The organism is Vogesella facilis (genome assembly GCF_042648525.1).
Taxonomy (GTDB): domain Bacteria; phylum Pseudomonadota; class Gammaproteobacteria; order Burkholderiales; family Chromobacteriaceae; genus Vogesella; species Vogesella facilis.
Map to the genome: position 1 here is coordinate 54,559 of NZ_JBHRXN010000006.1, position 53,482 is coordinate 108,040.

60 protein-coding genes and 1 tRNA gene (2 of these 61 running past the window's edge) are annotated in these 53,482 nt (G+C 66.1%); 46 read left to right on the forward strand and 15 right to left on the reverse strand.

Annotated elements, in window-relative coordinates; all coding sequences use genetic code 11:
* The 7 genes from ACFOLG_RS02320 to ACFOLG_RS02350 all read left to right on the forward strand — a co-directional run.
* Positions 1-1,262, forward strand: the 3' portion of a protein-coding gene (locus tag ACFOLG_RS02320; RefSeq protein ID WP_386087965.1) for a cytochrome D1 domain-containing protein. 469 nt of this gene lie to the left of the window's left edge; only the last 1,262 of its 1,731 coding nucleotides appear in the window; the start codon falls outside the window, past its left edge; it ends in the stop codon at positions 1,260-1,262.
* Positions 1,263-1,341: 79 nt separating this feature from the next.
* Positions 1,342-1,650, forward strand: a complete 309-nt coding sequence (locus tag ACFOLG_RS02325; protein WP_386087967.1) for a c-type cytochrome — start codon at positions 1,342-1,344, stop codon at positions 1,648-1,650.
* Positions 1,651-1,746: 96 nt separating this feature from the next.
* On the forward strand, positions 1,747-2,115 hold the full coding sequence (locus tag ACFOLG_RS02330) for a c-type cytochrome (protein WP_386087969.1): 369 nt from the start codon (positions 1,747-1,749) through the stop codon (positions 2,113-2,115).
* Positions 2,112-3,287 carry a cytochrome D1 domain-containing protein gene (locus ACFOLG_RS02335; RefSeq protein WP_386087971.1) on the forward strand — a complete coding sequence of 392 codons (1,176 nt, stop codon included), beginning with the start codon at positions 2,112-2,114 and terminating at the stop codon, positions 3,285-3,287. Before ACFOLG_RS02330 ends, ACFOLG_RS02335 begins: the two co-directional genes overlap by 4 nt.
* Before the next feature lies 1 nt (position 3,288).
* Positions 3,289-4,272: a siroheme decarboxylase subunit beta gene (gene ahbB / locus ACFOLG_RS02340; RefSeq protein WP_386087973.1), complete on the forward strand. Its 984-nt coding sequence runs from the start codon at positions 3,289-3,291 to the stop codon at positions 4,270-4,272.
* A complete protein-coding gene (gene ahbB, locus ACFOLG_RS02345; protein WP_386087975.1) occupies positions 4,269-5,255 on the forward strand; it encodes a siroheme decarboxylase subunit beta in 987 nt (328 codons plus the stop codon). The genes ahbB (ACFOLG_RS02340) and ahbB (ACFOLG_RS02345) overlap by 4 nt, the downstream gene beginning before the upstream one ends.
* Before the next feature lie 90 nt (positions 5,256-5,345).
* A complete protein-coding gene (locus ACFOLG_RS02350; protein ID WP_386087977.1) occupies positions 5,346-6,116 on the forward strand; it encodes a substrate-binding periplasmic protein in 771 nt (256 codons plus the stop codon).
* 79 nt (positions 6,117-6,195) lie between these two features.
* Here ACFOLG_RS02350 and ACFOLG_RS02355 read toward each other — a convergent pair whose 3' ends face one another.
* The gene (locus tag ACFOLG_RS02355; RefSeq protein WP_386087978.1) at positions 6,196-7,062 is read right to left on the reverse strand and encodes an EamA family transporter; all 867 of its coding nucleotides are present in this window, start codon (positions 7,060-7,062) and stop codon (positions 6,196-6,198) included.
* A gap of 186 nt (positions 7,063-7,248) precedes the next feature.
* On the opposite strand from ACFOLG_RS02355, the gene ACFOLG_RS02360 reads away from it, so the two are divergent.
* From ACFOLG_RS02360 to ACFOLG_RS02375, 4 genes are all read left to right on the forward strand, one after another.
* On the forward strand, positions 7,249-7,464 hold the full coding sequence (locus ACFOLG_RS02360) for a hypothetical protein (RefSeq protein ID WP_386087980.1): 216 nt from the start codon (positions 7,249-7,251) through the stop codon (positions 7,462-7,464).
* Between the two features lie 89 nt (positions 7,465-7,553).
* Complete coding sequence (nirJ, locus tag ACFOLG_RS02365; RefSeq protein WP_386087982.1) at positions 7,554-8,777, forward strand: heme d1 biosynthesis radical SAM protein NirJ; 1,224 nt, start codon at positions 7,554-7,556, stop codon at positions 8,775-8,777.
* Positions 8,774-10,318, forward strand: coding sequence for a cytochrome D1 domain-containing protein (locus ACFOLG_RS02370; protein ID WP_386087984.1), 1,545 nt, complete (start codon positions 8,774-8,776; stop codon positions 10,316-10,318). Before nirJ ends, ACFOLG_RS02370 begins: the two co-directional genes overlap by 4 nt.
* Before the next feature lie 89 nt (positions 10,319-10,407).
* Positions 10,408-11,085, forward strand: a complete 678-nt coding sequence (locus ACFOLG_RS02375) for a Crp/Fnr family transcriptional regulator (RefSeq protein WP_386087986.1) — start codon at positions 10,408-10,410, stop codon at positions 11,083-11,085.
* 502 nt (positions 11,086-11,587) lie between these two features.
* Here the strand turns inward: ACFOLG_RS02375 and kynU are convergent.
* Complete coding sequence (gene kynU / locus ACFOLG_RS02380) at positions 11,588-12,913, reverse strand: kynureninase (protein WP_386087988.1); 1,326 nt, start codon at positions 12,911-12,913, stop codon at positions 11,588-11,590.
* A gap of 112 nt (positions 12,914-13,025) precedes the next feature.
* Between kynU and ACFOLG_RS02385 the strand changes: the two genes are divergently transcribed.
* Complete coding sequence (locus ACFOLG_RS02385) at positions 13,026-13,487, forward strand: Lrp/AsnC family transcriptional regulator (RefSeq protein WP_386087990.1); 462 nt, start codon at positions 13,026-13,028, stop codon at positions 13,485-13,487.
* A gap of 55 nt (positions 13,488-13,542) precedes the next feature.
* On the forward strand, positions 13,543-14,313 hold the full coding sequence (locus ACFOLG_RS02390) for a substrate-binding periplasmic protein (protein WP_386087992.1): 771 nt from the start codon (positions 13,543-13,545) through the stop codon (positions 14,311-14,313).
* Between the two features lie 320 nt (positions 14,314-14,633).
* Here ACFOLG_RS02390 and ACFOLG_RS02395 read toward each other — a convergent pair whose 3' ends face one another.
* Both ACFOLG_RS02395 and ACFOLG_RS02400 read right to left on the reverse strand, forming a co-directional pair.
* On the reverse strand, positions 14,634-15,842 hold the full coding sequence (locus ACFOLG_RS02395; protein WP_386087994.1) for a hypothetical protein: 1,209 nt from the start codon (positions 15,840-15,842) through the stop codon (positions 14,634-14,636).
* Positions 15,843-16,207: 365 nt separating this feature from the next.
* Positions 16,208-16,297 (reverse strand) — tRNA-Ser (locus tag ACFOLG_RS02400).
* 122 nt (positions 16,298-16,419) lie between these two features.
* Between ACFOLG_RS02400 and ACFOLG_RS02405 the strand changes: the two genes are divergently transcribed.
* Positions 16,420-17,571 (forward strand): pyridoxal phosphate-dependent aminotransferase, encoded by a 1,152-nt coding sequence (locus ACFOLG_RS02405; RefSeq protein ID WP_386087996.1) that lies wholly within the window; start codon positions 16,420-16,422, stop codon positions 17,569-17,571.
* Between the two features lie 115 nt (positions 17,572-17,686).
* Here the strand turns inward: ACFOLG_RS02405 and ACFOLG_RS02410 are convergent, their stop codons facing one another.
* Together ACFOLG_RS02410 and ACFOLG_RS02415 are read right to left on the reverse strand one after the other, a co-directional pair.
* Positions 17,687-18,568 carry an EF-hand domain-containing protein gene (locus ACFOLG_RS02410; protein WP_386087998.1) on the reverse strand — a complete coding sequence of 294 codons (882 nt, stop codon included), beginning with the start codon at positions 18,566-18,568 and terminating at the stop codon, positions 17,687-17,689.
* Position 18,569: 1 nt separating this feature from the next.
* Complete coding sequence (locus ACFOLG_RS02415; RefSeq protein WP_386088000.1) at positions 18,570-19,139, reverse strand: LemA family protein; 570 nt, start codon at positions 19,137-19,139, stop codon at positions 18,570-18,572.
* 64 nt (positions 19,140-19,203) lie between these two features.
* Between ACFOLG_RS02415 and ACFOLG_RS02420 the strand changes: the two genes are divergently transcribed.
* Positions 19,204-20,091, forward strand: a complete 888-nt coding sequence (locus ACFOLG_RS02420) for a Rossmann-like and DUF2520 domain-containing protein (protein ID WP_386088002.1) — start codon at positions 19,204-19,206, stop codon at positions 20,089-20,091.
* Here ACFOLG_RS02420 and ACFOLG_RS02425 read toward each other — a convergent pair.
* From ACFOLG_RS02425 to ACFOLG_RS02435, 3 genes are read right to left on the reverse strand one after another with little or no spacing between them, the layout of a single operon-like run.
* A complete protein-coding gene (locus ACFOLG_RS02425) occupies positions 20,078-20,416 on the reverse strand; it encodes a hypothetical protein (protein WP_386088004.1) in 339 nt (112 codons plus the stop codon). The two genes, ACFOLG_RS02420 and ACFOLG_RS02425, sit on opposite strands and share 14 nt — an antisense overlap.
* Positions 20,417-20,426: 10 nt before the next feature.
* A complete protein-coding gene (locus ACFOLG_RS02430; RefSeq protein WP_386088006.1) occupies positions 20,427-21,131 on the reverse strand; it encodes an SAM-dependent methyltransferase in 705 nt (234 codons plus the stop codon).
* Positions 21,131-21,709 carry a Maf family protein gene (locus ACFOLG_RS02435; protein ID WP_386088008.1) on the reverse strand — a complete coding sequence of 193 codons (579 nt, stop codon included), beginning with the start codon at positions 21,707-21,709 and terminating at the stop codon, positions 21,131-21,133. Before ACFOLG_RS02435 ends, ACFOLG_RS02430 begins: the two co-directional genes overlap by 1 nt.
* A 136-nt stretch (positions 21,710-21,845) precedes the next feature.
* On the opposite strand from ACFOLG_RS02435, the gene ACFOLG_RS02440 reads away from it, so the two are divergent.
* From ACFOLG_RS02440 to pabC, 10 genes are all read left to right on the forward strand, one after another.
* Positions 21,846-22,346, forward strand: coding sequence for a YceD family protein (locus ACFOLG_RS02440; RefSeq protein ID WP_386088010.1), 501 nt, complete (start codon positions 21,846-21,848; stop codon positions 22,344-22,346).
* 30 nt (positions 22,347-22,376) lie between these two features.
* On the forward strand, positions 22,377-22,556 hold the full coding sequence (rpmF, locus tag ACFOLG_RS02445) for a 50S ribosomal protein L32 (RefSeq protein WP_088966814.1): 180 nt from the start codon (positions 22,377-22,379) through the stop codon (positions 22,554-22,556).
* 64 nt (positions 22,557-22,620) lie between these two features.
* Positions 22,621-23,655, forward strand: coding sequence for a phosphate acyltransferase PlsX (plsX, locus tag ACFOLG_RS02450; RefSeq protein ID WP_386088013.1), 1,035 nt, complete (start codon positions 22,621-22,623; stop codon positions 23,653-23,655).
* Positions 23,656-23,664: 9 nt separating this feature from the next.
* Complete coding sequence (locus tag ACFOLG_RS02455) at positions 23,665-24,624, forward strand: beta-ketoacyl-ACP synthase III (protein WP_386088015.1); 960 nt, start codon at positions 23,665-23,667, stop codon at positions 24,622-24,624.
* 163 nt (positions 24,625-24,787) lie between these two features.
* Positions 24,788-25,717, forward strand: a complete 930-nt coding sequence (fabD, locus tag ACFOLG_RS02460) for an ACP S-malonyltransferase (RefSeq protein ID WP_386088017.1) — start codon at positions 24,788-24,790, stop codon at positions 25,715-25,717.
* Between the two features lie 42 nt (positions 25,718-25,759).
* A complete protein-coding gene (fabG, locus tag ACFOLG_RS02465; protein WP_386088019.1) occupies positions 25,760-26,497 on the forward strand; it encodes a 3-oxoacyl-ACP reductase FabG in 738 nt (245 codons plus the stop codon).
* Positions 26,498-26,648: 151 nt separating this feature from the next.
* Positions 26,649-26,888, forward strand: coding sequence for an acyl carrier protein (gene acpP / locus ACFOLG_RS02470; RefSeq protein ID WP_047965576.1), 240 nt, complete (start codon positions 26,649-26,651; stop codon positions 26,886-26,888).
* Positions 26,889-27,054: 166 nt separating this feature from the next.
* Entirely contained in the window at positions 27,055-28,296 is a 1,242-nt protein-coding gene (gene fabF / locus ACFOLG_RS02475; RefSeq protein ID WP_386088022.1) for a beta-ketoacyl-ACP synthase II, read from the forward strand.
* Positions 28,297-28,401: 105 nt separating this feature from the next.
* On the forward strand, positions 28,402-29,700 hold the full coding sequence (locus ACFOLG_RS02480) for an aminodeoxychorismate synthase component I (RefSeq protein WP_386088023.1): 1,299 nt from the start codon (positions 28,402-28,404) through the stop codon (positions 29,698-29,700).
* A complete protein-coding gene (gene pabC, locus ACFOLG_RS02485) occupies positions 29,700-30,500 on the forward strand; it encodes an aminodeoxychorismate lyase (RefSeq protein WP_386088025.1) in 801 nt (266 codons plus the stop codon). The genes ACFOLG_RS02480 and pabC overlap by 1 nt, the downstream gene beginning before the upstream one ends.
* Here the strand turns inward: pabC and ACFOLG_RS02490 are convergent.
* Positions 30,497-30,772: a DUF4936 family protein gene (locus ACFOLG_RS02490; RefSeq protein WP_386088027.1), complete on the reverse strand. Its 276-nt coding sequence runs from the start codon at positions 30,770-30,772 to the stop codon at positions 30,497-30,499. The two genes, pabC and ACFOLG_RS02490, sit on opposite strands and share 4 nt — an antisense overlap.
* A gap of 70 nt (positions 30,773-30,842) precedes the next feature.
* Here ACFOLG_RS02490 and ACFOLG_RS02495 point away from each other — a divergent pair, with 70 nt between their 5' ends.
* Complete coding sequence (locus tag ACFOLG_RS02495; protein WP_386088029.1) at positions 30,843-31,736, forward strand: prephenate dehydrogenase; 894 nt, start codon at positions 30,843-30,845, stop codon at positions 31,734-31,736.
* Entirely contained in the window at positions 31,733-32,188 is a 456-nt protein-coding gene (locus ACFOLG_RS02500) for a YaiI/YqxD family protein (protein ID WP_088966823.1), read from the forward strand. Before ACFOLG_RS02495 ends, ACFOLG_RS02500 begins: the two co-directional genes overlap by 4 nt.
* A gap of 143 nt (positions 32,189-32,331) precedes the next feature.
* Here ACFOLG_RS02500 and ACFOLG_RS02505 read toward each other — a convergent pair whose 3' ends face one another.
* Together ACFOLG_RS02505 and aroA are read right to left on the reverse strand one after the other, a co-directional pair.
* Positions 32,332-32,751: a pyrophosphohydrolase domain-containing protein gene (locus tag ACFOLG_RS02505; protein WP_386088031.1), complete on the reverse strand. Its 420-nt coding sequence runs from the start codon at positions 32,749-32,751 to the stop codon at positions 32,332-32,334.
* A 118-nt stretch (positions 32,752-32,869) separates the two neighbouring features.
* Positions 32,870-34,162 carry a 3-phosphoshikimate 1-carboxyvinyltransferase gene (gene aroA, locus ACFOLG_RS02510; protein ID WP_386088033.1) on the reverse strand — a complete coding sequence of 431 codons (1,293 nt, stop codon included), beginning with the start codon at positions 34,160-34,162 and terminating at the stop codon, positions 32,870-32,872.
* Positions 34,163-34,308: 146 nt separating this feature from the next.
* Between aroA and cmk the strand changes: the two genes are divergently transcribed.
* The 14 genes from cmk (at position 34,309) to ACFOLG_RS02580 (ending at position 46,850) form a co-directional block, all read left to right on the forward strand.
* Positions 34,309-34,968, forward strand: coding sequence for a (d)CMP kinase (gene cmk / locus ACFOLG_RS02515; RefSeq protein WP_386088035.1), 660 nt, complete (start codon positions 34,309-34,311; stop codon positions 34,966-34,968).
* A gap of 155 nt (positions 34,969-35,123) precedes the next feature.
* Positions 35,124-36,803 (forward strand): 30S ribosomal protein S1, encoded by a 1,680-nt coding sequence (rpsA, locus tag ACFOLG_RS02520; protein WP_386088101.1) that lies wholly within the window; start codon positions 35,124-35,126, stop codon positions 36,801-36,803.
* A 9-nt stretch (positions 36,804-36,812) separates the two neighbouring features.
* On the forward strand, positions 36,813-37,109 hold the full coding sequence (locus ACFOLG_RS02525) for an integration host factor subunit beta (RefSeq protein WP_174874999.1): 297 nt from the start codon (positions 36,813-36,815) through the stop codon (positions 37,107-37,109).
* Between the two features lie 170 nt (positions 37,110-37,279).
* Positions 37,280-37,573 (forward strand): lipopolysaccharide assembly protein LapA domain-containing protein, encoded by a 294-nt coding sequence (locus ACFOLG_RS02530; RefSeq protein ID WP_386088037.1) that lies wholly within the window; start codon positions 37,280-37,282, stop codon positions 37,571-37,573.
* A gap of 31 nt (positions 37,574-37,604) precedes the next feature.
* A complete protein-coding gene (lapB, locus tag ACFOLG_RS02535) occupies positions 37,605-38,768 on the forward strand; it encodes a lipopolysaccharide assembly protein LapB (RefSeq protein WP_386088104.1) in 1,164 nt (387 codons plus the stop codon).
* A 20-nt stretch (positions 38,769-38,788) separates the two neighbouring features.
* Positions 38,789-39,535 (forward strand): orotidine-5'-phosphate decarboxylase, encoded by a 747-nt coding sequence (gene pyrF / locus ACFOLG_RS02540; RefSeq protein WP_386088039.1) that lies wholly within the window; start codon positions 38,789-38,791, stop codon positions 39,533-39,535.
* A gap of 17 nt (positions 39,536-39,552) precedes the next feature.
* Positions 39,553-40,515 (forward strand): D-glycero-beta-D-manno-heptose-7-phosphate kinase, encoded by a 963-nt coding sequence (rfaE1, locus tag ACFOLG_RS02545; protein WP_386088041.1) that lies wholly within the window; start codon positions 39,553-39,555, stop codon positions 40,513-40,515.
* A gap of 35 nt (positions 40,516-40,550) precedes the next feature.
* A complete protein-coding gene (locus ACFOLG_RS02550; protein ID WP_386088043.1) occupies positions 40,551-41,129 on the forward strand; it encodes a DUF924 family protein in 579 nt (192 codons plus the stop codon).
* 54 nt (positions 41,130-41,183) lie between these two features.
* Positions 41,184-42,179 carry an ADP-glyceromanno-heptose 6-epimerase gene (gene rfaD, locus ACFOLG_RS02555; RefSeq protein WP_386088045.1) on the forward strand — a complete coding sequence of 332 codons (996 nt, stop codon included), beginning with the start codon at positions 41,184-41,186 and terminating at the stop codon, positions 42,177-42,179.
* 159 nt (positions 42,180-42,338) lie between these two features.
* Entirely contained in the window at positions 42,339-42,794 is a 456-nt protein-coding gene (gene nrdR, locus ACFOLG_RS02560; protein ID WP_386088047.1) for a transcriptional regulator NrdR, read from the forward strand.
* A 62-nt stretch (positions 42,795-42,856) separates the two neighbouring features.
* Positions 42,857-43,393 carry a GNAT family N-acetyltransferase gene (locus tag ACFOLG_RS02565; protein WP_386088049.1) on the forward strand — a complete coding sequence of 179 codons (537 nt, stop codon included), beginning with the start codon at positions 42,857-42,859 and terminating at the stop codon, positions 43,391-43,393.
* Positions 43,390-44,499, forward strand: a complete 1,110-nt coding sequence (gene ribD / locus ACFOLG_RS02570; RefSeq protein ID WP_386088051.1) for a bifunctional diaminohydroxyphosphoribosylaminopyrimidine deaminase/5-amino-6-(5-phosphoribosylamino)uracil reductase RibD — start codon at positions 43,390-43,392, stop codon at positions 44,497-44,499. The genes ACFOLG_RS02565 and ribD overlap by 4 nt, the downstream gene beginning before the upstream one ends.
* A 101-nt stretch (positions 44,500-44,600) precedes the next feature.
* A complete protein-coding gene (locus ACFOLG_RS02575) occupies positions 44,601-45,287 on the forward strand; it encodes a hypothetical protein (protein ID WP_386088053.1) in 687 nt (228 codons plus the stop codon).
* A gap of 78 nt (positions 45,288-45,365) precedes the next feature.
* Positions 45,366-46,850, forward strand: a complete 1,485-nt coding sequence (locus ACFOLG_RS02580; RefSeq protein WP_386088055.1) for a carboxypeptidase M32 — start codon at positions 45,366-45,368, stop codon at positions 46,848-46,850.
* Between the two features lie 171 nt (positions 46,851-47,021).
* Here ACFOLG_RS02580 and ACFOLG_RS02585 read toward each other — a convergent pair whose 3' ends face one another.
* Positions 47,022-47,564, reverse strand: coding sequence for a cold shock domain-containing protein (locus tag ACFOLG_RS02585; RefSeq protein ID WP_386088057.1), 543 nt, complete (start codon positions 47,562-47,564; stop codon positions 47,022-47,024).
* 79 nt (positions 47,565-47,643) lie between these two features.
* Positions 47,644-49,074: an aminotransferase-like domain-containing protein gene (locus ACFOLG_RS02590; RefSeq protein WP_386088059.1), complete on the reverse strand. Its 1,431-nt coding sequence runs from the start codon at positions 49,072-49,074 to the stop codon at positions 47,644-47,646.
* A 117-nt stretch (positions 49,075-49,191) separates the two neighbouring features.
* Here ACFOLG_RS02590 and ACFOLG_RS02595 point away from each other — a divergent pair, with 117 nt between their 5' ends.
* From ACFOLG_RS02595 to ACFOLG_RS02605, 3 genes are all read left to right on the forward strand, one after another.
* Positions 49,192-49,836 (forward strand): LysE family translocator, encoded by a 645-nt coding sequence (locus ACFOLG_RS02595; RefSeq protein WP_386088061.1) that lies wholly within the window; start codon positions 49,192-49,194, stop codon positions 49,834-49,836.
* On the forward strand, positions 49,836-50,525 hold the full coding sequence (locus ACFOLG_RS02600) for an aspartate/glutamate racemase family protein (protein ID WP_386088063.1): 690 nt from the start codon (positions 49,836-49,838) through the stop codon (positions 50,523-50,525). Before ACFOLG_RS02595 ends, ACFOLG_RS02600 begins: the two co-directional genes overlap by 1 nt.
* 83 nt (positions 50,526-50,608) lie before the next feature.
* Positions 50,609-51,361, forward strand: coding sequence for a substrate-binding periplasmic protein (locus ACFOLG_RS02605; protein ID WP_386088065.1), 753 nt, complete (start codon positions 50,609-50,611; stop codon positions 51,359-51,361).
* Between the two features lie 103 nt (positions 51,362-51,464).
* Here the strand turns inward: ACFOLG_RS02605 and ACFOLG_RS02610 are convergent, their stop codons facing one another.
* Positions 51,465-52,715, reverse strand: a complete 1,251-nt coding sequence (locus ACFOLG_RS02610) for a TIGR03862 family flavoprotein (protein WP_386088067.1) — start codon at positions 52,713-52,715, stop codon at positions 51,465-51,467.
* Between the two features lie 207 nt (positions 52,716-52,922).
* Here ACFOLG_RS02610 and ACFOLG_RS02615 point away from each other — a divergent pair, with 207 nt between their 5' ends.
* Together ACFOLG_RS02615 and ACFOLG_RS02620 are read left to right on the forward strand one after the other, a co-directional pair.
* The gene (locus ACFOLG_RS02615; protein WP_386088068.1) at positions 52,923-53,399 is read left to right on the forward strand and encodes an NUDIX domain-containing protein; all 477 of its coding nucleotides are present in this window, start codon (positions 52,923-52,925) and stop codon (positions 53,397-53,399) included.
* On the forward strand, positions 53,396-53,482 hold the beginning of the coding sequence (locus tag ACFOLG_RS02620; protein WP_386088070.1) for a thioredoxin domain-containing protein. 273 nt of this gene lie beyond the right edge of the window; 87 of the gene's 360 nt are visible here — the first part of the coding sequence; its start codon is at positions 53,396-53,398; the stop codon falls past the right edge of the window. Before ACFOLG_RS02615 ends, ACFOLG_RS02620 begins: the two co-directional genes overlap by 4 nt.

Here is a 53,482-nt window from a genome sequence, read left to right on the forward strand (position 1 = left end):
TCGAGAAATCGCGCAAGGTGCTGATCCCGGTGGACAAGCGCCCGACGCGCAAACTGAACAACTACAACCTGGACAACCTGTTCTCGGTAACGCTGCGTGACAGCGGCGAGGTGGCGCTGATCGACGGCGACAGCAAGCAGATCATCAACATCGTCAAGACCGGCTACGCGGTGCACATCTCGCGCCTGTCCAGCTCCGGCCGCTACCTGTACGTGATCGGCCGCGACGCCAAGATCAACCTCATCGACCTGTGGATGGAAAAACCGGACAACGTGGCCGAGGTGAAGGTGGGGCTGGAAGCGCGTTCGGTGGAAACCTCCAAGTTCAAGGGCTGGGAAGACAAGATCGCCGTGGCCGGCACCTACTGGCCGCCGCAGTTCGTGATCATGGATGGCGACACGCTGAAACCGCGCAAGATCGTCTCCACCCGCGGCATGACCGTGGACAACGAGTACCACCCCGAGCCGCGCGTGGCGTCCATCGTGGCCAGCCACTACAAGCCGGAGTTCGTGATCAACGCCAAGGAGACCGGCAAGATCATGATGGTGGACTATTCCGACCTGAATAACCTGAAGACCACCACCATCGATTCCGCCAAGTTCCTGCATGACGGTGGCTTCGACAGCAGTGGCCGCTACTTCCTGGTGGCCGCCAACGCCTCCAACAAGATCGCGGTGGTGGATACCAAGCTCGACAAGCTGGCGGCGCTGGTGGACGTGGGCAAGACCCCGCACCCGGGCCGTGGCGCCAACTTCGTGCATCCCAAGTACGGCCCGGTATGGAGCACCTCGCACCTGGGCAGCGACGACGTGACGCTGATCGGCACCGACCCGGTGAAACACCCGCAGTACGCGTGGAAGGCGGTGGCCACCTTCAAGGGTCAGGGTGGCGGTTCGCTGTTCATCAAGACCCATCCGAAATCGCACAATCTGTGGGTGGATACCCCGCTGAACCCGGATGCCAAGGTCAGCCAGAGCGTGGCGGTGTACGACATCAACAACCTGGCCAAGGGGCCGCAGGTGCTGGACGTGGCCGCCTGCGCCAAGCTGGCGGACGACGGTGCCAAGCGCGTGGTGCAGCCGGAGTTCAACAAGGCCGGCGACGAGGTGTGGTTCTCGGTGTGGAGCGCCAAGAACAAGGAATCCGCCATCGTGGTGGTGGACGACAAGACCCGCAGCTGCAAGGCGGTGATCAAGGACAAGCGCCTGATCACCCCGACCGGCAAGTTCAACGTGTTCAACACCCAGCACGATATCTACTGACCGTGTGCACGGCATCCGGCCTGCCGGATGCCGTCGCCGCACAGCAATCAACGGCGGTTCGCCGCCATGGAGACTCGACATGAACAAGCAACTACTGAGCGCCTGCCTGCTGGCCGGTGGCCTGCTGCTGGCCGGTTCGGCCAATGCCTCGCTGGAGCTGGCGAAGAAGAACAACTGCCTGGCCTGTCACAGCGTGGACAAGAAGGTGGTCGGCCCGGCGTTCAAGGATATCGCCAGCAAGTACAAGGGCCAGAACGTGCAGGCCAAGCTGGAAGAAAAAGTGAAAAAAGGTGGCGCCGGCAGCTTCGGCCCGGTGCCGATGTCGCCCAACCCGCAGGTGCCGGATGCCGAAGTGAAGCAGCTGGTGAAGTGGGTGTTGTCGCAATAAACAGTACAGCGGCCGGCCGCAAGGTTGGCCGCAAGCTGCGACGGCTTGCGCCAGCGGGTATTGCCTGCTGCCGCAAGCCTTTGCCGGAACCATGTGATGAAGCCTCCTCCTGCCAGCCCGCCGCGGCTCACCCTCAAATGCCTGTTGCTGCTCGCCTGTAGCGCACTGTTTGTCTACGAAGCTGCCCACGCCGACCCCCTGCCGATTGCCCCGCTACCCGCCCGCGCCGCCGAGCTGCGCCACCTGCTGCGCCAGGATTGCGGCGCCTGCCATGGCCTGACGCTGCAGGGCGGGCTGGGCAGCCCGCTCACCGCTGCGGCGCTGGCCGGCAAGCCGGCCGACAGCCTGGTGGCCACGCTGCTGGATGGCCGCCCGGGCAGCGCGATGCCGCCGTGGCGGCCGTTCATCAGCGAAGACGAAGCCCGCTGGCTGATCCGGCAATTGCAACAAGGGGACGCACCATGAACAGTATTAAAACGTTGGCCGCAGTGGCGGCCGCCCTGCTGCTGGCCGGTTGCGCCAGCCCGGCGCTGCGCGGCAGCGGTGACCTGGGGGTGGTGATCGAGCGTGCCAGCGGCAGCGTGCAGGTGGTGGACAACAGCCACCTGGCACAGCTGTCGCGGGTGGCCGGGCTGGGCGATCTGTCGCACGCCTCGCTGGTGTACAGCCGCGATGCGCGCTACGTGTACGTGTTCGGCCGCGACGGCGGGTTGTCCAAGGTGGACATCCTGGCCGGCAAGCTGGTGGCGCGGGTAATGCAGGCCGGCAACAGCATCGGCGGTGCCATTTCCAGCGATGGCCGCATCGTGGCGGCGCAGAACTACAGTCCGGGCGGGGTGAAGCTGTTCGATGCCGACAGCCTGGCGCTGCTGGCCGAGGTGCCGGCGGTGGATGAACACGGCCAGCCGTCCAAGGTGGTGGGCCTGGCCGACCTGCCGGGCAACCGTTTTGCCTACAGCCTGTTCGAGGCCGGCGAGATCTGGCTGCTGGATGCGGCCAAGCCGCGCGCACCGGTGGTGACCAAATACCGCAACGTTGGCCGCCAGCCCTACGACGGCCTGGCCAGCAGCGACGGCCGCTACTACATCGCCGGCCTGTACGGCGAGGACGGTCTGGCGCTGCTGGACACCTGGCAGCCGCAGGCCGGCGTGCGCCGCATCCTGCCCGGCTACGGCCAGGGCCAGCAGCGGCAGCCGGTGTACAAGATGCCGCACCTGCGCGGCTGGAGCCTGGCCGGCGACTACGCCTTCCTGCCGGCCATCGGCCACAACAGCGTGCTGGTGGCGGACAGCCGCAGCTGGCAGCAGGCGGCGCAGATTGCGGTGTACGGCCAGCCGGTATTCGTGATGGCGGAGCCGGGCGGGCGCCGGGTGTGGGTGAATTTCGCCTTTCCGCACAACGACACCGTGCAGGTGATCGACGTGCCAAGCATGCAGGTGATCAAGACCCTGAAGCCGGGCCGCGCCATCCTGCACATGGAATTCACCGCCCGCGGCGACGCGGTGTGGCTGTCCAGTCGCGACGACGACAAGCTGGTGGTGATTGACACCCAGAGCTTTGCCACCGTGGCCGAGCTGCCGGCGGCCAACCCTTCCGGCATCTTTTTCAGCTGGCGCGCCGGCCGCATGGGGATGTGACATGAGTCAGCCGTTGCAGGACCCGTTGCTGCGCCTGCTGGACCGCTACCAGCGCGATTTCCCGCTGCAATCGGCGCCGTTCGCGCTGCTGGCCGCCGAGTGCGGCCTGGCGGAACCCACCTTGCTGCTGCGGCTGCAGCAGGCGCGCGACAGCGGCCTGCTCAGCCGCATCGGCGCGGTGTTCGCACCCAATACCGTCGGTTGCAGCACGCTAGCGGCGCTGGCGGTGCCGCCGGCGCGGCTGGACGCGGTGGCGGCGCAGGTGAGCAGCCTGCCGCAGGTGAACCACAACTACGCGCGCGACCACCACTACAACCTGTGGTTCGTGCTGACCGCCGCCAGCCGCGGCGAGATCGACGCCACGCTGGCGCAGATCGCCGCCCTCAGCGGCCTCACGCCGCTGGACCTGCCGCTGGAGCGCGAATACCACATCGACCTCGGCTTTGCGCTGGGCGAGCACGGCCCGGCGCGACGCGCCACCCGCAGCCCGGCCGTGCCGCAGCTGGACGCCGCCGACTGCCGGCTGGTGGCGGCGCTGCACGACGGCCTGCCGCTGCTGCCGTGCCCGTTCCTGCCGCTGGCCGCCGCCTGCGGGCTGCCGGAGGCCGAGGTGCGGCAGCGGCTGCAAGGCTGGGTGCTGGACGGCGTGATCCGCCGCTTCGGCTTCGTGCTGCGCCACCACGAACTGGGCTTCCGCGCCAACGCCATGTGCGTGTGGCAGGTGCCGCCGGCGCTGCGCGACAGCTTCGGCACGCGGCTGGCCACCGACCCGGCGGTGACGCTGTGCTATGCCCGCCCGCCGCGTGGCGAGGCCTGGCCGTACAACCTGTTCTGCATGATCCACGCCCGCGACGCCGCCGCCGTGCGGCGCGAGGCGCAGCGGCTGTCGCAGGCGCACGGCCTGGCCGGCCTGCCGCAGGCGCTGCTGATTTCCACCCGCCGCTACACCCAGCGCGGCGCCCGCTACTGCCAGGAAACCCCATGAACGCCGCCATGCCGCTGGATGCCATCGACAGCCTGATCATCGACCGCCTGCAGGGCGGCTTTCCCTTGCTGCCGGCGCCGTTTGCCGGCGTGGGCGCCGAGCTGGGCCTGTCCGCCGACAGCCTGTGCCAGCGGCTGCAATCGCTGCTGGACCGCAAGGTGCTCACCCGCTTCGGGCCGATGTACCAGGTGGAGCGCATGGGCGGCGCCTTCGTGCTGGCGGCGCTGGCGGTGCCGGAGGCGCGCTACGACGCGGTGGCGGCGCAGGTGAACGCCTTGCCGGCGGTGGCGCACAACTACCGCCGCGAACACGATTTCAATATGTGGTTCGTGCTGGCCACCAGCACGCCGGGCCGCATCTACGACGCCATGCTGGAGATCGAGGAGGCCACCGGCCTGCGGGTGTACGACTTTCCCAAGCTGCGCGAGTACTACGTGGGCATGCAGTTCGCGGTCGGCGGCACCGCGCCGGTGGGGCGGCGCGAACTGCTGGCGGACGAGGGCGGCGCGGTGGCGCTGGACGAGGCCGACTGGCGGCTGATCCGCGCCACCCAGGGCGGGCTGCCGCTGGTGGCGGAGCCGTGGCAGCAGCTGGCCGTCGCGCTGGGGCTGACCGCCGGCGAGGTGTGCGCGCGGCTGGCGGCGATGGTGCAGTCCGGCGTGATCCGCCGCATCGGTGCGGTGCCCAACCACTACGCCATCGGCTATGCGGCCAACGGCATGGCGGTGTTTGACGTCGACGACGCGCTGGTGGACACGCTTGGGCCGCAGGTGGGCGCGCTGTCCTTTGTCAGCCATTGTTACCGCCGGCTGCGCCGCCAGCCGGTGTGGCCGTACAACCTGTTCGCCATGTGCCACGGCAGCAGCCGCGACGAGGTGCTGGCGCAGGTGGCCACCGTGCGCCGCCTGCTGGGCACTGCCTGTCGCCGCCACGAGGTGCTGTTTTCCAGCCGCATCCTGAAAAAAAGCGGGCTGCGGGTCTAGCGTCGTCGCCGGCTGGCTATTGCCGCCGCCCGCGGTTGCCGCTGACAATAGCGGTAACAACAAGGTCAAAGCGGCAAGCTGGAGGGGGACATGACGCAACGCTTGATGCGGCGGGTGCTGGTGGCATTGTGCTGCGCCGGCTGGCTGCCGGCGGCCACGGCGGCCGACATCCGTTACATGGTGATCGAGCAGGTGGAGCCGTTCCAGATCGTGACGCGCGACGACCCGCTGCACGGCGGGCTGGTCACCGAGATCGTGCGCCAGGTATTCCAGGGCAGCCCGTTCCAGCTGCGCCCGGTGGTGGCGCCGGCGCTGCGGCTGGACGCGATGCGCAGCGGCGGCCAGACGCCCAACTGGCTGAGCTACGGCGCCCGGCCGTGGCTGCATGCCGGCTGGCAGCTGTCGCAGCAGCCCTTGTTCAGCTGGCGCCATGTGCTGGCGGTGCCGAAGAGCAGCCCGTTCCGCTATCGCCGGCTCAGCGACCTGTTCGGCAAGCCGCTGATCCTGATGTACGGCTACGACTACCCGGGGCTGGACAAGTACCTGCGCAGCAAGTCCGGGGTTGGCCGCATCAGCGACCAGCGCGCGCTGAGCCAGGACAGCGCCATCCGCATGCTGCGCGCCGGGCGCGGCGTCGGCTATATCGATACCGAGCTGCGGCTGCTGTACAACCTGCGCCAGCAGGGGCTGTCGCCGGCCGACTTCCGCTTCTACGACTTTTCCCGGGTGATACCGCGGATCGACATCCACCTGATGTACGACCAGCGCTTGCCGGAGGACGCCAAGGCGCTGATCGACAGCCGTCTGGCCGACATGCGCCAGTCCGGCGAGCTGGCGGCCATCATGCAGCACTACCGCTAGCCGGCCGGCATCAGCCGCCGGGCCGCAAAAAAAACCGCCGCGCGGGGCTGCCGCACGGCGGTTGTTGTTTGGCGGCGGCTCAGGCCAGCGCCGGCTGCCGGCGGCGCCCCAGCCGGTTCAGCCACAGCGAAGCCAGGATCACCGCGCCGCCCAGCGCCAGCCGCGGCAGGTCGACATTGCGGTTCCAGATCAGCACGTTCACCAGCAGGCCGGCCGGCACGTGCAGCTCGTTCATGATCGCCAGCGTGCCGGCGCTCACCGCCACGCTGCCCTTCACCCACCAGTACATGCCCAGCGCGGTGGCGAACAGCCCCATATACAGTAGTACTCCCCATTGCATTCCTGTCTGCGGCAGCCGCTCCGGGTTGCCGAACAGCAGGAAGGACGGCAGCGCCAGCAGCAGCGCGCCGAGGAAGAAGTGGCCGAAGTAGCGGTACAGCGGCTGCGGCACCGGGTAGCGCTGCAGCAGGCGGCGGCACAGCACCTGGCCGGCGGCAAAGGTGAGGTTGGCCACTTGCAGCAGCACAAAGCCCAGCAGGTAGTCGCCGTGCAGCGGCTGGAAGCGGATGATGACGCCGCCGCCTACCGCCACCGCGGCGGCCAGCAGTGCCCAGCGGTTCAGCCGCCGCTGCAGCGCATCGTCCAGCAGCACCACGTAGATCGGTGTCAGCACGGTGAACAGCAGCACCTCCGGCACCGTCAGCACGGCAAAGCTGCGGTACAGGCACAGATAGGTGATGCCGAACTGCAGCGCGCCGGCCAGCCAGAAGCCGGCCAGCAGCCGCTGCGGCAGGCCGCGCCAGACGGTAAACGGCAGGAACACGGCGGCGGCGATCAGCACGCGCAGCAGCACGGCAAAATCGCTGTCCACCTGCGCGGCCAGGTACTGGCCGATCAGGCTGAAGGAAAACGCCCACAGGACGGTGACGATAAGCAGGTAAGGCATGGTCTGGCGCCATTCGGAAACGGGGCAGCGATGATAGGCCAGCCATCCCGGCTTGGGAACCGGCCCGTGGGGCAGCGGCGCCGGCAGCCAAGCGCGGCGGCGGGCACTAAACTGAAAGTAGCGCCACACGGCGCGCATCGGTTGAGCCTGCCGCGGCCACCGCCAGCGGCGGGCAAGGAGGGCATCATGACTTCCGTACGCAAGCAACGGGGCTGGTACAGCGGCGCCTATATGGTGACGGCGGTGCTGGCCATCGTGCTGTTCATGGCCCAGCCGTGGATACCACTGCTGCTGTTGGCCGCCATGGGCGGCGCGGCGGTGGTGATCGCCGTCGGCCGCGGCGGCCGCCACCTGCAGCACTGGTACCAGCAGCACCATTCGCACCACCCGCACCTGCATTGAGCGCCGGCATGGCCGGCGCTTGACTGCAGTCAATGAGATTGTGCGGCGCAGCGCCGACGATGACGTCATTGTCATCGCCGGAGGCTGCCATGCTGCGCCTGAGCCATTATCTGCACACCCTGCTGCACCCGGCGCCAGTGGCGCCGCCGCGGGCGCCGTCCGGCCCGCCTGCTGGTCCAGTAGTGATCTGGAACCTGATCCGCCGCTGCAACCTCACCTGCCAGCACTGTTATTCCATCTCCGCCGACAAGGATTTCCCGGGCGAGCTGTCCACCGCTGAAATATTCGCGGTGATGGACGACCTGTACGCCTGCGGCGTGCGGGTGCTGATCCTGTCCGGCGGCGAGCCGCTGCTGCGGCCGGACATCTACGACATCGGCCGCCGCGCCAAGGCGATGGGCTTCTACGTCGGCCTGTCCAGCAACGGCACGCTGATCGATGCGGCCAACGTTGGCCGCATCGCCGAGGTCGGCTTCGATTACGTCGGCGTCAGCCTCGACGGCATCGGCGCCACCCACGACAAGTTCCGCCGCCTGGACGGCGGCTTCGCGCTGGCGTTGGGCGGCATCCGCCTGGCGCGCGATGCCGGCATGAAGGTGGGCGTGCGCTACACCATGACCGAGGACAACGCCCACGACCTGCCGGCGCTGCTGCAGCTGGTGGCCGACGAAGGCATCGCCAAGTTCTACTTCTCGCATCTCAACTACGCCGGGCGCGGCAACAAGCACCGCGACAGCGACGCGCGCCACGCCCGCACCCGCTGGGCGATGGAGCTGCTGCTGGATACCTGCCACGCCGAGCTGCAGGCCGGCATCAGCCGCGACTACGTTACCGGCAACAACGACGCCGACGGCGTCTACCTGCTGCAGTGGGCGGCGCGGCATTACCCGGCGCAAGTCGACGCGCTGCGCCAGCGCCTGCAGCAGTGGGGCGGCAATGCCAGCGGCGTCAACGTCGCCAATATCGACAACCTCGGCAATGTGCATCCGGACACCATGTGGTGGCAGGTGACACTGGGCAATGTGCGTGAGCGGCCGTTCTCCGCCATCTGGCCGGATACCAGCCACCCGCTGATGGCCGGGCTGAAACAGCGGCCGCGGCCGGTGCACGGCCGTTGTGCCGCCTGTAGCCAGCTGGCGATCTGCAACGGCAACACCCGCGTGCGCGCCTGGCAGCTGACCGGCGACTACTGGGCCGCCGACCCGGCCTGCTATCTGTCCGATGCCGAGATCGGCGTGACGGCAGGCGCGCACCGCCTGCCGCCGCTGACGCCGTGGCAGCGCGGCAGTGCCGCGCCGGGGGTACAGCCATGAAGACCCTGCTGACCGGCCTGCTGTTGACCCTGCTGCCGCTGGCGGCCAACGCCGCCGACCCCGCCGCGCTGTACCAGCAGCACTGCCTGAGCTGTCACGGCGCGCAGCGCATGGGCGCCATGGCGCCGGCGCTGCTGCCGCAAAGCCTGGAGCGGCTGCAGCCGGACGAGGTGCTGCGCACCATCCGCGACGGTCGCGCCGCCACGCAGATGGCCGGCTTCGGCGGCAAGCTGGCCGACGCCGACATCCGCGAGCTGGCCGCCTGGCTGGCCACCCCGCCGGCCGCGCCGCCAGTGTGGCGCGAGGCCGATACCGCCGCCTCGCGCATCCAGTATCTCGACCCGGCCAAGCTGCCGCTGCGGCCAACCTTTGCCGCCAACATCGACCCGCGCAACCTGTTCGTGGTGGTGGAGGCCGGCGATCACCACGTTACCGTGCTGGATGGCGACCGCTTCACGCCGGTGACCCGCTTCCAGAGCCGCTTTGCGCTGCATGGCGGGCCGAAGTTCTCGCCGGATGGCCGCTTTGTGTACTTTGCCAGCCGCGATGGCTGGGTGACGCAGTACGACCTGTACACGCTGCAGCCGGTGGCCGAGATCCGCGTCGGGCTGAACACCCGCAACGTGGCGGTGTCCGGCGACGGCCGCTGGGTGCTGGCCGGCAACACGCTACCGCAGACGCTGGTGCTGCTCGACGCCAATGGCCTGAAACCGGTGAAGACCTTTGCGGTAACCGACCGTGGCGGCAAGCCGTCGCGGGTGTCGGCGGTGTACGACGCCGCGCCGCGACAGAGCTTCATCGTGGCGCTGAAGGACGCCGCCGAGCTGTGGGAAATCTCCTACAACCCCAAGGCGGCGGCGATCTACCCCGGCTACGTGCACGACTACCAGATGGGCGAGGGTCTGGCCGTGCCCGGCTACCTCAACCCGCGGGTGACGCCGCTGGACATGGTGCTGGACGATTTCTTCTTCGACGACAGCTACCGCCATGTGATGGCCGCCTCGCGCGACGGCCACGCGCAGGTGATCAACCTCGACAGCCGCAGCAAGGTGGCGGAGCTGCCGCTGGACGGCATGCCGCACCTGGGCTCCGGCATCACCTTCACCCAGGACGGCCACCACTACATGGCGACGCCGAACCTGAAAGGCGGCCGGGTGACGGTGATCGACATGGACCGCTGGCAGGTGGCGGCCAACATCGCCACCCCGGGGCCGGGCTTCTTCCTGCGCAGCCACGAGAACACGCCCTACGCCTGGGTGGACGCGATGATGTCGCCGCGCAAGGACACGCTGAGCATCATCGACAAGCGCAGTTTCCAGGTGGTACGCCAGCTGACGCTACGGCCGGGCAAGACCAATGCCCACGTCGAGTTCACCCGCGACGGCCGCTACGCGCTGGTGAGCATCATGGAAACGCCGGGCGAGCTGGTGGTGGTGGATGCGGCCAACTTCCGCGAAGTGGCGGCGCTGCCGATGATGAAACCGATCGGCAAATACAATGTGTACAACAAGGTGACGCGTTCCGGCGGCACTAGTCATTAGGGCGTAGCCGGCCCCCCCTTCCGGTGCATGGTTTGCCGGCGGGGGGCGGCGTAGCCTTGCCTCCATTGTTTCGATAGGACGAAGCCAGCATGGTGCCGATTGATGTCGCGGTATTCCTCAGCCACCAGCCGCTGTTCCAGCAGCTGTCGCCGCCGCAGTTGCAGGCGCTGGTGCCGGCCACGCGCGAAGTGCGCGGGCAAAAAGGCCAGGTGATCTTCCAGCGCGGCGATGCCTGCGACGGCATGTATCTGCTGGTGTACGGCAAGGTGAAGCTGGCGCTCAGCTCCAACGGCGGGGTGGAAAAGGTGGTGGAGATCCTGCACCCGGGGCAGAGCTTCGGCGAGGCCGCCATGTTCCTCGGCAAAAGCTTTCCGGTGATGGCGCAGTTCATCGAGGACGGCCTGCTGCTGCATGTCAGCGTGCACGCCATCCAGGCCGCCATCGCCAGCGACAGCGGCTTCGCGCAGCGCATGCTGGCCGGGCTGTCGCTGCGGCTGCACAACCTGATGCGCGACGTGGCGCGCTACTCGGTGGAGAACTCGCTGCAGCGCGTGGCCGGCTATCTGCTGCAACTGCAGCGCCAGCGCGACGACAGCGTGGTGCGGCTGGCGGTGAACAAGAACGTGATCGCCTCGCGGCTGAACATCACGCCGGAAACCTTCTCGCGCGTGCTGCACAGCCTGGTGGAGCAGGGCGCCATCGCGGTGAACGGCCGCGACATCGATATCGTCGATCTGCCGCTGTTGCAGCAGCTGGAGGCGCAGTAACGGGCGGGGCTTGTCGGTGTTGACGATGCGGCCAACCTTTGAAGGGTTGGCCGCATTCTTCATGGTGGGAGGCGTAGGTTGGGTTGAGTGTAGCGAAGCCCAATGTTTACCGCGTCTGGTTTTGTATCCGCTGCGCGGATGTTGATTTTGGTGCCGGTTCCGCCCGGCTGACAGGCCAAGGGGGCCACCGCGGCCCCCTTGGCGATCCCCGACTCCCCGACGGCCACTCGAAACCCCGTGCAAAAAGGCACGCCCCAGGCGCCGCCGAACTCGCCGCGCGCTAACGTCGCGCGGCTCAGACAAAGCGGCGGCTTAACACCGGGGGCGCACCCTTTTGCCCGGCTCGCGCCAACGGGGTTAGGGCACATCGGTTCGGTTCTACTCGCTCGTAGGGTGGGCAAAGCGTAGCGTGCCCACCAGCCCGTTCACTTACGGGCAATAAAAATGCCGCTCATGGTTGAGCGGCATTGTCGTGTGTACAAGTAGGCTGGTCGCAGCCGGCTCAGGTTACCGAGGCGCGGCGGTGGAACTCGGGGCGGTCCCAGCTGCCGCTGTCTAGGATGTCGCGCAGCACTTCCACCGCGTCCCAGATATCGGCATGGCCCAGGTACAGCGGGGTAACGCCGAAGCGCAGCACTTCCGGCTCGCGGTAGTCGCCGATCACGCCGCGGGCGATCAGCGCCTGCATCACCGCGAAGCCCTGCGGGTGGCGGTAGCTGACATGGCTGCCGCGTTTGCCGTGTTCGCGTGGGGTGATCAGTGTCAGCGGATGTTGGCCGCAGCGTTGTTCCACCAGCTGGATGAACAGCTCGGTGAGCGCCAGCGACTTGGCGCGGATGTCGGCCATGTCGGCCTGCAGCGATACGTCCAGCCCGCATTCCACCATCGCCAGCGAGGTGATCGGCTGGGTACCGCACAGGAAGCGGCGGATGCCGTGCGCCGGCTGGTAGTTGTCGGCCATGGCGAACGGGCGGTTGTGGCCCCACCAGCCGGACAGCGGCTGCCAGAAGCGGTCCTGGTGGCGCGGCGCCACCCAGATGAAGGCCGGCGAACCGGGGCCGCCGTTCAGGTATTTGTAGGTGCAGCCCACCGCGAAGTCGGCCTCGGCGGCGTTCAGGTCCACCTGCACCGCGCCGGCGGCGTGCGCCAGATCCCAGATCACCAGCGCGCCATGGCGGTGCGCCTGCGCGCTGACCGCGGCCATGTCGTACATGGCGCCGGTGCGGTAGTTGACGTGCGACAGCGCCAGCACCGCCACGTCGGCATCCAGCGCCTGCTCCAGCGGCAGCGCGTCGTCGATCAGGCGCAGCTGGTAGCCCTGCTGCAGCAGGTCGATCATGCCCTCGATCATGTAGATGTCGGTGGGGAAGTTGTCGCGTTCGGACACGATGACGCGGCGCGCCGGCTGGTCCTGCTGCTGGATGCGCACCGCGGCGGCCAGCGCCTTGAACAGGTTCAGCGAGGTGGTGTCGGTAACCACCACTTCGTTTTCGCCGGCGCCGATCAGCTTGGCCAGCTTGTTGCCCAGCCGGCCCGGCAGCTCGAACCAGCCGGCGCTGTTCCAGCTGCGGATCAGGCCCACGCCCCATTCCTGCGCCACCACTTCGGCACAGCGCGCCATGGCGGCCTTGGGCTGCGCGCCCAGCGAGTTGCCATCCAGGTAGATCACGCCCTGCGGCAGGTTGAATTGCGGCTTGAACGAAGCCAGCGGGTCGCGCGCATCGGCGGCCAGGCAGTCGGCACGGGTCAGCATGTCGGTATTCCTTTCGGTGGTGCCGGGCGGGCCGGCGGCTGCAATCTCCGGTACGTTGGCCGCACCGTTGTCCATGGCAGAATCCTAGCACCGCGCTTTGCCGGGCTGGTTGCAAACTCGCGTTGCGAAACGGCGATTTTTCGCAAATCATGCAGTTATTCGTCTATTGAAAGAAAGGATCTTGCGTATGCAGCTGGATGCCATCGATTTTCGCATTCTGAACGCACTGCAGGGCAACGGTCGGCTCAGTAACCAGGACCTGGCCGACAGGGTGGCGCTGTCGCCATCGGCCTGCCTGCGCCGGGTGCGCACGCTGGAGGAAAACGGCCTGATCCAGGGCTACCACGCGCGACTTGACGCGGCGCAGCTGGGCTTCGAGCTGGAGGCCATCGTGCACGTCACCGTGGATCACAGCCACCCGGACTGGCACGACGCCTTCCTGCAGCAGGTGAACGCCTTCGACGAGGTGGTGGCCGCCTACGTGGTGAGCGGCGCCTGCAACTACGTGCTGCACATCCGCGCCCGCGGGCTGACCGCGTTTTCCACTTTCGTGGTGGAAAAGCTCAACAAGCTGCCGGGCATGCGCGACATCTGTTCCTACATTGTGATGAAGACGCTGAAGGACAAGCTGGGCGAGCTGCCGCTGTAGGAGCGGCTAATATTTCTAGTATGTTGGTATTTCTAGACCCGGAGGCGAGGTGTTGATGGCTGCTGCAATTCACATCCGGCTGCCGCTGCGCCACAGCCTGCTGGCCTGCATGTTGTTGGGCGCACAGGCGCAGGCGGGCAACTGGTTATTGCTGACCCACAGCACCGACGGCCAGGTCGCCTACCGCGATGGGCCGCTGCATGGCCTGCCGCATGGCGGCAAGCGCGCCTTCTTCGTGGAGTTGCTGCTGCAGCTGCAGCAGGATTTGCAGTTGCAGGCCGCTCTGCGAGACGTGCCGCTGGCTCGCGGCTGGCAGACCTTGCGCACGCAGCCGGGCGTGGCGCTGTTCAACCTCAACCGCACGCCGACGCGGGAGGATCAGGCACGCTGGGTCGGGCCGATCTGGCAGGAGGCAGACTATCTCTACGAACGCAGCGCCTATCCCACCGGCGTCAGCCGGCTGGAGGAGGCGCGCTTGCTGCCGGTGTGCGTGCTCAATGGCAATGTGCACGATCAGCGCCTGAGCCAGTTGGGCTTCAGCCGGCTGTCGCGCAGTGACAGCTACGAGGGCTGTCTGCAGATGCTGGTGGCCGGGCGGGTAGCGCTGGTGGTGTCATCCAGCCGCGATTTCGCGCAAAAACTGCGCGCTGCCGATATCAGCCCGCGCGAGGTGAGCCAGCTGCCGGTGAAGGTCAACGACGACGACGGCTACATCGCGCTGTCGCCGGATACGCCGACGGCGGAAGTGCAGCGCTGGCAGGAGGCGCTGGAGCGGCTGCGGCGCAGCGGCGCCTACCAGCAGCTGTACCGGCAGTTCGCCCAGTAAGAGCTGGCGCCGATGCGATGGCGGCCGCGCGTTGGGCAGCAGTTGTTATGCGCAGCCTTGTCGCCGTGCCGGAAGGAAGTGGGGACGGAAACCGCTGGTTCCCGGCGCGGAAAAACAACTAAGCCCTTGATTGCTCAAGGGCTTAGTTGTGTGGTCTGGCGGAGAGGGAGGGATTCGAACCCTCGGTACGCTCGCACGTACGCCTGATTTCGAGTTAGATAATAAATACAACAATTTCAACGGCTTGTGGTGTTTTGTTTTCTAATAAAAAATGAAGTTATGCCCTTGAAAGCCGCGCCAGGGCTTGCTTTCGAGTGGAATTATAGAAGGTTATTCGCCAGTTCCACCCACTCATCAAAGTTAGTCCGAGGTGGAATACCCCAATTATCCACCATGCCCCCACCAAGCATTCTCAGGCCTAGATGTTCTACTCCTGATGCTACTTCAAGCAATTCAGGTAGTGTCCGCCACAAGAGCTCAATGTGTTGTGAGGCAGGTACTATGCCTCGATGAACAAGATCATTGCGCGTGATGCGGGCTAGCTCGAGTACCTTGTGGCAATCTTTGCTGATTATCTTGGCTAGGCGTAACTGCCTCTGCTTCGCCTTGATTTGATCGCTACGGATTGCCTTAGCTACTTTGGCATGGCACCGCGCTACCCGAGCCGGAAAGTTATGTTTGTTCTTTTCGTACTGTTCAGCCCATAGGTGCTCGGTAAGCTGCTCCACTGCGATCCAGAGGTTGTTGAGTGCATCACTGTTGTTCCGATACACCATTGCTGTGTAGCCGCTCAGAAGGAACAGTGGGGAGAAGTTACCGATAGCCCGAACTACCTGTTGACCCTGGTGAAGTGCCTTGTGCATGTCGCTCACCATCAGCACTCTGGGGTACATGAGTGGCTGAAGGCGGTCAGTTGGAGCAGCCCAGTTCAAGCGCAGGGAAGAGTGAAGCGATGGGATGTATGCGAAGAGACTTTTCTTTTCGTACAAAGCCCCAACCACTAGCGCTTCCGAGTGAAGCACTTCCGTGTGAATGCCCCCTAGTAACAGGCTACAAAGCACCTCATTCAGCTTTCTGACCCCGTCGGCCTTGCTTGGGAAATCTTCACACTGAGGAATTGCTATGGCTCCATCATAGCTAACAAGGGCCGGTATCCCACTCTTGTTGCCGAGCGGAAGGATTGCAACCACATTAGCCAACTGGCTCCCGTCATAGGAGTTTGCGTTGATCTGGTCAAACGTGATGTTCAAGCCCGCATTGGTATCACGATGAATTGCCGTATAGGGCCGCAAGTGGGCCATCCATGCAGGGTTATACGAAGGAACACTAGAGATTGGAGGGGTATATCCCGGCGGGGCATTTTCTTGTTTGATCCAATCCTCCTGATACCAGATGTGAGAATCGTCAGGCTTCGGCTTGATCGTTTCCGTCAGTGTCTTGGGAATGTTCCGATTGTTCGCGGTGAAGGGATCGTAATCGTCTTCAAACGCATGAATCATTCCGGTTTCTGTGTCTTGGTAGTGTTTCATGAAGTTTGGTCTGATCGGTGTCGGGGGGAGGCTGCCCCGCAATGGCTGGTCTGCGAAGCCGATGACCGGCAGCAATTAGCCCAGATCTACCATGCTAGCACATTGGTATAATGTGTCTTGCTTTGAGAGGGGGTGTAACAGGGTGGGTGTCGCCACTGCTTTCTTGTTGTCAGTGTCTGATGAATGCACCTGACTGATTTTCAGAAGAAAATTTAATGAAAATCAGCATGTTACAATGTGGTTGTGGACGGTTTTTTTAGAAGGTTTGTAGAAATATTAGGAGGTAGTCAGGAGAAAAACAGAGTTTTCCTTGGAAGGGAAAAACAAAAAAGCCCTTGATTTCTCAAGGGCTTAGTTGTGTGGTCTGGCGGAGAGGGAGGGATTCGAACCCTCGGTACGCTCGCACGTACGCCTGATTTCGAGTCAGGTACATTCGACCACTCTGCCACCTCTCCGCGACAGGCTGCGCAGTATAGATGCCGCCCCTATGGCTGTCAACCACTGCTTTGCTGCGGCATACTGGATGGCATGGGGCCATGACGGGCCGGTGCTAGCTAAAGGGATGGAAGGGGCTGCAGTGAAACTATCGAACAGGTTGGCCGCGATTGCGCCGTTTCAGGTGATGGCGATTCTGGAGAAGGCGCGGGCGTTGCAGGCGGCCGGGCATGATGTGATCCACCTGGAAGTGGGCGAGCCGGACTTCGCCACCCCGGAGGCCATCGTAGAGGCCGGGCGCGCGGCGCTGGCGGCCGGGCATACCTTCTACACCGCGGCGCAGGGCTTGCCGCAGCTGCGCGTGGCGATCGCCGATTTCTACCGCCAGAGCTTCGGAGTGACGGTATCGCCGGAGCGCATCATCGTGACGCCGGGGGCATCCGGTGCGCTGCAGATCGCGCTGGCGCTGCTGGTGGAACAGGGCGATGGCGTGCTGATGCCGGATCCGACTTATCCATGCAACCGCCACTTCGTCAGCCTGCTGGGCGGCGTGCCGCAGACGGTGGCGGTGGATGCGTCCACTCGCTACCAGCTGCTGGCCGATGCCGCCGCGGCCAACTGGCAGGCCAACACCGTGGCCGCCATGGTGGCCACACCTGCCAACCCCACCGGCACCATGCTCAGCCGCGACGAGGTGGCCGATCTGGCGGCGCTGTGTCGCGACAAGGGCGCGGCGTTGATCGTGGACGAGATCTACCAGGGGCTGAGCTACGGCGCGGACTCGTTCAGCGCGCTGTCGCTGGCGGACGATGTGTTCGTGATCAACAGCTTTTCCAAGTATTTCCAGATGACCGGCTGGCGGCTGGGCTGGCTGGTGGTGCCGCAGGATTGCGTGGAGCCGGCGCTGCGCCTGGCGCAGAACCTGTTCCTGTGTCCGCCGGCGGCGGCGCAGCACGCGGCGCTGGCGGCGTTCCAGCCGGCGGTGCTGCAGCAGCTGGAGGAGCGCCGCGCCGAGTTCGGCCGCCGCCGCGACTTCCTGCTGCAGGAATTGCCCAAGCTGGGCTGGCACATCGATTCGGTGCCGGACGGCGCGTTCTACATCTACGCCGACGTGTCGGCGGTGACCGACGACAGTTTTGCCTACTGCCAGCGCATGCTGGACGAGGTGAAGGTGGCGATCACGCCGGGGGCGGATTTCGGTAGCCACCGCGCCGGCCAGCATGTGCGGGTGGCCTACACCACCGGTGTCGAGCGGCTGGCGGAGGCGATCGCGCGCATGCGCCGCGTGCAGTAGCCGCGGCGGGAAGTGGCAAGGGCGTGGCCATCGGCCACGCCCTTGTCGTTGTGGCCAACGTTGGCCGCAGGCCTGTTTTAGCGGCTCCGCCGGCCTGTCCGGGTGGCCGCGCAGGCTAGTGCAGCAGCAGTTTGACGCTGTGCAGCGCCGCCAGGGTGGCCAGTGCGGCGTGGCACCAGGCCAGCCGGCGCAGGCGGCGCGCGGTGTCTTGCGGGCTGCGCCAGCTGATGATGAAGGGGCGGCCGTCGGCCGGCTGTTGCAGCTGGCTGCCCAGCGGCGCCGCCGCCAGCTCGCGGTGCATGGCCTGTACCTGTGTCTGTGCCGCCTGGCGCGCCTGCTCCCATTCCTCCGCCGACAGTTGCCCGTCGCCGTTGCGGTCGAAGCGGCGCAGCAGGGTGTGCTGGTCGTCTTTCCACTGGTTCAGCGTCAGTTGCAGGTCGTCGCGGAAATCCTGTCGCCGCGGGTGCTCGCCGGCGCGCTGCAGTTCACCCAGCACGTACAGCGGGTCGCCGGCGGCGATCCAGTGCTCGGTGTAGCGGTAGTCGCCGTCGCGCCAGCGCTGCTGGTGGCGGCTGTCCACCAGCGCGCCGGCCGGCAGCACCACCACCTCGCCGCGCTGGTCCAGCAGGCGGAAGGCATCGTCGCTGCGGTGGGATTCGCGGTGGCGCTGCTGGTACTCGCGGCCCTGGTACTGGCATTCGGCGTGGTACCACAGGCACGGGCGCTTGCCGTAGGGGCTGAGCAGCGGCTTGCCGCCCGGCGCGGCCGCGGCGCCGTAGCATTCGGTGTAGCCCTGCGCGGCGGCGCGGGTGGTGGCGGTGGGGGTGTCGGCCACGTGGCGGTAGTGGCGATAGAAGCAGGCCCACAGCAGTAGGCCGCCCAGGCTGGCGCTGGCGACAAACGGCAGCTGCGGCGCGCTGCCCAGCCGCCAGTACAGCAATAGCAGCAGCGCGTACGGCAGCAGCGTGCCCCAGCCGTATTCCAGCAGGGTGCGCATGTCAGCGGGTGAACAGTTCGTGCACGTTGATGTCGCGCTTCTCGGCCTCGGCAAAGCGCAGCGGGCGCGCGGCGGCGAAGCCGCACAGATTGGCCACCAGCACGTCCGGAAACTGCTCGATGCGCACGTTGTTGTTGTTCACCGCTTCGTTGTAGAGTTCGCGGCGGTCGGCGATGGCTTCCTCCAGTTCGCTGATGCGCAGCATCAGGTGCTGGAACTGCTGGTCGGCCTTCAGCTCCGGGTAGGCCTCGGCCACCGCGAAAATCTGGCCGGTGAGGCTGCGTAGCTGGCCCTCCAGCTCGCCGATGCGGCCAACGTTGGCCGCACGCGCCGCCTCGGACAGCATGGCGCGCGCTTCCATCACCTGGCTGAGCGTGCTCTGCTCGAACTGGCTGTAGTGGCGGCACACGTCCACCAGCTTGGGCAGCTCTTCGTGGCGCTGCTTCAGCAGCACGTCGATATTGGCCCAGCTCTTGCTGACTTCGTGCTTCAGCCGCACCAGGCCGTTGTACAGCGCCACCCCGTAGAAGAACAGTACGGCGAAGGCGGCCAGAAACAGGATCAAGGGCATGGTGGTCTCCGGGAAGTGAGGCGCCATCGTCGTCGTGCTGTCGGCGCCCTGTCAAGCCAGCGGCATGGATAAGGAACGGAACATGCTTACCCTCAATATCATCGGCGCCGGCCGCCTGGGCAAGACGCTGGCGCAGCTGGCGCGGCACAGTGGCCGCTACCGCATCGGCGTGGTGCTGTGCCGCAGCCTGGCGGCGGCCGAGCAGGCCTGTGCCTTCATCGGCGGCGGCGAGCCACGCGACAGCCTGCAGGCGTTGCCTGCGGCCAACCTTACCCTGCTGGCGGTGCCGGATGGCGCCATCGCTGGCGTGGCTGCGGCGCTGGCGGCCAGTGGCGACGTGGCGGCCGGCAGCGTGGTGTTTCACGCCAGTGGCGTGGGCGAGGCCGGCTTGCTGGCACCGTTGGCGGCACTGGGCGTGCAGTGCGCCAGCCTGCACCCGGCGTTCTCGTTTGCCGAGCCGGCGCGGGCGGTGCAGGGCTTTGCCGGCACCCGCTGCGCGCTGGAGGGCGATCCTGCGGCCTTTCCCGCCTTGCGCGAGTTCGCCAGCGCCATCGGCGGCGTGCCGTTTGATCTGGCGCCGGGCGGCAAGGCGGCCTACCACGCGGCGCTGTCGATTGCCTCGAATTATCTGGTGACGCTGCACGACCTGGCGGCGCGGGTGGCGGCGCAGGCCGGCATGAGCGACGACATCGCCGCCGCGGTGCTGGGCGGGCTGATGCGGCAGACATTGGAAAACACCTTGGCGCTGGGGCCGCCGGCGGCGCTCACCGGGCCGATCGCCCGGGGCGATGCCGGCACGGTGGCCAGGCATCGCGCGGTGTTGTCGGCAGCGGATGATGCGCTGTACTGCGCACTGGGGCTGGCGACGGCGAGGTTGGCCGCAGGCCGGCTGGATACGGCGGCGCAGGCGGCGCTGGGCCGGGTGTTGCAGCCGGGGCTCAGGGCGGAGTAAGCGGGGTGGTGAACGGATCGGGCGGCGCCTGGCGGTAGCCCTGGCGCAGCAGGCTGGCGATCAGCCACTGCGGCCCCTGGCGTGCCAGCCAGATATTGCGTGCCAGGTAGGCCAGGCCGAGCAGCAGGGTCTCCGCATCCCCGCTGGCCAGCAGCAGCCCGGCAAACACGAATTCGGACAGCAGCAGCCAGCGCGCGTGCCAGGCCAGCCCTTCGCTCAACGCCCACAGCGTGGGGGTGATGCAGGCCAGCCAGTTGAAGCCGCTGTGCAGCCGGCGCTCGGGCAGGGTGGGGTGGTAGAAGCACAAAGCGCGGCCGCGTGGCATGGCCGGGGACTCAGCCGGCGTGAATCACGAAGATCGCCGGCCGCTTGTGGAAGTCCGGCGCCAGCTTGGGCCAGTCTTTCACCAAGCGGCTGACGATGGTCTGCGTCGGCGCGGTCAGGTCGGCGGCCACGCACAGGCGGCTGGCTGGCGCCAGCGTTTCGCGCAGCTGTTGCAGCAGCGCGTTGTTGCGGTACGGGGTTTCGATGAATACCTGGGTTTCGTTGTTCTGCCGCGAGCGGGCTTCCAGCGCCTTGATCGCCTTGGCGCGCTCGGCGGCGTCCACCGGCAGGTAGCCATGGAAGGCGAAGCACTGGCCGTTGGCGCCGCTGGCCATCAGCGCCAGCAGAATCGACGACGGGCCGATCAGCGGCTCCACGCGGTAGCCTTTCTCGTGTGCCTGCGCCACCAGCTGCGCGCCGGGGTCGGCCACTGCCGGGCAGCCGGCTTCCGATACCAGGCCCACGTCCAGCCCTGCGGCCAACGGTGCCAGCAGCGCGGCCACGTCGGCGGGCTTGGTGTGCTCGTTCAGCGTGTGCATCACCAGTTCGCGAATCGGCGTGCTGACGCCCAGCTGTTTCAGGTGCTTGCGCGCGGTCTTTTCCGCTTCCACCACGAAGTGGCTGATATGGATTACGCGGGCGCGCTCGCCCTCCGGCAGCCACGGGGTATCGCCTTCGCCCAGCGGGGTGGGAATCAGGAACAGGGTACCGGCCATCACAGGATCTCCACGCCTTCGTTCTGCAACATGGTGACCAGAGCGAACAGCGGCACGCCGATCAGCGCGTTGGGGTCGTCCGCTTCCACCTTCTGCAGCAGTGCGCCGCCCAGGGTCTCGCTCTTGGCGCTGCCGGCGCAGTGCAGCGCATCCGGCTCGCGCGTCAGGTAGTTGCGGATCTGCTGCTCGGACAGCTGGCGCAGGGTGACGCGGGTGATGCCCACGTCTTCTTGGATGTGGCCGCTCTTGCTGTTGTATAGCGCCAGTGCCGAGTGGAACACCACGGTGCGGCCGCTCATCCACTTGAGCATCTCCACGCCGTTGTCGAAGCTGGCGGGCTTGCCGATCTGCTGGCCGTCCAGCAGCGCTACCTGGTCGCCGCCGATGATCAGCGCGTCTGGGAAGCGCTCGGCCAGCGACATGGCCTTGGTGCGAGCCAGCCGTACCGCGGTATCGAGTGCGGTTTCGCCCGGCAGCGGGGTTTCGTCGCATACCGGCGCGGCGGCGATGATCGGCAGGCCGAGACGTTCGACGATTTCGCGGCGGTAGCGGGAGGTGGAGGCAAGGACGATCTGCATGAAGGTTCCGTTTGCGGTAAGCTGCACGTCTTTCGGTGGCATTTCATGGCTTTTGCCACGGCACGGCGGACGAAATGCAGCCTAAGCCCTGATTGTTTTGACAAATTACCTAACGCGATTATATCATCCAAGGTTTATGTCTAACCCGATTTTGATTGATCCGCTCGCTTTCGCCCGCGACGGCAGCCAACTTGAAAAAGAACTGGCCATCGCCGACTTGGACGAACGGGTGCACCAAGTGCTGGCTACCACGGCCGGCGCGGTGAAGTTGTCGCTGGCCGGTTTTGCCGATCGCCTGCGCCGTCCTTCGCTGCGCTACCGGCTTGCGGCCAACGTTGAGCTGACTTGTCAGCGTTGCCTGGGGGTCTTGCCCTTCGCGATCGAAAGTGACGGCGTGATCACGCTGTTCTCCAACGAGACGAAGCTGGACGACGCGGTGGCGCAGGACGAAGAACTCGATGCCATCATGGCCGAAGACGAGTTCGACGTGCTGGCACTGATCGAAGACGAAATCATTATGGGCTTGCCGCTGTCGGCGAAACACGACGACTGCGGCTCGGAGCATCTGGAGCGCGCCAAGGCTGACAAACCTAACCCGTTTGCGGTACTGGCAAAGCTGAAGAAATCCGGGTCCTGAACTTTTACTTGTATTACTTAGGAGTCGACCATGGCTGTTCAACAGAACAAAAAGTCCCCGTCCAAGCGCGGCATGCATCGTGCACACGATTTTCTGACCGTTCCGGCCCTGGCCAAAGAGCCGACCACCGGTGAAACCCACCTGCGTCACCACATCAGCCCGAACGGCTTCTACCGTGGTCGCCAGGTTGTGAAGGCCAAGGGCGAGTAATTCTCGTCACCCCATCGCTACTCATCTTCATAACTACAGGTAGCTCCGCTACCGTTCCACGTTAATGACCATCACCGTAGCGATCGATGCCATGGGCGGTGACGTTGGCCTCAAGGTCACCGTCCCGGCATCCGTCAGATTTCTGCAAGACACCCCCGACGTCAATCTGATCCTGGTAGGCGACAGTGCCGGCATAGAAGCCGAACTGGCCGCGCAGCCGGCGTCCGTGCGCGCACGCATTACCGTGCAGCACACCACCCAGGTGGTGGGCATGGACGAGGCGCCGCAACTGGCGCTGAAGAACAAGAAAGACTCGTCGATGCGGGTGGCGATCAACCTGGTCAAGGATGGCCAGGCCCAAGCCGCTGTCTCCGCCGGCAATACCGGCGCGCTGATGGCTACCGCCAAATTCGTGCTCAAGACCATTCCGGGTATCGACCGCCCCGCCATCGCCAAGATGATGCCGGGTACCGGCGGCGAGACCTGCGTGCTGGATCTGGGCGCCAACGTGGACTGCTCGCCCGAGCAACTGCTGCAATTCGGCATCATGGGTGCCGAGCTGGCGGCCAGTCTGCAGCATAAGCAGAACCCCACCGTGGGGCTGCTGAACATCGGTTCCGAAGACATCAAGGGCACCGACAACATCAAGCGCGCCGCCGAGCTGCTGCGCGAATCCGGCCTGAATTTCTACGGTAACGTCGAAGGCAACGACATCTTCAAGGCAACGGTAGATGTGGTAGTCTGCGACGGCTTTACCGGCAACGTGGCGCTGAAAGCCTCCGAGGGGCTGGCGCACATGATTGCAACCTTCCTGCGCGAAGAGTTTGCCCGCACGTGGTGGACCAAGCTGTGCGCACTGGCCGCGCTGCCGGTGCTCAAACACTTCAAGGCCCGCGTCGATCCCCGTCGCTACAATGGCGCCAGCTTCCTGGGCCTGCGCGGGATCGTGGTGAAAAGCCACGGCGGCACCGACGCGCTGGGATTCCGTATCGCACTGGAGCAGGCTTGCGAGGAAGTCCGCGCCAATGTGATTGGTCACATCACGGACCGGGTCGCTTCCCAACTACAAAATCTCAAGCGCCCCGAGTCTGAAGCTTAAAGTTAGCTCATGACCTATTCCCGCATTCTCGGTACCGGCAGCTACCTGCCGGAAACCGTCCTGACCAATGCCATGCTGGCCGAGCGCGTGGAAACCAGTGACGAGTGGATTGTCACCCGCACCGGCATCCGCGAGCGCCGCATCGCCGCCGACGATCAGAAAACCAGCGACCTGGCCTACCAGGCGTCGCTGCAGGCGCTGCAAAGCGCCGGTCTGACCGCCGCCGATATCGACCTGATTATCGTCGCTACCACCACCCCCGACATGGTGTTCCCCAGCACAGCCAGCATCCTGCAGGAAAAGCTGGGCATCCCGGGCGTGCCGGCCTTCGACGTGCAGGCGGTGTGCGCCGGCTTCGTCTACGCGCTGGCCACCGCCAACGGCTACATCAAGAGCGGCATGGCCAAGAACGTGCTGGTGGTGGGCGCCGAAGTGATGAGTCGGCTGCTGGACTGGGAAGACCGCCGCACCTGCGTGCTGTTCGGCGATGGCGCCGGCGCCGTGGTGGTAGGCCCGTCCGACGAGCCGGGCATCCTGCATGCCAAGTTGGCCGCAGACGGCCGCTACCGCGACATCCTCAAGACCGAGGCACAGATCGCCAGCGGCGGGGTGGATGGCACACCGTTCCTGTACATGGATGGCCCGGCAGTATTCAAGTTCGCGGTGAAGGCGCTGTCCGATATCGCCGAGAAGACCCTGGCCGAAGCCGGTGTGACGCAGGCCGACGTGGACTGGCTGGTGCCGCACCAGGCCAACCTGCGCATTATCGAATCCACCGCCAAGCACCTGGGCCTGTCGATGGACAAGGTGATCGTTACCCTGCCGGAGCAGGGCAACACCTCGGCGGCATCCATTCCTCTGGCGTTCGACCACGCAGTGAAGAGCGGCCAGATCCAGCGTGGCCAGACCGTGATGCTGGAAGGCATCGGCGGCGGTTTCGCCTGGGGCGCGCTGCTGCTGCGCTTCTGATGCAACCAACGGGCGCGGCAATGTCGCGCCCGTTTTCCGTCTAATTGACGGTGATTGTCGGCCAACTGCGGCAAACTTCGATTCATACGATTGTTTGATCGTTTTTTTGCATTAATGCCGGCAAGTCGTCATCATTCACCCCGTTTCAAAAAGGAGACCCGCCATGGCGTTTGCCTTTCTTTTCCCCGGCCAGGGCTCGCAGAGCCTGAAGATGATGGACGGCTTTGCCGACCTGCCGGTAGTAAAACAGACTTTCGACGAAGCTTCCGCCGCGCTGGGCGAAGACCTGTGGGCGATGCTGCAGGCCGAATCCGCCGACGCGATCAACGCCACCGTCAACACCCAGCCGCTGATGCTGGCTGCCGGTGTCGCTACCTACCGCGCCTGGCTGGCGCAGGGCGGCACGGTGCCGGCCGCGGTGGCCGGCCACAGCCTGGGTGAATACTCGGCGCTGGTCGCTGCCGGCGCGCTGGAGTTCGCCGATGCAGTGAAGCTGGTGCGCCTGCGCGCACAAGCGATGCAGGAAGCGGTACCGGCAGGCGAGGGCGCCATGGCCGCCATTCTCAACCTGTCCGACGACGATATCCGCGCCGCCTGCGCCGAAGCGGCACAGGGCGAAGTGGTGGAGCCGGTGAACTTCAACTCGCCGGGCCAGGTGGTGATCGCCGGCGCCAAGGCCGCCGTGGAGCGTGCCATGGAGCTGTGCAAGGCCAAGGGTGCCAAGCGCGCGCTGCCGCTGCCGGTGTCGGTGCCGTCGCACTGCACGCTGATGAAGCCGGCCGCCGAGCGTCTGGCCGTAGCGTTGGCCGCAGTGGAGATCAAGGCGCCGCAGATGCCGGTGCTGCACAACGCCGACGTGGCCGCCTACAGCGATGCCGACCAGATCCGCGACGCGCTGACCCGTCAGCTGTATCGCCCGGTGCGCTGGACCGAAACCATCCAGCAGCTGGCCGCCGATGGCATCGTGCTGATGGCCGAATGCGGTCCGGGCAAGGTGCTGGCCGGCCTCGCCAAGCGTATCGACGGCAACGTCAACTGCCACGCGCTGACCGATGCCGCCAAGCTGGAAGCGGCCCGCGCCGAGCTGGCGTAACGAACACAGGTTGGCCGCCTGCGGCCAACGTAGGAGAGAAACATGAGCTTGCAAGGTAAAGTCGCACTGGTGACCGGCGCATCGCGCGGCATCGGTGCCGCCATTGCCGATACTCTGGCCGCCGCCGGCGCCAAGGTGATCGGCACCGCCACTTCCGTCAGCGGCGCCGCCGCCATCGGCGAGCGCCTGGCGCAGTGGGGCGGTGTCGGCCTGGTGCTGAACGTGGGTGAAGAGGGCGCCATCGACGCGCTGATCGACACCATCGGCAAGGAACACGGCGACGTGGCGATTCTGGTCAACAACGCCGGCATCACCCGCGACGGCCTGCTGATGCGCATGAAGGACGAAGACTGGGATGCCATCATGGATACCAATCTGAAGTCGGTATTCAAGGCCTCCAAGGCCGTGCTGCGCAGCATGATGAAGGCCCGGGTTGGCCGCATCATCAACATCGCCTCGGTGGTCGGGGTGATGGGCAACGCCGGCCAGACCAACTACGCGGCCGCCAAGGCCGGCATCATCGGCTTCACCAAGTCGATGGCGCGCGAAGTGGGCAGCCGCGGCATCACCGTCAACTGTGTGGCGCCGGGCTTCATCGACACCGACATGACCCGCGCGCTGCCGGAAGCGCAGCGCGAGATGCTGGTGAGCCAGATCGCTTTGGGTCGTCTGGGCGACGCACAGGACATCGCCGACGCGGTGCTGTTCCTGGCGTCCGACAAGGCGGCCTACATCACCGGCCAGACCCTGCATGTCAACGGTGGCATGCTGATGCCGTAAGGCGTTGGCGGTAAACAGGTTGCAACAAACAGTCACCTGGCTGACATCATTTCCGCGATGAAAGCTGTTCTAGGTAGGCTACTCTGGTTTTTTTTTGTAGAATGGCGGGGTTTTGTTATCCCGAGCACAGAAAGGTATAGGGTTTAAACAAATGGAAAACATCGAAGCGCGCGTAAAGAAGATCGTTGCCGAGCAACTGGGCGTGAATGAAGCCGAAGTGAAGATCGATTCTTCCTTCGTTGACGATCTGGGCGCTGACTCCCTGGACACCGTTGAGCTGGTTATGGCGCTGGAAGAAGAGTTCGAGTGCGAAATTCCGGATGAAGAAGCCGAGAAGATCACCACCGTTCAGCAAGCCGTAGACTACGTTACCGCTCACCTGAACAAGTAATTCCTTCTTGGATTTACCAGGACCTCTGCCGGTGTGGCTACACGCGCCTGCAGAGGTTTTTTGCTGTAGTAGTTCTGAAACGCGTGTTTGATTCAATGCTGCAAGGCATTGCGTCCCGCGTCGGGACTAACGGGAGCCAGGCTCCCACATTTCACGGAGATACCCTGTGTCTACACGCAGAGTAGTAGTGACCGGCCTTGGACATGTGTCCCCGGTCGGTAACGATGTCGCCAGCGGCTGGGCCAATCTCCTTGCCGGCAAGAGTGGCATCACTGCCATTACCCGTTTTGACGCCAGCGATGTGGCTTGCCAGATCGCCGGTGAAGTCAAAGATTTCGACATCACCCAGTACATTCCGGCAAAAGATGCCCGCCGCATGGATGCCTTCATCCATTACGGCATTGCCGCTGCGCTGCAAGCCGTGGCCGATGCCGGCCTGGATGACATCCCCGGTCTGGACAAGACCCGCGTTGGCGTCAACATCGGTTCCGGTATCGGCGGCCTGCCGCTGATCGAGGAAACCGGCGTGGCGCTGCAACAGGGCGGTGTGCGCAAGATCGGCCCGTTCTTCATTCCGGGCTCGCTGATCAACCTGATCGCCGGTCACGTGTCCATCCTCAAGGGCTTCCAGGGGCCGAGCTACGGCATCGTGTCCGCCTGCACCACCGGTGCACACTGCATCGGCGATGCCGCGCGCCTGATCAAGTACGGCGACGCCGACATCATGGTGGCCGGTGGCGCCGAAGGCGCGGTCACCAAGCTGGCAGTGGGCGGTTTTGCCGCCATGAAGGCGCTGTCCACCCGCAATGACGACCCGGCCACCGCCTCGCGTCCGTGGGACAAGGGCCGTGACGGCTTCGTGATGGGCGAAGGTGCCGGTGTGATCGTGCTGGAAGAGTACGAACACGCGGTGAAGCGCGGCGCCAAGATCTACGCCGAGCTGATCGGCTTCGGCATGAGTTCCGATGCCTACCACATCACGGCACCGAGCGCCGAAGGCCCGGCCCGCGGCGTCAGCAACGCGCTGCGCGATGCCGGCATCAACGCCGACCAGGTGCAGTACGTCAACGCGCACGGCACCTCCACCCCGTTGGGCGATGCCAACGAAACCAATGCGCTGAAACTGGCGTTTGGCGAGCACGCCAAGAAGCTGGCGGTGAACTCCACCAAGTCGATGACCGGCCACCTGCTGGGCGCCGCCGGTGGCGTGGAAGCCATCTACTCCATCCTGGCCGTGCACAACCAGGTGGCGCCGCCGACCATCAACCTGCACGAGCAGGACTTCGACGCCGGTTGCGATCTGGACTACGTGGCCAACACCGCGCGCGACATGCAGATCGATGTGGCGATCTCCAACTCGTTCGGCTTCGGCGGTACCAACGGTACCCTGGTGTTCAAGCGCGTATAAGCCATGTCCGGTCGCTCAGGCGACATTGACAGCCAAGACCGCTGCGATAAACTCGCGCGGTCTTTTTCTTTTGCGGCCAACGTGGTGCGCGTTGGAGCCGAATCCATGCATTTCGAACTGCTGAACCACACGCCCGACCTGCTGGCACTGCATGCTGCCGACCGGGCGCGCTTTCCCTACCTGCTGCAGTCCTCCGGCGACATCGGCTGGGACATCCTGATGGCGCTGCCGCAGCGCCGCCGCGTATACCGCGAAGGCGAGGGCGCGGCGTTTTTGGCCGACGTGCGCGCGCTGCCGGCGCCGCTGGCGGTGGCCAATCCGCACGGCCTGCCGTTCACCGGTGGCTGGTTTGTGTACCTGGGCTACGACCTGCTGTCCGAGTTCGAACCCAGCGTGCCGGCGGCGATCAGCGATAGCTTCCCGTTGGCGGCCTTGACGCGTATCCCGGCTGCCGTGATCCACGACCGCGCCGGCAAGCAGAGCTGGCTGATGGCGGAAAGCGCCGTGCAGCTGGACGAACTGAAGGCGGCGCTGACCGGCGTGCCGGCGTTTGCGGCCAACCCGGTGCAGCTGCAGGCGCTGGAGGAAGATCCGCCGCACTGGTACACCGACGCGGTGGTGAAGCTGAAGGACTACATCTACGAAGGCGACGTGTTCCAGGTCAACATCTCGCGCGGCTGGCGCGCCACGCTGGGCGAGGAAGTGCGCCCGGTGGACCTGTTCGCCGCGCTGCGCCGCGCCAATCCGGCGCCGTTCTCCGCGCTGGCGGATTTCGGCGACGCGCACATCGTCAGCTCCTCGCCGGAGCGGCTGGTGCGCGTGCACGACGGTTGGGCGGATACCCGCCCGATCGCCGGCACCCACCCGCGCTCGCCGGATGCCGCCGAGGATGCCGCGCTGAAGCAGCGGCTGATCAGCAGCATCAAGGAGCGGGCCGAGCACGTGATGCTGATCGACCTGGAGCGCAACGACCTGGGCCGCATCTGCCAGCCGGGCACGGTGGAGGTGAACGAGCTGATGGCAGTGGCCAGCTACGCCTACGTGCATCACATCGAATCCAATGTCCGCGGCCGCATCCGCGCCGGGGTGGACACCGTGGACGTGTTCCGCGCACTGTTTCCCGGCGGCACCATCACCGGCTGCCCCAAGGTGCGCACCATGCAGATCATCCGCGAGCTGGAAAACAGCGCGCGCCGCGCCTACACCGGCAGCCTCGGCTACCTCAACCGCGACGGCACGCTGGATGTGAACATCCTGATCCGCACCTTCATGCAGCAGGGCCAGCAGCTGCGCTTCCGCGCCGGCGGCGGCATCGTCGCCGACTCCGACCCCGAGCGCGAGCTGCAGGAAACCCGCCACAAGGCACGCGGCCTGCTGCGCGCACTGGGCGTGGAGCAGGCCTGATGCTGATCAACGGCCAGCCGGGCGACAGCATCGCCGCCAGCGATCGCGGCCTCGCCTACGGCGATGGCCTGTATCGCACGCTGCAGGCGCGCCATGGCCAGCCGCTGCTGTGGCACTGGCAATGGCAAAGGTTGGCCGCAGACTGCGCCAGCCTGCGGCTGCCTTGCCCGGACGAAGCCTTGTTGCTGGACGAGATCGCGCGCGTGGCCGGCGAGTTGCCGCGCGCGGTGGTGAAGATCGTGCTGACCCGCGGCAGCGGCCAGCGCGGCTACGCCATGCCGGCAGACGTCACGCCGACGCGCATCGTCAGCGCCACCGCCTGGGCAGGCTATCCGGCCGAGCGCGCGGAGCAGGGCGTGGTGGTGCGCTGGTGTGCCACGCGGCTGGCGATCCAGCCGCTGCTGGCCGGCATCAAGCACCTGAACCGGCTGGAAAACGTGTTTGCGCGCAGCGAGTGGCAGGATGCCGCCATTGCCGAAGGGCTGATGCTGGACATGGATGGCACGGTGGTGGAAGGCACCATGAGCAATCTGTTCATCGTGCGCAGGGGCGAACTGCTTACCCCGCCGCTGGACCGCTGCGGTGTCAGCGGTGCCATGCGCGCCTGCGTGCTGCAGCTTGCGGCCAACCTTGGCATCGCCGTGCGCGAAGCACGGCTGCTGTCGGACGAGGTGCTGGCGGCGGACGAAGCCTTCATCTGCAACAGCCTGGCCGGCATCTGGCCGCTGCGCCAGCTGGAGCAGCGGCAGTGGCAGGCGTGGCCGCTGACGCGGCGGCTGCAACAAGCGTTAGCGGACTAGGTATCCAGCGGCTGGAACCACTCCTCATGCCGCTGCAGCGCCGCCAGCAGGGGCTGGCGGGCGACGGCGGCCTGCAGCGCGGCGCCGAAGGCAGCGGCGTCGCCGATCGGCTCGTAGATTTCCATCCAGGTTTGCGCGTCATCACGACGTCGCAACAATCTTCCCGCTATTCCGGTTTTTTGCTGAATTTCTGCCAGTAGCGCATTTGCTTGCTGTTGTGCTGGCAGGAAATTGCCGTCAACCCGGTAATAGATGTACAGCGACAGGGCCATGGCTGCTCCGCTGGTATTGGCAAAATACGGTTATGATAGCCGCTTCTGATTCAACGGCACGGGATGCGGTATGCAGGTGGGTGAGGGCGGCTTGACCCTGGTAGTGATCGGCGTCGGCCTGATCGGCGGTTCGTTTGCCCTGGCGCTGAAGCGCGCCGGCAAGGTGACGCGGGTGATTGGCGTCGGGCGTTCTGCGGCCAACCTGCAGCGGGCGGTGGAGCTGGGCGTCATCGACGAAGCCAGCCACGACGCGGTAACGGCGGTGGCCCGCGCCGACCTGGTGCTGGTGGCCACCCCGGTAGGGCAGATGGGGCGCGTGTTCGCCGAGATCGCGCCGCACTTGCCTGCCCATTGCGTGCTCACCGACGGCGGCAGCACCAAGAGCGACGTGGTGGCGCTGATGCGCCAGCACCTGCCTGGCCAGCTGGCGCATTGCGTGCCGGCGCACCCGATTGCCGGCTCCGACCTGTCCGGCGCCGCTGCCGCGCAGTACGGCCTGTACGACAACCGCCGCATCGTGGTGACGCCGCTGCCGGAAACCGACCCCGCCGCCGCCGAACTGGTGCGCGAGCTGTGGCAGGCCTGCGGCGCCCGCGTCTACCAGATGAGTGCCGGCGAGCATGATGCGGTGTTCGCCACCGTCAGCCACCTGCCGCACCTGCTGGCCTTCGCCTATGTGGACGCCATTGTCGGCAAGGCCGATGCCGAGCGCTGTTTCGATTTCGCCGCCACCGGTTTTCGCGACTTCACCCGCATTGCCGGCAGCCACCCGGAAATGTGGCGCGACATCGCCCTGGCCAACCGCGATGCGCTGCTGGTGGAGCTGGATACTTTCCAGCAGACGCTGGACGCGCTGCGCGCCGAGCTGAAAGCCGGCGATGCCGAGGCGATGATGCAGCGCTTCGAGCGCGCCCGCGCCGCCCGCCAGAGCTGGCAGCAGAAATTCAACCGGGGTAACGCATGACCATCTGGGTGGATGCCGATGCCTGTCCCGGCGTGATCAAGGACATCCTGTTCCGTGCCGCCGAGCGCACCGGCGTGGCCACCGTGCTGGTGGCCAACCAGCTGCTGCGGGTGCCGCCGTCGCCGCATATCCGCGCGTTGCAGGTGCCGGCCGGTTTCGACGTGGCCGACAACCACATCGCGCAGCAGGCGCAGCCGGGCGACATCGTGGTGACGGCGGACATTCCACTGGCGGCACAGGTGGTGGCCAAGGGCGCGCTGGCGCTGAACCCGCGCGGCGAGCTGTACAGCGATGCCACCATCCGCGAAGCGCTGGCGCTGCGCAACTTCATGACCGAGCTGCGCGACAGCGGGGTGCAGACCGGCGGTCCGGCGGCATTCAGCCAGCGCGACCGCGCCAACTTCGCCGCGCAGCTGGACAAGCTGCTGCACAAGTTGGCCGCAAAACGCTAAGGCAGCTGCTTGCTGGTATTGCGCGAGGCTAGTGCCGGCAACAAGGCCTCGCCAAGAGCCTGAGCCAGGGCGCACTGACGCAGACAGTTCAGCTGCTACGGCAAGGCGATGCAACCCTGGATCAGGGGTGCTGCTGGCGGCAGTTAGCCGCCGCTGGCGCGAATCACGCCCTCTTTATCCGCCGGCTGCCAGCCGGCCGGTTTCAGTATCTTGCCGTCTTCTCGGCGCACCACCTTGCCGTCCACGCACTTGGCCAGGTTGGCCGCATGAATGGCGGCGAACATGTCTTCCAGCGGCAGCCCCTGCGACAGCAGCAGGCCGATCAACACATTCAGCACGTCCACGCCCTCGGCCGCCAGTTCGGCACGCAGCCGGGTCTGCCCGGCAGCATCTGCCTGCTGGATGCGCTGGTAGTCCTGCAGTGCGGTCATGAATTCCTGCCACTCCTCCTGCAGCATGTTCTGCCACATGGTCAGCGCCTCGGCGTGATATTGCGGCTGGGCGGGGAGGTTCATGTCGAAGCGTTGCATGAAGTCGCGGCGCAGGCTGAACGGGTTACTCATCTTGTGTTTCTCGTGAGTTGTCGGCGCAATATTTTGTGTTTTGTGGGCTGCTTTGGCAAGCCGAGGGCGTGCAAAAGGCCGCTGCATGCAGCGGCCTTGATGGTGGGGAAGGGGGGGGTCAGTTCGCCGCCAGCTTGCCCAGCACCTCGAAGTAATCTGGGAAGGTCTTGGCCACACATTTCGGGTCGTTGATGATCACCGGCGTACCCAGCAGCGCCACCAGCGAGAAGCACATCGCCATGCGGTGGTCGTCGTAGGTGTCGATCTCGGCATTGGCGGTCAGCGTGGCCGGCGGGGTGATGCTGATGCTGTCCTGCGTCTCCACAACGCTGGCGCCGACCTTGCGCAGCTCGGTGGCCATGGCCGCCAGGCGGTCGGTTTCCTTCACCCGCCAGCTTTCCACATTGCGGATGGTGGTGGTGCCGTTGGCGGCCAGCGCGGCCACCGCGATGGTCATTGCCGCATCCGGGATGTGGTTCAGGTCCACGTCGATGGCCTTGAGGCCGCCTTGCGGCGCGCGTGCCTCGATCCAGTTGTCGCCGATGCTGATCTCGGCGCCCATCAGTGCCAGCGCGTCGGCGAATTTCACATCGCCCTGGATGCTGCTGCGGCCAACCCCTTCCACCCGTACCGGGCCGCCGGCCAGCGCGCCGGCCGCCAGGAAGTAGGAAGCGCTGGAGGCATCGCCCTCGACGTGGATTTCACCCGGCGCACGGTAGCGCTGGCCGGCGGCGATGGTAAAGCGCTGCCAGCCGTCGCGCTGCACGCTGACGCCGAAGCGCGCCATCAGGTTGAGGGTGATCTCGATATACGGCTTGGAAATCAGCTCGCCCACCACCTCGATGGTGACGCTGTCGCCGGTCAGCGGCAGTGCCATCAGCAGCGCGGTGAGGAACTGGCTGGAGACATTGCCCTTCACCGGAATCACCTTGCCGGCGCTGATGCCGGCCGGGTGGATCTGCAGCGGCGGGTAGCCGTCGTTGCCCAGGTAGCGGATGTCGGCGCCGGCCACGCGTAGCGCGTCCACCAGGTCGCCGATCGGGCGCTCGTGCATGCGCGGCACGCCATGCAGGTGGTAGTTGCCCTGCATCAGCGCCAGTGCGGCGGTGAGCGGGCGGAAGGCGGTGCCGGCATTGCCTAGGAACAGGTCGGCATCCTTCACCGCAAAGGCACCGCCGGTGCCGTGCACCAGGAAGTCGCGGCTGTCGCCCTGCTGTTCCACTTTCACGCCCAGCGTGGCCAATGCTTCCAGCATGCGGCGGATGTCATCGGAGTCCAGCAGATCGCGCACCAGGGTAGGGCCGTCGGCCAGCGCGGCCAGCAGCAGGGTGCGGTTGGAGATGCTCTTCGAGCCGGGCAGTTTTACCGTGCCGGCCAGGCGGGGAATCGGGTGCAGCGTGAGTTGTTCCATGGTCTTGTCTTTTTGGCGGGCGGCAGGGCGCCGCACGGGGGTGATCTCGTGCAGCGACTGTACCGGTTTTGTGCACTGCGACGCAAACCTGCTGCCGGGTGGCGAGCTGCGTTACAATTGCCGGTTTTGATTCAAGGCGATGTGACATGCCTACGTTGAAACCCGTAATCACCATCGACGGCCCGTCCGCCTCCGGCAAGGGCACCGTGGCCGCGCTGGTGGCAGACAAGCTGGGCTTCCATTATCTGGATTCCGGCGCGCTGTACCGCCTCACCGCGCTGTACGCGCTGCGTGAAGGGGTGAGCTGGGAAGACGCCCACGGCGTGGCCAGGTTGGCCGCACAGTTGCCGGCGGCGTTCCGCGACGGCAAGGTGTGGCTGGATGGCAACGATGTCAGCGCGGCGATCCGCGCCGAAGATATCGGCATGGGCGCCTCCAAAGTGGCGGCGCTGCCGGAAGTGCGCGCCGCGCTCATGGAGCGCCAGCGCACCTTCCTGACCCCGCCGGGCCTGGTGGCCGACGGCCGCGACATGGGGTCGGTGGTGTTTCCGCGTGCCGATCTGAAGGTTTTTCTGACCGCCAGCGCCGGGGTGCGTGCCGAACGCCGCTATAAGCAGTTGATCGCTAAGGGAGAATCTGCTAATCTCGATCGGATTCAGCTGGATATTTCCGAGCGTGACGCGCGTGACGCAGCGCGCCCGGTTGCCCCGCTGCGACAAGAGCCGGATGCCCGCTTGCTGGACACCTCGGCCCTGACTATCGACCAGGCGGTCGATCAGGTGCTGGCGTGGTTCGCCGCCGTCTGATGTTTTCAGGCCGCAGGCGATGACCGCAATGCCGTGGCCCGGCCATTAATTTTTTGTAAACGCAGCTTGTAACTCCTTGCGCTGGCTGCGTATTTCAACTTGACCCGTGTGACGCAAGGCACGCTTATGTGAGTATACGAATGACTACCTTCGAAATGGAAAGCTTTGCCGCGCTGTTTGAGGAAAGCCTCTCCCTGCAGGAAATGCGCGCTGGTGAAGTGATCACCGCTGAAGTGGTTGGCGTTGATTCCAACTTCGTGACCGTTAACGCCGGTCTGAAGTCCGAATCCCTGATCCCGGTTGAAGAATTCAAGAGCGACAACGGTCAGCTGGAAGTGAAAATCGGCGACTTCGTGACCGTGGCGATTGACTCCCTGGAAAACGGTTTCGGCGAAACCAAGCTGTCCCGTGAAAAAGCCAAGCGTCTGGCTGCCTGGGTTGACCTGGAAGAAGCGCTGGAAGCTGGCAAGATTCTGTCCGGCGTTATCAGCGGCAAGGTTAAGGGTGGTCTGACCGTTATGGTTAACGGCATCCGCGCCTTCCTGCCGGGTTCCCTGGTTGACGTGCGTCCGGTGAAAGACACCACTCCGTACGAAGGCAAGGAAGTCGAGTTCAAGGTTATCAAGCTGGATCGCAAGCGTAACAACGTAGTTGTTTCCCGCCGCGCCGTGCTGGAAGAGACCCTGGGCGAAGAGCGCAAGGCACTGCTGGAAACCCTGAAAGAGGGCGCAGTGATCAAGGGTATCGTCAAGAACATCACCGACTACGGTGCGTTCGTTGACCTGGGTGGTATCGACGGCCTGCTGCACATCACCGACCTGGCATGGCGTCGTGTGAAGCACCCGTCCGAAGTTCTGGCCGTTGGCGACGAAGTAGAAGCCAAGGTACTGAAGTTCGACCAAGAGAAGAACCGCGTATCGCTGGGTCTGAAGCAACTGGGCGAAGATCCGTGGGTGGGCCTGTCCCGTCGTTACCCGTCCGGCACCCGCCTGTTCGGCAAGGTGACCAACCTGACCGACTACGGTGCGTTCGTGGAAATCGAGCAGGGCATCGAAGGTCTGGTACACGTGTCCGAAATGGACTGGACCAACAAGAACGTACACCCGTCCAAGGTAGTTCAGGTTGGCGACGAAGTGGAAGTGATGATCCTGGAAATCGACGAAGAGCGTCGTCGTATCAGCCTGGGCATGAAACAGTGCCAGGCCAATCCGTGGAACGAATTCGCCGACAACTTCAAGAAGGGCGACAAGCTGAAGGGCGCGATCAAGTCCATCACCGACTTCGGCGTGTTCGTTGGCCTGCCGGGCGGCATCGACGGTCTGGTTCACCTGTCCGACCTGTCCTGGACCGAAGCTGGCGAAGAAGCCGTGCGCAAGTTCAAGAAGGGTGACGAGGTTGAAGCGCTGGTTCTGTCCATCGACGTGGAAAAAGAGCGCATCTCCCTGGGCATCAAGCAGATGGAAGGCGATCCGTTCAACAACTTCGTTGCCATGAACGACAAGGGTTCCCTGGTGAAGGGCGTGGTTAAGTCTGCTGATGCCAAGGGCGCCGTGATCCAGCTGGAAGCCGACGTTGAAGGCTACCTGCGCGCTTCCGAAGTGTCCCGCGACCGCGTTGAAGACATCCGCACCCACGTTAAAGAGGGTGACGAAGTTGAAACCGTGATCATCGCTGTTGACCGCAAGTCCCGCTCCATCAGCCTGTCCATCAAGGCCAAGGACATGCAGGAAGAGAAAGCTGCCATGGCAGCCGTATCCTCCGATGCCAACGTGTCTGCTGGTACCACCAGCCTGGGCGCGCTGCTGAAAGCCAAACTGTCCGGCGGCAACGAGTAATTTATGGACATGACCAAATCTGAGCTTATTGCGAGGCTTGCCGAGCGTTATCCTCAGTTGGTCGCCAAAGATGCTGAGCTGGCCGTCAAAACCATTCTGGATGCGATGGCCGGCAGCCTGGCAAAAGGGCAGCGAATCGAGATTCGCGGCTTCGGCAGTTTCGATCTGAACTACCGTCCGCCGCGGGTTGGCCGCAACCCCAAGTCTGGCAGCAGCGTTGTCGTTCCAGAGAAATACGTGCCTCACTTCAAGGCAGGCAAGGAATTGCGCGAGCGAGTCGATCTCGAGGACGGCGCTGACCAATAAGTTGCTTGTTGTCTGTCTAGCAAAACGCTGCGACCACCGGTCGCAGCGTTTTTTTATGCCATGCGCGCTTGGGACGCATCGCGCTTTCGTTTAAACTTGCGACGCTGGTCGTTTTGTCGCTGGCGTGATGTCATCGGCAACCTGTGGGTTGCGAACCAAGTGAGAGTCCCATGCGTTACCTGTTCCGCTTGTTTGAGCTGCTGCTGCTCGTGTTGCTGGTTGCGGTCACCGTGCAGAACAGCACCGTGGTCGAGTTCAAGCTGTTTTTCGGCCATAGCTGGCAGGTGCCGCTGATCCTGCTGCTGCTGATTTTCTTTGTCGCCGGCGCCGTCATTGGCCTGCTGGCCACGTTTGCCTATTCCCTGCGCGTTCGTCGCGAGCTGTCGCAGCTCAAGAAAGAGCTGCGTTCCCGTCAGGCCGCCAGCAAGGTGGTGGCCGATCCGAGCGATGCCCTGGCCGACTGAGCCGGCGGTTTTCCCTATCCGAGGTTGAATGTTGGATCTAGATCTGTGGTGGCTGTTGCTGTTCCCGGCTTTCTTTGGCCTGGGCTGGCTGGCCGCGCGCGTGGACATGCGCGCCGTATTGAAGCAGGCCAAGGAAGTGCCGGCTGCGTTTTACAAGGGGCTGGATGCGCTGGTGGACGACCGCACCGATGCGGCGTCGCGCTCGCTGGCGGAAGTGGCGCGCGCGCATCCTGATGCGCTGGACGTGCAACTGAGCCTGGGCAAACTGTACCGCCGTCGCGGCGAGAACGATCACGCCATCCGCCTGCACCAGAAACTGCTGGAGCTGCCGGACCTGACCGCCGAGCAGAAGGCGCAGGTGCGCTTCGAGCTGTCGCAGGACTTCCACAAGGCGGGCCTGGTGGACCGGGCCGAAGAGCTGCTGTTGACGCTGCTGAAAAGCCACCACATGGGCAAGTCGGCGCGCGAGCAGCTGCTGAGCATCTACCAGCAGGACCGCGACTGGGAGAAAGCGATTGCCACCGCGCGCGAGCTGCGCAGCGATGCGCATTCCTTCCAGCACGAAGTAGCGCAGTTCTTCTGCGAACTGGCGCAGGCCGCGCTGTACCAGTCCGATTACGACAAGGCCCGTCACTACGTGGCCGAGGCGTTTGCGGCCAACCGCAAGTGCGTGCGCGCCAGCATCCTGCTGGGCGACATCGAAGTGGCCGCCGGCCATCTGGAAGCGGCGATCACCGCCTGGCAGGCGATCGAGAAACAGAACTACGAATACCTGGCGATGGTGGCCGAGCGCCTGTTCGACGCGCACGAGGCGCTGGGCAAGTCGCAGGAAGGCATCGCCCTGCTGCGCGGCTACCAGCGCACCTTCTCGCAGCTGGAGCTGACCGATCTGCTGTACCAGAAAGTGGCCACCTACGAAGGCGAGGCCAAGGCGCTGGAGGCGGTGCGCGAGGCGGTGCACGCGCGGCCGAACCTGCTGGGCGTGTATCGCCTGATCGAAGCGCAGATGGACGAGCTGAGCCCGGAAGGGCGCATGGACGCCGAAGTGGCGCGCGCGCTGGTGATGAAGCACGCGCAGAAACTGACCGTGCACCGCTGCAAGCGCTGCAATTTCCGCTCGCGGGCGTTCTTCTGGCACTGCCCGGCCTGCGGCGAGTGGGAAAGCTTCACGCCCAACCGCTCGGAAACCAATTGAATTCACCGACACGACCAAGCATGAATCCACTGATCCTTGATAATGCCGCGGCCAACGTGGCCTCGCCGGTGCTGGTGGCACTGGACTTCTCCACTGCCGATGCCGCGCTGGCCTTTGCCGCCCGTCTCGACCCGAGCCAGTGCCGCCTGAAAGTGGGCAAGGAGCTGTTTACCGCCGCCGGCCCGCAGCTGGTGGAACAGTTGGCCGCACGCGGCTTCCAGGTGTTCCTGGACCTGAAATTCCACGACATTCCCAACACCGTGGCGCATGCCTGCAAGATGGCGGCCGACATCGGCGTGTGGATGGTCAACGTGCATGCCTCCGGCGGCCGCCGCATGATGACGGCCGCCGCCGAGGCGCTGGCCAACTACAGCCAGCGTCCGCTGCTGATCGCCGTCACCGTGCTCACCAGCATGGAAGCCGCCGACCTGGCCGAAATCGGCATCAGCGTGCCGCCGCAGGAGCAGGTGCTGCGCCTGGCGCGGCTGACCCGCGACAGCGGTTTTGACGGCGTGGTGTGCTCGGCGCAGGAAGCGCCGCTGTTGAAGGCCGAGCTCGGCCAGGACTTCAAGCTGGTGACGCCGGGCATCCGCCTGGCCGACAGTGTCGCCGACGACCAGCGCCGGGTGATGACGCCGGTGGCCGCGCTGCAGGGCGGCGCCGACTACCTGGTGATCGGCCGCCCGATCACCAAGGCGGTGGACCCGCTGGCGGTGCTGACCGGCATCAACGCCGATATCCGTGCCTGGCAGCAAGGCCGGGCCTGAACCGGCGGAGGACAAACATGAGCCTGTTGCAGCAACTGGGCCTGATGCCCGAAACCCTGCGTGACAAACTGGCCGCCAGCCGCGTGCTGGTGGTGGGCGACGTGATGCTGGACCGCTACTGGTTCGGCGATGTCAGCCGTATCTCGCCGGAGGCGCCGGTGCCGGTGGCGCGCATCAACCGCATGGAAGAACGCGCCGGCGGTGCGGCCAACGTGGCGCGCAACATCGCCGGGCTGGGTGGCCAGGCCACCATCCTGTCGGTGGTCGGCGACGACGAAGCCGCCACCGCGCTGGAACGGCTGCTGGCCGCCGACGGCATCCAGGCCTCGCTCAAGCGCGACGCAGAGATTTCCACTACCGTGAAACTGCGCGTGGTGGCGCGTCAGCAGCAGCTGATCCGCCTCGATTTCGAGGACGCGCCCAGCCACGAGATCCTGGCCGACAAGCTGGACGACTACGCCGCCATCGTTGCCGCGCACGACGTGGTGATCCTGTCCGACTACGGCAAGGGCGGCCTCACCCACGTGGCGCGCATGATCGAACTGGCGCGTGCCGCCGGCAAGCCGGTACTGATCGACCCCAAGGGCGACGACTACAGCAAGTACGCCGGCGCCACGCTGCTAACGCCGAACCGTAGCGAATTCCGCCAGGTGGCCGGCAGCTGGCAGAGCGACGAACAGCTCGGCGCCAAGGCCGAGGCGCTGCGCAGCGAGCTGCAGCTGGACGCCCTGCTGGTGACGCGTAGCGAAGAAGGCATGACGCTGTTCCGCGCCGACGGCGCAGTACACGAACCGACGCTGGCGAAAGAGGTGTACGACGTGTCCGGTGCCGGCGATACCGTGATCGGCACCCTCGGCCTGATGCTGGCCGCCGGGCTGGACATGCCGCTGGCGATGCGCCTGGCCAATGCCGCCGCCGGTATCGTGGTGGCCAAACTCGGCACTGCCGTGTGCCATCAGCGCGAGCTGTTTGCACTGTAAGCGGCGCCCATTAGCCGCAGGAAAGCGAGGCACGCATGTTGTGGCACGAGGAAGTCCTGCAGTTCTGGTTCGGTGGCGACAGTGACGAGATGCTGGCCATCCCGCGCGACGCCTGGTTCAAGAAGGATGCGGTGTTCGATGGCGTCATCCGCGAGCGCTTCCTGCCGCTGGTGACGGCGCTGCAGGCCGGCACGCTGCCGCCGGTGCTGGACGATGCCCGCCTGGCGCTGGCCTGGCTGCTGGTCGCCGACCAGTTCCCGCGCAACCTGTTCCGCGGCGAGGCGCGCGCCTTTGCCAGCGACGCGCTGGCGCAGCAGGTGGCACACCGCATGTTGGCCGCAGCGCTGGACCAGCAGCTGCCGCCGGTGGCGCGCTGGTTCTGCTACCTGCCGCTGGAGCACAGCGAGCAGCTGGCCGACCAGGACGAGTGTCTGCGTCGCTTCGCCGCGCTGCCGGCGGACAGCCCCGGTTACGCCGGGGTGGTGGACTACGCCGGCCGCCACCGCGACATCATCGTCCGCTTCGGCCGCTTTCCACACCGCAATGCGGCGTTGGGGCGTGCCAGCACGGCGGAGGAAACCGCCTTCCTGCAGCAGCCGGGCAGCAGCTTTTAACCGAATCTGATACCGGGTTGGCCGCAGGCCGGCCCGCCTGAAAAAGGAATTCCCATGACCATCGTGGTTACCGGCGCCGCCGGTTTCATCGGCTCCAACATCGTCAAGGCGCTGAACGCGCGTGGCGAAACCGACATCCTGGCGGTAGACAACCTCACCCGCGGCGACAAGTTCGTCAACCTGGTGGACTGCGAGATCAGCGACTACCTGGACAAACAGGACTTCATCAACCTGATCGGCAGCGGCGATTTCGACGGCGAGATCCGCGCCATCCTGCATCAGGGTGCCTGCTCGGACACCATGAACCACGACGGCAAGTACATGCTGGAGAACAACTACCAGTACACGCTGGAACTGTTCGAATTCTGCCAGGCCGAGGAAATCCCGCTGCTGTACGCCTCCAGCGCCGCCACCTACGGCAAGGGCACGGTGTTCAAGGAAGACCGCCAGTACGAAGGCCCGCTCAATGTCTATGGCTACTCCAAGTTCCTGTTCGACCAGGTACTGCGCCGCCGCATGGCGGAAGGCCTCACTGCGCAGGTGGCCGGCTTCCGCTACTTCAACGTTTACGGCCCGCAGGAGCAGCACAAGGGCCGCATGGCCTCGGTGGCGTTCCACAACTTCAACCAGTACCGCGACACCGGCAAGGTGAAGCTGTTCGGCGGCTACGACGGCTACGCCGACGGCACCCAGAGCCGCGACTTCGTGTCGGTGGAGGACGTGGTGAAGGTCAACCTGTACTTCCTCGACCACCCGGAGCAGAGCGGCATCTTCAACCTCGGCTCCGGCCGTGCGCAGCCGTTCAACGACGTGGCGGTGGCCACCGTCAACGCCTGCCGCCGCCACGAAGGCAAGCCGGCGCTGACACTGTCCGAGCTGGTGCAGCAGGGCATCCTGGAGTACATCGACTTCCCGGACGCGCTGAAGGGCAAGTACCAGAGCTTCACCCAGGCCGACATCGGCAAGCTGCGCGAAGCCGGCTACCAGGATGCCATGCTCACCGTCGAGCAGGGCGTGGACCGCTACGTGGACTGGCTGATCAGCCGCTAAGCCGCCAGGTTGGCCGCAAGCACCGTCACGGGCTGCCTTGGGCAGCCCGTTTTGCTGCCGGCGGCGGCAAATTGCCGTCATCTCTTGATGGCAAGGCTTAAATTGACGGCGGGTTTGCTGATAACATCCGGCTATGGCAAGCAAGCGAGACGTAAAACAATGAAATGTCCTTTCTGCGGCGGCATCGATACCCAGGTGGTGGACTCCCGCGTCAGTGACGATGGCAGCACCATCCGCCGCCGCCGCCGCTGTCTGGGCTGCGAAAAGCGCTTTACCACCTTCGAGACCGCCGACGTGCGCATGCCGCAGGTGGTGAAGACCGGTGGCCACCGCACCGAGTTCGACGTGGAAAAAGTGCGCACCAGCTTCCTGCGCGCGCTGCACAAGCGCCCGGTGTCCACCCCGCTGGTGGACGACGCCATCGACCGCATCTGCCAGCGCCTGCTGCAGCTGGGCGAGCGCGAGGTATCCAGCCGCCAGATCGGCGAGATGGTGATGAACGAGCTGGCCAAGCTGGACAAGGTGGCCTACGTGCGCTTCGCCTCGGTGTACAAGAGCTTCCAGGACATCGCCGAATTCAGCGATGCCATCAAGGAAATCCAGAAAAAAGACTGACGCCGGCGCTGCGCTTGCCTGCCGGCAGGCCGCCCCCGGCGCAGCGGGCATGGAGGCTGCAGATGACGACTCCCCTTATCACCCTGTGCGATGCCGAAGAGCAGCATGCGCCGCAGCTGTTTGCGCTGGTCAACAGCAGCCGCGATGCCCTCGGGCAGTGGCTGCCGTGGGTGGAAACCTCGCAGACCGAGGCGCAGGTGCGCGAGTTTCTGCAGCTGCGCGCCTGCGAGCGGCGGCTGGGCGCATCGCGCACCTGCCTGATCGAGCTGGATGGCCAGCCGGTAGGGGTGTGCGATCTGCACAGCATCAGCCACCATGACCGCCGCGCGGCCATCGGCTACTGGCTGGCCGACGCCTACGTTGGCCGCGGCATCCTGCCGCAGGCGCTGCAGCAGCTGCTGAGCTGCGCCTACCGGGAGCTGGGCCTGTACCGGATCGAGATCATCACCGCCGCGGCCAACCTGCGCAGCTGCGCGGTGGCCGAGCGCATGGGCTTCCAGCAGGAAGGCGTGCTGCGCGGCTACCTGTATATCCGCGACCGGCACTGGGATGCCCGTATCTACAGCCTGTTGGCGCACGAATGGCAGCCGGCAGCATGACTTTCTCAAGCGACGACCACCGTTACATGCAGCAGGCGCTGCGCCTGGCCGAGGCCGCCACCCGCCGCGCGGCGCCCAACCCCGGCGTCGGCTGCGTGCTGGTGAAGGACGGCGTGGTGATCGGCGAGGGCGCCACGCTGCAGGTGGGCGGCGACCATGCCGAGATCCAGGCGATCAAGGATTGCTACGCCCGTGGCCTCAGCCCGGCCGGCGCCACCGCCTATGTCACGCTGGAGCCGTGCAGCCACCACGGCCGCACCCCGCCGTGCGCCGAGCGGCTGATCGCGGAACGCATCGGCCGCGTGGTGGCGGCGATGGTCGACCCCTACCACGAAGTGGCCGGCCGCGGCATTGCCATGCTGCAGGCGGCCGGCATCGCCGCCGCCGCCGGCCTGCTGCAGGCCGAGGCTCAGCGCGTGCACCGCGGTTTCCTGTCGCGGGTGACGCGGCAGCGGCCGTACGTGACGCTGAAGGCGGCGGCGACGCTGGACGGCAAGACCGCGCTGCTCAACGGCGTCAGCCAGTGGATCACCTCTGCCGACGCGCGCCGCGACGTGCATGCACTGCGGGCGGCCAACTGCGCCGTGCTCACCGGCAGCGGTACCGTGCTGGCCGACGACCCGCAGCTCACCGTGCGTGACGTGCCCTGTCTGCGCCAGCCGGCGCGGGTGGTGCTGGACAGCCAGCTGGCCACCGCGCCGAGCGCCCGCATTTACGATGCCGCCGTGGCGCCGGTATGGCTGGCCACCACGGTGGCGGACGACGCCCGCCTGCAGCCGTATCGCGCGCGCGGCGTAACGGTGCTGACCCTGCCGGCGCAGGACGGCCATGTCGATCTGGCCGCCTTGCTGCGCGAGCTGGCCGCCGCCGGCATCAATGAGCTGATGGTGGAAGCCGGCGCCGGCCTGCACGGCGCGCTGCTGCAGGCCGGGCTGGTGGACGAGATCGTGCTGTACCTGGCGCCGTACCTGGCCGGCGATGCCGCGCGCGGGCTGTTCGACTGGCCGGCGCTAAGCTCGCTGGACGACAAGCTGGCGCTGCAGCTGCTGGACCTGCGCATGGTTGGCCGCGATCTGCGCCTGCAGCTGCGCCCGCAGTCACACTGATTTCGCGCTTGGCGCACCCGGCGAATTGTCGGATAACACATGAACCGCTATGCTGCACACCGCGCAGAACCAGCCGGTCTGCACTCAGGAGAAGGCCACGGATGAGCAGTGCCGAAAAAAGCGCTAAAAGCGACAAAGGGGATGCGCAGGACGCACTGGATGCCTACCTGCGCCTGCTGGAGAGCAAGGGCGCGGACAGCGAGGTGCTGGCGCTGCGCCGCCGGGTGCTGACCCGGCTCAACCTGATCGTGCGTGGCCAGCCGCGCACCACCACCATTTTCCGCTCCGCGGTGGACGCGCTGCTGTCGCTGTGCGCGCCGGAAGATCGTCCCGGGGCGATGACCGCCGCGCGCGAGTACTACTACTTCTGGATCGGCGACGTTAAAAAAGTCACCGAACTCAACGCCCGTTCCGGCTTCACCACCCGCCACGTGCGGCTGCCGGTGCTGGCGTCGTTCGACGACCTGCAACAGCGCATGAGCGATGCCGGCTTCGACAGCTTCCCGCCGTCGCTGGAGCTGTACCTCGGCCAGCTGTACGAGCTGGGTTCGGAAGAAGACGTGCTGGGCGAGCGCGGCGAGCTGCTCAAGCCGCTGCTGTTCCTGCTGCACGACCAGCCGCACCACCCGGACAGCTACCGCATGGCGGTGGATGCCATGCTGCTGCACCTGTCCGACAGCTTCGCCAGCGAAACCTTCCTCACCATCGCCCGCGAATTCTTCTACTACTGGCTGTCATTTCCCGATGCCGACGTGCGCGGGCAATTTGTCGCCCCGCAGCCGCTCTGAGCTGCCCTGATGGCCAATTGAGCGCCATCCTTGCCACTGGCATCATGCGGCCAACCTTGTCTTGAACTGGAGTGCCGCATGACCGCTTCCGCCTATTCGCAGCTGGAAACCGTATTCACCCGCCTGTACCGCTACCAGCACCTGGCCGCCATCGCCGGCTGGGATCAGGCGGCGATGATGCCGCCCGGCGGCAACGACGCCCGCGGCGCCGCCATGGCCGAGCTGTCGGTGCTGATGCACGCTACGCTGACCGACCCGCAGCTCAACGCCTGGCTGGCCGCGGCCGAGCAGCAGGAGCTGAACGAGCTGCAGCGCGCCTCGCTGCGCGAAATGCGCCGCAGCTGGCAGCACGCCAACCTGCTGCCGGCCGCGCTGGTGGAAGCCAAGGCTCTGGCCGGCAGCCGCTGCGAACACGCCTGGCGCGAGCAGCGCAAGGCCAACGACTGGCAGGGCTTTCTCGGCAATTTCCGCGAGGTGCTGCGGCTGTCGCGCGAAGAGGCGCAGCTGCTGGCCGACGCCACCGGCAAGGGCCGCTACGACGCGCTGATGGACAAGTACGAGCCGGGGATGAACAGCGCCGAAGTCGAGCGTATCTTCGGTGACGTCAAAAGCTGGCTGCCGGGGCTGATCCGCCAGGCGATGGACAAGCAGGCCGGCGACGCGCTGCAGCCGGCACAGGGCCCGTTCGCGGTGGACAGCCAGCGTGCGCTGGGGATGGAGATCATGGGGCTGCTGGGCTTCGATTTCGCCGCCGGCCGGCTGGATGTGTCGGTGCACCCGTTCTGCGGCGGCGTGGCCGAGGACGTGCGCATCACCACCCGCTACCGCGACGACGACTTCATGCAGAGCATGATGGGCATCGTGCACGAGACCGGCCATGCCCGTTACGAACAGCAGCTGCCGCGCGAACTGGTGCACCTGCCAGTGGGACAGGCGCGCTCGATGGGCATTCACGAGAGCCAGAGCCTGGCGTTCGAGATGCAGCTGGGCCGCAGCCCGGCCTTCCTGCAGCTGATTGCACCGCTGGTGAGCAAGCACCTGGGCGCGCAGCCGGCGTTCGATGCGGCCAACCTGGCGCGCATGTACAGCCGCGTGCGCCCCGGCTTCATCCGCGTCGATGCCGACGAGCTGACCTACCCGGCGCACGTGATCCTGCGCTACGAGATCGAGCGCGCGCTGATCGAGGGCGACATCGAGGCCGAGGACATCCCGGCGCTGTGGGACGAGAAAATGCAGGCCTACCTCGGCATCGACACCCGCGGCAACTACCGTGACGGCTGCCTGCAGGACATCCACTGGACCGACGGCAGCTTCGGCTACTTCCCCAGCTACACCCTGGGCGCCATGTACGCGGCGCAGTATTTCGCCACTATCCGCCGCCAGGTGCCGGATCTGGACAGCCGCATCGCCGCCGGCGACCTGGCGCCGGTGTTCGACTGGCTGCAGGCCAATATCTGGTCGCAGGCCAGCCGCTGGGAAACCGGTGAACTGGTACAGCGCGCCACCGGGGAGGCGCTGAACCCGGCGCACTTCCGTGCCCACCTGGAAGCGCGCTACCTGTAAGGCAGGGGTGAATTGCGGATGACGGCGGCTCATGGCGAGCCGCCGTTGTTGTTTGGCGGTCGTGCTAAGTTGGCCGCAGGCGTTCAAGGGTTGTTGCAGGCAACGTGTGCGCTGCCGCTTTGCAAAACAGGTTGCGTTAGCACCTTGTTCTCACGCGATCATGCCCCCGGCTCAGAACTGGTCTTCGCATGGGTCGCCGTCTCTGTCGCCATCCATCTTGGTATCCGGGCAGTGCTGTAGAAAGTACAGCGCCTCCTCCTTGGAGCGCATCTGCGAGCAGTGTTGCCGGCCATCGCAGCTGAACTGCGGCGAGCTATCTGCGGCCAGCGGGCTGGTCTGCTGTGACAGGATGGCGTCTGCCTCCGCTACCGTGGCGCGTGCGTGGTAGCGCTGATAGCCGAAATAACCGAGTCCGGCGATTAGTGCGACAGCAAGCAGCATGCTGCTGGCGCTGGTTTTTTGTCGTGCTTGCTGACGGGAAGGGCGCTCCGGTCGGCTAGCGCCGAAGCCTTTGCCTTGTATCCGGCAGGCTGCCGCTTTGCCGTCGCGTCCGTTCTTCAGCTCGAATGAAACCAGCCAGCCCAGCTGCGGGCGGATGCCGGTTGCCGGGCAATCGCTGATGTGGAAGAAGACTTCTTCCTTGGTGTCCTGGCGCTGGATGAAGCCGTAGCCCTTGTCATCCAGCCAGCGGGTAATGGTGCCGTAGTAAGCCATGTCTGCGCCCCGATGGTGGTGCTGGCATTGTAACGGCATTTATACAGTTTGATTATTGTGCCGGCCGCTGTGGAGCGTCTCACCCCACCCGCGCCCCGCGCGCCAGCTCGCCCAGCCGTTGCAGTGCGCCGACGTAGCGTTCGTCCAGCGGCTGGCAGCAGGATAGCCGCAGCGCGTTGCGGTAGCGGCCGCTGGGGGAGTACAGCGGGCCGGGCGAGATGCTGATGCGCTCGGCGATGGCGGCGTGGAACAGCGCCACCGTGTCGTAGTCCTCCGGCAGCTCCACCCAGATCAGGAAGCCGCCGCTGGGGGTGGTGGCGTGGGTGCCGGGCGGGAAGTGCTCGGCGATCAGCGCGCGCACCTTGTCCACGTGCAGTGCGTAGCGGCGCTTCAGTGCGCGCAGGTGGTGATCGTAGCCGCCGGACTCCAGAAAGGTGCCCAGCGTTTCGCACAGCACCAGCGGCTCGGCGATGGAGCTGGCGAACTTCAGCTTCTTGATCTCCTCGCCGAAACGGCCGCCTTCCAGCCAGCCGACGCGGAAGTCCGGCGCCAGCGTCTTGGTGTAGCTGGCGCAGACCAGCACCCAGCCGTCCTGGTCGAAAGCCTTCACCGCCGGCTGCAGCGCGTCGCCGAACTGCAGCTCGGCATACAGCGCATCCTCGATCAGCGGCACGCGGTGGCGGTTCACCAGTGCGGCCAACCTTTTCTTGTTGTCGGTGCTCATGCTGCAACCTAGCGGGTTGTGCACATTGGGCATGGCGATGATGGCGTTGAGGCGCTTTTCCTGCAGCAGCAGCTCCAGCGCGTCCAGCGCCAGGCCATGCTGCGGGTCGGTGGGAATCTCCACCGCCTTCAGCCCCAGGCTGGTGAACAGCGGCAGCAGGTTGAAATAGGTGGGCGATTCGATGCCCACGGTGTCGCCGGGGCGGGTGATGGCGCGCAGCGCCAGCTGCAGCGCTTCCATGGCGCCGTGGGTGAGGATGATGTTGTCGGCCTGCAGCGCCATGCCCAGCTCCAGCCCGCGGCGGGCGATCTGGGTGCGCAGCCGCTCCGAGCCCGGCGGCAGCGCGTAGTTGCCCACCAGCCCCGGCTGCTTGCGCAGCACCTGGCCCATCAGCCGCGCCAGCTTGGCCGACGGGTAGAAGTCGCCGCCGCGCGGGCAGGCCAGCGCCATGTCGATGTAACCCGGCGTCTGCTGCGCCTTCAGCGAGGCGCCGATCAGGTCCAGCACCGCGCCATCGGTGCCGCGCGCCGGGCCGGCGGCGTGGCTGGGGCGGCGCGCCGGCAGCGGCAGCCGCGAGCGCACGTAGTAGCCGCTCTGCGGCCGCGCCTCGATCAGGCCGCGGTCTTCCAGCACGCGGTAGGCGGCCACCACGGTGTTGAGCGACAGCTGGCGGCTGCTGGCGGTCTTGCGCACCGAGGGCAGGCGCGAGCCGGGCGGCAGGGTGCCCAGGTTGATGGCGGAGGACAGGTCGTCGGCAAGCTGCTGGTACAGGGTGGCGGTGCTCATCGGCATCTCGAGACAGCGGGTGGGTAAAGTGATGGTGACAGTTGCCGGCGGTCGGTAACTGTCACCGTGACAATAACAAATCTGTGCGGCTGTAACCAGCACTGGCGCGCCATTAGCATGTACTGGTCGCTATCCACCTTCGAGGAGCAAGCCATGCTGAGCTGGCCGTTAATGAGTTATGTCGCGCTGATGTCCATCACCCCCGGCCCCAACAACCTGATGTTGGCCGCATCCGGGGTCAACTTCGGCTGGCGCCGCACCGTGCCGCACATGCTGGGTATTTCCGGCGGCCACGGCCTGCAGATCCTGCTGGTGTCGCTGCTGCTGGGCTGGGTGCTGGCGCTGCTGGAACACGGCCGGCTGTGGCTGGCGCTGGCCGGCTGTGGCTATCTGTTCTGGCTGTCGTGGCAGGTGTGGCGCGCCGGCGCGCCGCAGGGGCGGCAGTCCGGCAAGCCGCTGGGTTTCATCGGCGCGGCGGCGTTCCAGTGGGTGAACCCCAAGGCCTGGGTGATGGTGATCAATACCAGCGTGCTGTTCCTGCCGTCGGGCGCCACCGCCGGCCATTCGCTGCTGCTGGCCGGCATCTGCGCGCTGGTGAACCTGCCGTGCATCGCGGTGTGGGCCGGTATGGGCGAGGCGCTGCGCCACCACCTGGCTCGCGAGCGGGTACGGCTGTGGTTCAATGGCGTGATGGCCACGGCGATGGCGGCCACTGCTGGCTATCTGCTGTGGGATGAACTATTGATTGCGGGAGTGATGTGATGCCTTATCTGGGCTTGCTGGGCGGCATGAGCTGGGAATCGACGCTGCACTACTACCAGCAGATCAACCAGGGCGTGCGCACCCGGCTGGGCGGGCTGCATTCGGCGCCGCTGCTGCTGCACAGCGTGGATTTCGCCCCGGTGGCGGCGCGGCAGCGTGCCGGGGAATGGCCGGCGCTGGGTGAACAGCTGGCCGCCGCCGCGCAGGGGCTGGTGCAGGCCGGCGCCGGTGGGCTGCTGCTGTGCAGCAACACCATGCACAAGGTGGCACCGGCGATCGAAGCGGCGGTGGAGGTGCCGCTGCTGCACATCGCCGACCCCACCATTGCCGCGCTGCAGGCCGCTGGCGTGACGCGGGTGGGCCTGCTCGGCACCCGCTTTACCATGGACGAGGCGTTCTACCGCGACAGGCTGGCCGCCGCCGGGCTGACGGTATTGCTGCCGGATGCCGCCGGCCGCGCCGAGGTGAACCGGGTGATCTTCGAGGAGCTGTGCCTGGGCCGGGTGTTGCCGGCCTCGCGCCTGCGCTACCAGCAGGAGATCGCCGCCATGCAGGCGGCCGGTGCCGAGGCGGTGATCCTGGGCTGTACCGAGATCGGCATGTTGCTGGCGCCGGCGGACAGCCCGCTGCCGCTGTTCGATACCACCGCGCTGCACGCGGCGGCGGCGGTGGAGTGGCTGCTGCGCTGAGCGGCCTGCCGAATTTATTGAGCAATGCCGGCACGCTACCGATAATGCAGTATCCACCCTGACACAGATCCAAGGTGACGGTAGTGAGCAAACTGAAGCTGGGCATGGCGCTGGCCATGCTGCTGGCGGCGACGGTGCAGGCACAGACGCTGACGGTGTGCGCCGAGCGCTGGGTGCCGTTCATCTACCGCGCAGACAACGGTGCGGTGAGCGGTCTGGCGGTGGAGGCGCTGGCGCGCGCCGCCCGCGAACGCGGCGTGTCGCTGCGCTACCAGTTTCTGGCGCTCAGCGGTTGCTACCAGCAGGCGGCGGCGGGGCGCACCGACATCATTGCCTTCGCCACCGCGGCGGAAAGCCCGGCCGGCTGGCTGCAGACGCGCCAGGCCATGGTGTACTGGCCGCTGTACGCCTGGGTGCGAGCCTCGGTCGCCGGGCAGCAGTATCGCGGTCTGCAGCAGTTTGCCGGCCTGCGGGTGGCCTGGGTGCCGGCGTACGACTACCCGCGGCAGCTGGTGCGCCAGACGCGCTGGCAGCGGGTGCCGGCGCCGGATAGCGTGGCGTCGTTCACCATGCTGGCCGGTGGACGGGTGGACGTGGTGTTCGATGATTACCAGACGCCGCTGGACATGGCGCACCAGCTCGGTGGGCGGGTGAAGCGGCTGGAAGGGCTGGTGGGCAGCTACCACGAGACTTTCAGCCTGCGGCCGGGGCTGGCCTGGCTGCGCGCGGGGCTGGAGCGCGAAGCGCGGCGCCAGATCGCCAGCGGTGAGCTGGACGCGTTTTACCGGCAGTATTTCCGGGTCAGCTGGCAGCAGGTGCGAGCCGCGCCGCACTGAGGCCGCCGCCAGCGACAATCTTGCCGAGGCCGCGTTGCACTGCCGTGCCGCGGGCCTTGTGCCGACGACGCCGGCGCATCCTGGCGCGCTTCGCCGGTGGCGCTTAGGCGCCGGCGCTCGCCAGCCAGTGCAGCAAGCCATGCGCCGCCGCCTTGCCGCTGGCGAAGCAGGCGGTCAGCAGGTAGCCGCCGGTCGGCGCCTCCCAGTCCAGCATCTCGCCGGCGCAGAACACGCCGGGCCGCGCCGTCAGCATCAACCGCTCGTCCAGCGCCTCGAAACGCACGCCGCCGGCGGTGCTGATGGCTTCGTCGATCGGCCGCGTGGCGTGCAGCGTCAGCGGCAGCGCCTTGATGGCGGCAGCCAACCTGGTCATATCGTTGAAACTGTCCTTGTCCAGCAACTCGCGCAGCAGGCCGGTGCGCGCGCCGTCGATGCCGCACTGCTTGCGCAGGTGGTTGGCCAGCGAGGCGGCGCCACGGCCGCGCTGCAGCTCGGCGCTCAGCCGCGCCAGGTCGCGATCCGGCGCCAGATCCAGCTGCACGCTGGCGTGGCCGTTGCGGTTGATGCGCTCGCGGATGGCGGCGGCAAAGCCGTACACCAGGTTGCCCTCGATGCCGTCGGCGGTGAGCACCATCTCGCCGCGCCGGCTCAGCGGCCGACCATGCACATCCTCGAAACTCAGCGCCACGTTCTTCAGCGGGCTGCCGGCGAACTTGGCGGCAAAGTGCTCGCTCCAGCCGCAGACGAAGCCGCAGTTGGCCGCCTGCAGCGGTGCTGTGTCCACGCCGTGTGCCGCCAGCAGCGGCAGCCACTGCCCGTCCGACCCCAGCTTGGCCCAGCTGCCGCCGCCCAGTGCCAGCACGGTGGGGGCGGCGTCGCGCAGCACCTCGCCCGCCGGGCCGGCAAAACGCAGCCGGCCGGCATCGTCCCAGCCCAGCCAGCGGTGGCGCACGTGCAGCTGCAGGCCGGCATCGCGCAGCCGCGCCAGCCAGGCGCGCAGCAGCGGCGCCGCCTTCATCGCGGTGGGAAACACCTTGCCGGAGCTGCCGACGAAGGTGTCGATGCCGAGGCCATGCACCCAGCCGCGCAGCGCGTCGGCGTCGAAGGCATCGACGATGGGTGTCAGCTCGCGTTCGCGCAGGCCGTAGCGCGCCAGGAACGGCGCCCGCGGCTCGCTGTGGGTGATGTTCATGCCGCCGACGCCGGCCAGCAGGAACTTGCGCCCCACCGAGGGCATGGCGTCGAACAGCTCGACCTGCAGGCCGTGCTGCAGCAGCACTTCGGCGGCCATCAGGCCGGCGGGGCCGCCGCCGATGACGATGGCGCGGCGGGAAGCGGGAGTAGGGGAGGACATCGGGCAAAGGTTGGCCGCAAACACAGAGGCGGCGATTGTACCGAAATGGCGGCCGGCGGGCGTGGCCGGCGGCCGACAATTTCATGCCGACGGCGTTTGCCGTGGTGACAAATGGCTGTTTAAAATGGCCGGCTGCCCTGCGGGGCGGGGAAATTGCTGATTTATAAATGAATTGTTGAAATTTTTAGATAGAAGCCATCGCAAAATATGTCCATCGTTTCGGAAAGAAATAGTTACGAATCCCGGCTGTGTCCCACCCTGCCACGGCTGGCCACCGCCATCATCGAGCTGCCGGACGGCGTGCTGATGACCGCCAGCCAGACCGGCCGCTTCGCCCTGCCCGGCGGAGCGTCGCAGCGCGGCGAGCTGCGTTCGCAGGCGCTGCTGCGCCACATCCGCGAGCAGACCGGGCTGCGTATCAACACCATGCTGTACCTGTTCGACCACATCACCCCGCACAACGCGCACAAGGTGTACCTGGCGATTGCCCAGGGTGCGCCGCGGCTGCAGGAGGCCGGCAGCCGCATGACGCTGATCACCTCGCCGGATACCGAGATGGACGTGCACGTGGAATCGCGCGCCATCCTGCGCCGCTACGCCAAGGTGCGTGGCGAGCAGGGGCCGAAGAGCGAGGCGGTGCGCGCCATGCTGCAGCTGGCGCGCTACATCGCCAAGGTGGAATGAGCCGCGTCCTTGCCGCCGAACAGCGCTGGCGGCCGCTGGACGAATTCAACTTCGACGCCACGCTGGCGGCGCAGCCGGGCGCC

Excerpts from the sequence above, each read along its gene's own strand:
- plsX (WP_386088013.1), top strand. The coding sequence starts at position 22,621 with ATGACCATCACCGTAGCGATCGATGCCATGGGCGGTGACGTTGGCCTC.
- ACFOLG_RS02615 (WP_386088068.1), top strand. The coding sequence starts at position 52,923 with ATGTCCATCGTTTCGGAAAGAAATAGTTACGAATCCCGGCTGTGTCCC.
- ACFOLG_RS02375 (WP_386087986.1), top strand. The coding sequence starts at position 10,408 with ATGGTGCCGATTGATGTCGCGGTATTCCTCAGCCACCAGCCGCTGTTC.
- ACFOLG_RS02350 (WP_386087977.1), top strand. The coding sequence starts at position 5,346 with ATGACGCAACGCTTGATGCGGCGGGTGCTGGTGGCATTGTGCTGCGCC.
- rpsA (WP_386088101.1), top strand. The coding sequence starts at position 35,124 with ATGGAAAGCTTTGCCGCGCTGTTTGAGGAAAGCCTCTCCCTGCAGGAA.
- ACFOLG_RS02385 (WP_386087990.1), top strand. The coding sequence starts at position 13,026 with ATGCAGCTGGATGCCATCGATTTTCGCATTCTGAACGCACTGCAGGGC.
- ACFOLG_RS02565 (WP_386088049.1), top strand. The coding sequence starts at position 42,857 with ATGACGACTCCCCTTATCACCCTGTGCGATGCCGAAGAGCAGCATGCG.
- cmk (WP_386088035.1), top strand. The coding sequence starts at position 34,309 with ATGCCTACGTTGAAACCCGTAATCACCATCGACGGCCCGTCCGCCTCC.
- ACFOLG_RS02595 (WP_386088061.1), top strand. The coding sequence starts at position 49,192 with ATGTACTGGTCGCTATCCACCTTCGAGGAGCAAGCCATGCTGAGCTGG.
- ACFOLG_RS02415 (WP_386088000.1), bottom strand. The coding sequence starts at position 19,139 with ATGCCCTTGATCCTGTTTCTGGCCGCCTTCGCCGTACTGTTCTTCTAC.
- ACFOLG_RS02325 (WP_386087967.1), top strand. The coding sequence starts at position 1,342 with ATGAACAAGCAACTACTGAGCGCCTGCCTGCTGGCCGGTGGCCTGCTG.
- ACFOLG_RS02410 (WP_386087998.1), bottom strand. The coding sequence starts at position 18,568 with ATGCGCACCCTGCTGGAATACGGCTGGGGCACGCTGCTGCCGTACGCG.
- ACFOLG_RS02420 (WP_386088002.1), top strand. The coding sequence starts at position 19,204 with ATGGATAAGGAACGGAACATGCTTACCCTCAATATCATCGGCGCCGGC.
- pyrF (WP_386088039.1), top strand. The coding sequence starts at position 38,789 with ATGAATCCACTGATCCTTGATAATGCCGCGGCCAACGTGGCCTCGCCG.
- fabD (WP_386088017.1), top strand. The coding sequence starts at position 24,788 with ATGGCGTTTGCCTTTCTTTTCCCCGGCCAGGGCTCGCAGAGCCTGAAG.
- ACFOLG_RS02495 (WP_386088029.1), top strand. The coding sequence starts at position 30,843 with ATGCAGGTGGGTGAGGGCGGCTTGACCCTGGTAGTGATCGGCGTCGGC.
- ACFOLG_RS02330 (WP_386087969.1), top strand. The coding sequence starts at position 1,747 with ATGAAGCCTCCTCCTGCCAGCCCGCCGCGGCTCACCCTCAAATGCCTG.
- pabC (WP_386088025.1), top strand. The coding sequence starts at position 29,700 with ATGCTGATCAACGGCCAGCCGGGCGACAGCATCGCCGCCAGCGATCGC.
- ACFOLG_RS02430 (WP_386088006.1), bottom strand. The coding sequence starts at position 21,131 with ATGGCCGGTACCCTGTTCCTGATTCCCACCCCGCTGGGCGAAGGCGAT.
- ACFOLG_RS02585 (WP_386088057.1), bottom strand. The coding sequence starts at position 47,564 with ATGGCTTACTACGGCACCATTACCCGCTGGCTGGATGACAAGGGCTAC.
- ribD (WP_386088051.1), top strand. The coding sequence starts at position 43,390 with ATGACTTTCTCAAGCGACGACCACCGTTACATGCAGCAGGCGCTGCGC.
- ahbB (WP_386087975.1), top strand. The coding sequence starts at position 4,269 with ATGAACGCCGCCATGCCGCTGGATGCCATCGACAGCCTGATCATCGAC.
- rpmF (WP_088966814.1), top strand. The coding sequence starts at position 22,377 with ATGGCTGTTCAACAGAACAAAAAGTCCCCGTCCAAGCGCGGCATGCAT.
- ACFOLG_RS02590 (WP_386088059.1), bottom strand. The coding sequence starts at position 49,074 with ATGAGCACCGCCACCCTGTACCAGCAGCTTGCCGACGACCTGTCCTCC.
- ACFOLG_RS02550 (WP_386088043.1), top strand. The coding sequence starts at position 40,551 with ATGTTGTGGCACGAGGAAGTCCTGCAGTTCTGGTTCGGTGGCGACAGT.
- rfaD (WP_386088045.1), top strand. The coding sequence starts at position 41,184 with ATGACCATCGTGGTTACCGGCGCCGCCGGTTTCATCGGCTCCAACATC.
- ACFOLG_RS02530 (WP_386088037.1), top strand. The coding sequence starts at position 37,280 with ATGCGTTACCTGTTCCGCTTGTTTGAGCTGCTGCTGCTCGTGTTGCTG.
- ACFOLG_RS02500 (WP_088966823.1), top strand. The coding sequence starts at position 31,733 with ATGACCATCTGGGTGGATGCCGATGCCTGTCCCGGCGTGATCAAGGAC.
- ACFOLG_RS02610 (WP_386088067.1), bottom strand. The coding sequence starts at position 52,715 with ATGTCCTCCCCTACTCCCGCTTCCCGCCGCGCCATCGTCATCGGCGGC.
- ACFOLG_RS02360 (WP_386087980.1), top strand. The coding sequence starts at position 7,249 with ATGACTTCCGTACGCAAGCAACGGGGCTGGTACAGCGGCGCCTATATG.
- nrdR (WP_386088047.1), top strand. The coding sequence starts at position 42,339 with ATGAAATGTCCTTTCTGCGGCGGCATCGATACCCAGGTGGTGGACTCC.
- aroA (WP_386088033.1), bottom strand. The coding sequence starts at position 34,162 with ATGGAACAACTCACGCTGCACCCGATTCCCCGCCTGGCCGGCACGGTA.
- ACFOLG_RS02575 (WP_386088053.1), top strand. The coding sequence starts at position 44,601 with ATGAGCAGTGCCGAAAAAAGCGCTAAAAGCGACAAAGGGGATGCGCAG.
- ACFOLG_RS02370 (WP_386087984.1), top strand. The coding sequence starts at position 8,774 with ATGAAGACCCTGCTGACCGGCCTGCTGTTGACCCTGCTGCCGCTGGCG.
- ACFOLG_RS02525 (WP_174874999.1), top strand. The coding sequence starts at position 36,813 with ATGACCAAATCTGAGCTTATTGCGAGGCTTGCCGAGCGTTATCCTCAG.
- ACFOLG_RS02580 (WP_386088055.1), top strand. The coding sequence starts at position 45,366 with ATGACCGCTTCCGCCTATTCGCAGCTGGAAACCGTATTCACCCGCCTG.
- ahbB (WP_386087973.1), top strand. The coding sequence starts at position 3,289 with ATGAGTCAGCCGTTGCAGGACCCGTTGCTGCGCCTGCTGGACCGCTAC.
- nirJ (WP_386087982.1), top strand. The coding sequence starts at position 7,554 with ATGCTGCGCCTGAGCCATTATCTGCACACCCTGCTGCACCCGGCGCCA.
- ACFOLG_RS02425 (WP_386088004.1), bottom strand. The coding sequence starts at position 20,416 with ATGCCACGCGGCCGCGCTTTGTGCTTCTACCACCCCACCCTGCCCGAG.
- ACFOLG_RS02335 (WP_386087971.1), top strand. The coding sequence starts at position 2,112 with ATGAACAGTATTAAAACGTTGGCCGCAGTGGCGGCCGCCCTGCTGCTG.
- fabG (WP_386088019.1), top strand. The coding sequence starts at position 25,760 with ATGAGCTTGCAAGGTAAAGTCGCACTGGTGACCGGCGCATCGCGCGGC.
- ACFOLG_RS02490 (WP_386088027.1), bottom strand. The coding sequence starts at position 30,772 with ATGGCCCTGTCGCTGTACATCTATTACCGGGTTGACGGCAATTTCCTG.
- ACFOLG_RS02455 (WP_386088015.1), top strand. The coding sequence starts at position 23,665 with ATGACCTATTCCCGCATTCTCGGTACCGGCAGCTACCTGCCGGAAACC.
- ACFOLG_RS02355 (WP_386087978.1), bottom strand. The coding sequence starts at position 7,062 with ATGCCTTACCTGCTTATCGTCACCGTCCTGTGGGCGTTTTCCTTCAGC.
- rfaE1 (WP_386088041.1), top strand. The coding sequence starts at position 39,553 with ATGAGCCTGTTGCAGCAACTGGGCCTGATGCCCGAAACCCTGCGTGAC.
- ACFOLG_RS02435 (WP_386088008.1), bottom strand. The coding sequence starts at position 21,709 with ATGCAGATCGTCCTTGCCTCCACCTCCCGCTACCGCCGCGAAATCGTC.
- ACFOLG_RS02390 (WP_386087992.1), top strand. The coding sequence starts at position 13,543 with ATGGCTGCTGCAATTCACATCCGGCTGCCGCTGCGCCACAGCCTGCTG.
- acpP (WP_047965576.1), top strand. The coding sequence starts at position 26,649 with ATGGAAAACATCGAAGCGCGCGTAAAGAAGATCGTTGCCGAGCAACTG.
- kynU (WP_386087988.1), bottom strand. The coding sequence starts at position 12,913 with ATGGACAACGGTGCGGCCAACGTACCGGAGATTGCAGCCGCCGGCCCG.
- ACFOLG_RS02480 (WP_386088023.1), top strand. The coding sequence starts at position 28,402 with ATGCATTTCGAACTGCTGAACCACACGCCCGACCTGCTGGCACTGCAT.
- ACFOLG_RS02505 (WP_386088031.1), bottom strand. The coding sequence starts at position 32,751 with ATGAGTAACCCGTTCAGCCTGCGCCGCGACTTCATGCAACGCTTCGAC.
- ACFOLG_RS02395 (WP_386087994.1), bottom strand. The coding sequence starts at position 15,842 with ATGAAACACTACCAAGACACAGAAACCGGAATGATTCATGCGTTTGAA.
- ACFOLG_RS02600 (WP_386088063.1), top strand. The coding sequence starts at position 49,836 with ATGCCTTATCTGGGCTTGCTGGGCGGCATGAGCTGGGAATCGACGCTG.
- ACFOLG_RS02440 (WP_386088010.1), top strand. The coding sequence starts at position 21,846 with ATGTCTAACCCGATTTTGATTGATCCGCTCGCTTTCGCCCGCGACGGC.